Here is a 54259-nt window from a genome sequence, read left to right as displayed (position 1 = left end):
CGGCCATAGCGGAGGGGAAACGCCCGGTCCCATTCCGAACCCGGAAGCTAAGCCCTCCAGCGCCGATGGTACTGCACCCGACAGGGTGTGGGAGAGTAGGACACCGCCGAACATCCGTTACCGAAAGGGGACCCAATATACTGGGTCCCCTTTCGTGGTTTGTGTGAAAGGAATGACTGTGTCGGAGAGTGACGACGGACGTCGGTCCTTCCGCGGAGGCGGCGCCTCCAACAGCAATCGTGGCGGCGCCTCCAACAGCAATCGTGGCGGTCCGTCCAGCAGCAATCGTGGCGGTGCGTCCAGCAGCGACCGCGGCGGCGCCGGAGGTTCGGGTCGTGGTGGCTCGACCGGTGGTCCCCGTCGCGATTCGCGCGACAACCGTGGCGGTGCCGGTGGTGATCGTCGCGGTGGCGGACCCCGTCGTGGTGGCGAGGGCGGCTTCGCGCCTCGCGGACGTGACGGTGACCGTCCGCAGCGGCAGCAGGCCCGTCCGGACGAACCGGATCTGCCCGAGAACGTCGAGGCCGGCGAGCTCGATCCCGCTGTGCGCCGCGACCTGCTGAGCCTGGACAAGACGAATGCGAACACGGTGGCGCGTCACCTGGTGATGGCCGGCAAGCTCGTCGACGACGATCCGCGACTTGCGCTCGCGCATGCCCGCGCCGCACGCCAGCGTGCGGGCCGAATCGCCATCGTCCGTGAGGCCGCGGGTATCACCGCGTATCACGCCGGCGAATGGGCGGAGGCGCTGTCGGAACTGCGCGCCGCTCGTCGCATGGCCGGTGGTCCCGGACTGCTCGCGGTGATGGCGGACTGCGAACGCGGACTGGGCCGCCCGGAGCGGGCAATCGAACTCGGGCGGAGCGACGAAGCTGCTGCGCTGTCCGGTGACGAGGCAGCCGAACTGCGCATCGTGGTCGCCGGAGCGCGCATGGACCTCGGTCAGTTCGACCAGGCCGTGGTCACACTGCAGACCCCCGATCTCGACGCCTCGCGAACCGGTCCCGGCGCCGCTCGCCTGTTCTACGCGTACGCGGATGCCTTGGTGGCGGCCGGTCGCATCGAGGACGGACTCAAGTGGTTCCTCAATTCCGCCGCGGCGGATCTCGAGGGTGACACCGACGCGGAGGAGCGTGTGGCCGAGCTGACCGGAGACGATCAGTGACGGCTCTGCGCGACGGCTACGACGCACTGCTGCTCGACCTCGACGGCACCCTGTACCAGGGGCCGCAGGAAATCCCCGGTGCGCGAGAGGCTTTGGCGGCCGGGGAGCAGTCCTGCTATTACGTGACCAACAACGCCAGTCGCAGGCCGGGTGAGGTCGCGGAACACCTCACGGAACTCGGTTTCGACGCTGACGAGTCGACGGTGGTGACGAGTTCACAGACCGCGGCCAGGCTGCTCGCGGAGAACGTCGCCCCCGGTTCGCCGGTGCTCATCGTGGGCACCGAAGCGCTTGCCGACGAAATCCGACACGTCGGACTGAGTCCGGTGCGGTCGTTCGAGGACGCGCCCGCGGCTGTCGTCCAAGGACATTCGCCGACGACGGACTGGGCGATACTCGCCGAGGCGACCCTCGCGATCCGGGCCGGCGCGGTCTGGGTGGCGGCGAACCTGGACACGACCCTCCCCACCGAACGCGGACTCGTCCTCGGCAACGGATCGATGGTCGCAGCGCTCCGCACGGCGACGTCCCGCGAACCACTGGTGGCGGGTAAACCGGCCGCGCCGCTGATGGAAGACGCGATGCGCCGCAGCAAGTGTGTGCGCCCGCTCGTCGTGGGCGACAGGCTGGACACCGACATCGAAGGCGCCAACAACGTCGGCCTCGATTCGCTGCTGGTGCTCACCGGAGTGAGCACCGCGGTCGACGTGCTGCGCGCCGATGCGGAGCAACGGCCCACCTACCTGGCGTCCGAACTGGACGCGCTCAACCGGCCCGCCGAGGAATCCCTCATCGGCGAGGACAACCGGTGGTCCGTCGAGTTCGACGGCAGCGATCTGGTGATCGAACCGACAAGCGAATCCGCTGCGCCGGTGGATTCGGCTGCGCTGCTGCGGGCTGTGACCGCCGGCGCCTGGAAGTTCCCCGACTTCTCGCGGATCACGTCGACGACGCCCACGGTGAGTGCGGTCGTCTCCGGCTGGGGTGCCTGAAACCCGGCAGACCCGCGTTGTCCGTCACGCGATTCGCTGTATGCGTATCGGAACGCGATGGACTAGCGTTGTGCCCGATGAGCACGCCAATACCGCGCCCGGGAGCCCATCTACCTGGGCCTCCTCAGAGTGTCGACCCCGAGAAGATTCACACGGAGGTCGACGGATTGTTGTCGCGGCTCGGAGCCGTCGAACCTGATCCTGACGACGAGCACGGCGTCGGGGTCATCCCGCGCAAAGCCCATCTTCTCGAGAAGGCGCACGACGTGCTGGTGGAGGCGCTTGCCACCGTGGACAAGATCTGACGTGGCCCGTCGAGCACGGGTGGATGCCGAACTCGTTCGGCGGGGACTGGCCCGGTCCCGCGAACACGCGCAAGAACTCATCGCCTCCGGCCGAGTACTGATCTCGGGAGCGGCAGCGACCAAACCGGCCACCGCAATCGAAGCGGGAACTCCGCTGCGGGTGGTCGAGGTCGACAACGAAGTGACCTGGGCATCGCGCGGGGCGCACAAACTCCTCGGTGCGCTCGAGGCGTTCGGCCCCCGCGGACTCGAGATCGAGGCCAAGCGCTGCCTCGACGCCGGCGCGTCCACCGGCGGCTTCACCGACGTGCTGCTTCACCACGGCGCGCGAGAAGTCGTGGCGGTGGACGTCGGATACGGCCAGCTGGTGTGGCGGCTGCAGTCCGACGACCGCGTCCACGTCGTCGACCGGACCAACGTGCGATCCATCGACGCCGAGCAGATCGGCGGCCCGGTCGATCTGGTGGTCGCGGACCTCTCGTTCATCTCCCTGAAGCTCGTCCTCCCGGCGTTCGTCGCCTGCGCGGCCGACGGCGCAGATCTGATTCCGATGGTGAAGCCGCAGTTCGAGGTCGGCAAGGACCACGTGGGCTCCGGTGGTGTGGTGCGTGACCCGGAGCTGCGCGTCGCCGCGGTACTGGACGTCGCGAAGACCGCAGAGTCGCTGGGACTGCGTACCGTCGGTGCAGTGGCCAGTCCGCTGCCGGGACCGTCGGGGAACGTCGAATACTTCCTGTGGCTCCGCGCGGATGTCACACCCGGGACGGATGATGTACCGGTCGAGTCGGTTGAAGAGTTGATCCGCACCGCGGTGCAGGAGGGACCACAGTGAGCGGGGGAAGCAGCGGCGCCCAGCAACGCGAGCGGGAGATCCTGCTCGTCGCGCACCCGGGCCGCGCCGAGATCACGGAGACGGCGCGGCGCGTTGGCAAGATCTTCGAGCGGGCCGGGATCGGACTGCGCGTCCTCGTCGACGAGGTCGACAGCACCCGCATCGAACCGATGGACGGCATGGCGGCCGACGAATTCCTGGTTCCCGGGCTGGAAGTCACCATCGTGCAGGCCGGCCCGGACGCCGCCGTCGGTTGCGAGATGGTGCTCGTCCTCGGCGGAGACGGAACGTTCCTCCGGGCAGCGGAACTCGCCCAGGCCGCGTCCATTCCGGTACTGGGCATCAATCTGGGCCGCATCGGGTTCCTCGCGGAAACGGAGGCCGAGCACCTCGACGAGGCGCTCGCCCAGGTCGTGCGTCGTGAATACCGCATCGAACACCGTATGACGCTGGACGTGCTGGTCCGCGTGGACGACGAGATCATCGAACGCGGCTGGGCGCTCAACGAGGCGAGCATCGAGAACCGGTCCCGGCTCGGTGTCCTCGAGGTGGTGCTCGAGGTGGACGGCCGCCCCGTGTCGGCCTTCGGCTGCGACGGCGTCCTCATCTCCACCCCGACCGGGTCGACGGCATACGCGTTCTCGGCCGGCGGGCCCGTGGTGTGGCCGGAACTGGAGGCCCTGCTGGTGGTCCCGAGCAATGCGCACGCGCTGTTCGCGCGCCCCCTCGTGACGAGCCCGAATTCGCTGATCGCGGTCGAGACGGTGGCAGGCAGCCACGACGGCCTGGTGTTCTGTGACGGTCGCCGGACCCTCGAGCTGCCCGCGGGCGCCCGCGTCGAAGTGGTGCGTGGCAAGGAACCCGTTCGTTGGATACGACTGGATTCGGCGCCGTTCGCGGACCGGATGGTGCGAAAGTTCGAGCTGCCCGTCACCGGGTGGCGAGGAAGGAAGCCCTAGACGTGCTGGCAGAGATCAGGATCGACAACCTCGGTGTGATCTCCGAGGCGTCGGCGCAATTCCACGAAGGTTTGACGGTGCTCACCGGTGAGACCGGTGCGGGCAAGACGATGGTGGTGACGAGCCTGCACCTGCTCAGCGGTGCGCGAGCGGACGCCGGCCGGGTGCGTCTCGGCGCGCCCCGTGCCGTGGTCGAGGGCCGGTTCATGACGGACGAGGGCTCGGAGCACGTCGAACGTGCCGTGTCTCGGCTGCTCGAATCGACCGGCGCGGAGCGGGACGAGGACGGCACCATCATCGCGGTGCGGACCGTCGGCAGCGACGGACGGTCCCGCGCCCACCTCGGTGGGCGCAGCGTTCCGGCGGGCGTGCTGTCCGAGTTCACCGATCCACTGCTCACCGTTCACGGTCAGAACGATCAGCTGCGGCTCCTCCGGCCCGACCAGCAGTGCGCCGCCCTGGACAGGTTCGCGGACAAGACGGTCGGCCCGCTGCTGGCGCGGTACCGCAAGCACCGCGACGAATGGGTGACCGCACGGTCCGAACTGATCGAACGCACCGGCCGTACCCGGGAACTCGCGCAGGAGGCCGACCAACTGACGTTCGCCCTCAACGAGATCGATGGCATCGCGCCCACTCCGGGTGAGGACGAGTCGATCGTGTCGGAGGTCCGCAGGCTCAGCGAACTCGACTCGCTGCGCTCGGCGGCCGAGGAAGCGCACGCCGCGCTCACCGGCGGCGACGACATGGACGGCGACGGTGTGGGCGCACCCGCGCTGGATCTGTTGTCCGAGGCGCGGGCCCGGATCGAATCGGCGACCGACCCCGAACTCGACGGGCTCGGACCGCGTCTCGCCGACGCGATCGCGGTGGTCACCGACGTCTCCGCCGACCTGACCACGTATCTCGCCGGGCTTCCGGCGGATCCGGGGGCACTGGACTCCTTGCTGTCGCGGCAGGCGGAACTGAAGAACCTCACCCGCAAATACGCCGCCGATGTCGACGGCGTACTGGAATGGGCAGACAACGCCCGTGCGAGGCTCGAGAAGATCGACGTGTCCTCCGATGCTCTGGCGGCGCTGACGAAGCAGGTCGAGGAGTCGGCGGCGTCCACCGCGGAGGCCGCGTCGAAGCTGACCGCGGCGCGCGTCAAGGCGGCGGCCAAACTCGCCAAGGCAGTCAGTTCCGAACTCGCAGGTCTGGCGATGGGCCGGGCCGCTCTCGAGGTGTCGGTCCGCCCCCGGATCGCCGGACCTCAGGACACGGCACCGCTCACCATCGACGGGACGGAACTGCACGCGGGATCGTCCGGCGTCGACGAAGTGGAATTTCGGCTGTCGGCGCACAGCGGCGCTCAGTCGCTGCCCATCAGCAAGAGCGCGTCCGGCGGTGAACTCTCGCGCGTGATGCTGGCCCTCGAGGTCGTGCTCGCCGGGTCCGATTCGGGCGCGACGATGGTGTTCGACGAGGTCGACGCCGGCGTCGGCGGTCGGGCCGCGGTCGAGATCGGCCGGCGGCTGGCCCGGCTCGCCCGGACACACCAGGTCATCGTCGTGACGCACCTGCCGCAGGTCGCGGCATTCGCGGACACCCACCTGGTGGTCGACAAGGTCGACGACACGGACGGGGTCGTCAGCAGCGGTGTGCACGCACTCACCGACGACGAACGGGTGGTGGAACTGGCGCGCATGCTCGCCGGACTCGACGACACCGAGACCGGTCGGGCGCACGCGGAGGAACTGTTGGCCACCGCCAACGCCGAGCGTTCCGTCTGAACCGGCCCGGCGGACCGTCAGCCGCACGCGTGGTAATGGTGTGACTGATGTGGTAAACGGTTCGGCGCGCCTCCACAGGTCGGTCCTGCTTCCGGTCCATCATCGAACTCATGAAGATGCCGGCACTGCTGTCACGTAACACCGAAACTTTGCCTGGGGTCAGCGGCATCGCCAGGGTGGATCGCAACACGGCCAAGTTGCTGCGACGCGTCGGACCCGGTGACATCGTCGTTCTCGACGAGCTCGACCTCGATCGCGGGACCGCGGACGCCCTGGTGAAGGCCGGCGTTCTCGCAGTGATCAACGCATCGCCCTCGATCTCGGGGCGTTATCCCAACCTCGGTCCGGAGGTGATCGTCGCCAACGGCATCCTCCTGGTGGATTCGGCCGGCGCCGAGATCTTCAAGAGCATCAAGGACGGCAGCAAGGTCCGGGTGAACGGGGGAGGTGTCTACTCCGGGGAACGGCGCATCGCCAAGGGCGACGAACAGACCGAGGCGGAGATCTCCGACCGGATGATCGAGGCGAAGACCGGGCTGGTCGACCACCTCGAGGCGTTCTCCGGCAACACCATCGAGTTCATCCGCACCGAGAGTCCACTGCTGATCGACGGCGTCGGAGTCCCCGACGTGGACGTCGACATGAAGGAACGGCACGTCGTGATCGTGTCCGACGGCCCGGATCACGCCTCCGACCTGAAGAACCTCAAGCCGTTCATCAAGGAGTACTCGCCGATCCTCATCGGCGTCGGGGCAGGCGCCGACGTCCTGAAGTCGGCGGGCTATCGCCCGGATCTCATCGTCGGCGACCCCGAGGACATCACGAGCGCGACGCTCAAGTCGGGCGCCGAGGTTGTACTTCCCGCCGACCAGGACGGTCACGCACCCGGTCTGTCACGGATCCAGGACCTCGGCATCGGAGCGATGACGTTCCCCGCCTCCGGATCCCCGTCCGACCTGGCGCTGCTACTGGCCGATCATCACGGCGCGTCGCTGATCGTCACGGTCGGGAGCACTGTCTCCCTCGACGAATTCTTCGACCGCGGCCGCCGCGACAGCAACCCGTCGGCGTTCATGACCCGCCTGAAGGTCGGGCCGAAACTGGTGGACGCGAAGGCCGTGGCGACCCTGTACCGGAGCCGGGTGTCGGGCGGCGCGATCGCGCTGCTCGTACTGGCCGCACTGGTCGCGGTGATCGTGGCCCTGGTGGTGTCGAACATCGGTGGTGAGGCACTGGACTGGGCCGTCGCGACATGGAACAGCTTCGCGTTATGGGTCCAGGGGTTCTTCAAGTGATTTCTCTGCGTCAACATGCCATTTCCATAGCGGCGATCTTCCTGGCTCTGGCAATCGGCGTGGTGATGGGTTCCGGCCTGTTGTCGAGCGGTCTCGTGTCGGGGTTGCGCGACGACAAGGCCGACCTGCAGACCGACGTGGAGAAGGCGAACGAACGCAACAACCAGCTGACCGAGCAGTTGAACTCGGCGGACGGCTTCGATTCCGCGGTCGGCGGCCGGGTGGTGGCCGACTCTCTCGCGCAACGCACCGTGATGGTCGTGACGACCCCGGATGCCGACCCCGCCGACCTCGACGGGGTCAACCGCATGATCGCGCAGGCCGGTGGATCGGTGACCGGCCGGGTGTCGTTGACCGATTCGTTCGTGGATGCCACGGGCGGTGACCGGCTGCGGACAGTCGTCAACAACGTGATCCCCGCGGGTATCACGCTGAAGACCGGGGCCGTCGACCAGGGCAGCCTGGCCGGTGACCTGCTGGGCTCGGTCCTCATGCTCGGCAAGGAGACGGGCCAGCCGCAGAGTTCCGCGCAGGAGATGGCGCTCGCCCTCGAGACCCTCCGCGGGGCGGGATTCGTCAGCTACGACGACGGTGCGGTCCAACCGGCGCAGGTCGCGGTGGTGCTGACCGGCGATCGCGACGTGGAGGACGGCGTCAGCGGCAACCGCGGTGCCGTGGTGGCCAGGTTCGCGGGTGCGCTGGATTCGCGCGGTGCCGGGGCGGTTCTCGCCGGGCGTCCGGCCTCGGCGCAGGGCAACGGTGCGGTCGCCGTGGCGCGGGCCGATGCCGCCCTCTCCGCGGCGCTGACCACGATCGACAACATCGACCGGGAAGCGGGCAAGATCACCGTCCCGCTCGCGCTGCAGGAGCAACTGAACGGCGGCGCCGGCCGGTACGGCACCGGGCCCGGTACCACCGGAGTCACCGTGGGGGCCATCCCGGCGTAGCGCGCGTCACATCGGGGCGGGCAATCGCGGCGCGTTGTTTCCGGGACGTACGTCAAGGTGTTACCGTGAAGTCCCGTGGGTCGGCAGGCCCCAGCATTGCTCGAACAGACCAAGCCCTGCACAGTCGTCACGGGAGCCCCTTTGCCACAGTCACGCACTCATTCGCGTACCGCTACCAAGCACATCTTCGTGAGCGGCGGCGTCGCCTCCTCACTCGGCAAGGGCCTCACAGCCTCGAGCCTCGGGCAATTGCTCACCGCGCGGGGAATGCGCGTGACCATGCAGAAACTGGATCCGTATCTCAACGTCGATCCGGGCACGATGAACCCCTTCCAGCACGGTGAGGTGTTCGTCACCGAGGACGGCGCCGAGACCGACCTCGACGTCGGTCACTACGAGCGCTTCCTCGACCGCGACCTGTCCGGTCAGGCGAATGTGACCACCGGCCAGGTGTATTCGACGGTCATCGCCAAGGAGCGGCGCGGCGAATACCTCGGCGACACCGTCCAGGTCATCCCGCACATCACGGACGAGATCAAGAGCCGGATCCTCGCCATGAGCGGACCGGACCTCCAGGGACACCGGCCCGACGTCGTCATCACGGAGATCGGTGGCACCGTCGGTGACATCGAGTCGCAGCCGTTCCTCGAGGCCGCCCGTCAGGTGCGCCACGACGTCGGTCGCGACAACGTCTTCTTCCTCCACGTCTCCCTGGTGCCGTACCTGGCGCCGTCGGGCGAGCTCAAGACGAAGCCCACCCAGCACTCGGTCGCGGCCCTGCGGAACATCGGTATCCAGCCCGACGCGCTGATCCTGCGCTGCGACCGCGAGGTTCCCCCGGCGCTGAAGAACAAGATCGCGCTCATGTGCGACGTCGACGTCGACGGCTGCATCTCGACCCCCGACGCGCCCTCGATCTACGACATCCCGAAGGTGCTGCACAGCGAGGGCCTCGACGCGTACGTGGTGCGGCAGCTGGGTCTGCCGTTCCGCGACGTGGACTGGACCGTGTGGGGCAACCTGCTCGAGCGCGTCCACCAGCCGCGCGAGACCGTGCGGATCGCCCTCGTCGGAAAGTACGTCGACCTGCCGGACGCCTACCTGTCCGTCACCGAGGCGCTGCGTGCCGGTGGGTTCGCGAACCGCTCGAAGGTGGAAATCTCCTGGGTGCCGTCCGACGCGTGTGAGACGGAGGCGGGCGCGCAGGCCGCCCTGGGCGACGTCGACGGCGTGCTGATTCCCGGTGGCTTCGGAATCCGCGGTATCGAGGGCAAGCTCGGCGCGATCAGGTACGCGCGCCACCGGAAGATCCCGCTGCTCGGACTGTGCCTCGGCCTGCAGTGCGTCGTGATCGAGGCCGCGCGCAGCGTGGGTCTCGACGACGCCAACTCCGCCGAGTTCGAGCCCGAGACCACGCACCCCGTGATCTCCACGATGGCCGACCAGGAAGACGTCATCGCCGGCGAGGCGGACCTCGGTGGCACGATGCGCCTCGGCGCGTACCCCGCCGTCCTGGCGAAGGGGTCCGTCGTCGCCCGGGCGTACGGCAGCGAAGAGGTGTCGGAGCGCCACCGTCACCGCTACGAGGTCAACAACGCGTACCGCGACCGGATCGCGAAGAGCGGACTCCGGTTCAGCGGGACCTCGCCGGACGGTCACCTCGTCGAGTTCGTCGAGTACCCGGCCGACCAGCACCCGTTCTTCGTCGCGACGCAGGCGCACCCCGAGCTGAAGAGCCGTCCGACGCGCCCGCACCCGCTGTTCGCGGCGTTCGTCGACGCGGCGTTGAAGCACAAGCTCGAAGAGCGGCTTCCCGTCGACGTGCACGGCGAGGAGCGGGCCGCCGCCGTCGCCACCGATGACGAGCTCGCCGACTCCGCCGACCGCGACGAGGTCGCGTCCGTCGACAGCGCGGGATAGGGCGAGACCGACCATGACCGACACCGGCCGGCACGAATTCGAGACTCTCGACTCGCGCGCCGTCTACAGCGGCGCGATCCTCGCCCTGCGGGTGGATCACGTCGCGATGCCGGACGGCCGGACCGCCGAACGTGAGGTCGTCGAGCACCACGGCGCCGTCGCCGTCGTGGTGCTCGACGATGACGACCGGGTCGTCCTGATCCACCAGTACCGGCACCCAGTGGGGCGCCGGTTGTGGGAGATCCCGGCGGGCCTGCTGGACGAGCCGGAGGAGGACCCCGTCGACGCCGCCGGGCGTGAGCTGGCGGAGGAGACCGGACTCGGAGCCCGTCGCTGGTCCGTTCTCGTGGACGTCGTTCTCTCGCCCGGATTCACGGACGAGTCGGTGCGCGTGTTCCTCGCCGAGGACCTGTACGACGTGGACCGGCCCGACCCGGAGGACGAGGAAGCCGACCTCGAGATCGAGCAGATTCCACTCGACGAGGTCGTGTCGATGGTGCTGAACGGGACAATCGTGAACGCCACGGCCGTAGCCGGTGTGATGGCACTGGCGGCCGCCCGGTCCCGGCCGGGCGGTCGCGGCGAACTCCGCGACGTGACCGCGCCCTGGGTCGATCGCCCCGACAGGTTCAGCGAGAGAAAACGCTCGCGCGCGGCCGGGGACGAGGCCGCGCGGGCATGACATGGTGATTGCGCGGCAGGTGGATTCGTACCTCGACCACCTGGCCGTCGAGCGCGGAGCTGCCCGCAACACCCTCGGTTCGTATCGCCGCGACCTCGAGCGGTACACGCAGTTCCTCGCGGACCGGGAGGTCACCGACATCGGGCGCATCCGCGAACAGGATGTCAGTGACTTCGTGATCGCTCTGCGAACCGGCGATCCGGCTCGCGAACTGTCGCCGCTGGCCGCGAGCTCGGCGGCCCGTGCCCTGATCGCGGTGCGCGGATTCCACCGCTTCGCCGCGGCCGAGGGGATGACCGCCGTCGACGTCGCCCGGGACGTGCGGCCGCCGTCGCCGGCGAAACGGCTCCCCAAATCCCTGCCGGTCAACGAGGTGCTGGCGCTGTTGGAGGCGGTCGGAGGCAGCGGACCCGCAGACGGACCGCGGGCGGTCCGCGACCGCGCGCTGCTCGAGTTGCTGTACTCGACGGGCGCCCGCATCTCCGAAGCCGTCGGCCTGGACGTCGACGACGTCGACACCGAGACCCGGTCGGTGCTGCTGCGGGGCAAGGGCGGCAAGCAGCGGGTGGTGCCGGTGGGCCGGCCCGCCGTCGAATCCCTCGACGCCTACCTGATCCGGGGCCGGCCGGCACTGGCGTCACGCGGAACACCCGCACTGTTCCTCAATGTCCGCGGCGGACGGCTGTCCCGCCAGAGTGCGTGGAAGGTACTGCAGGCCGCGGCGGACGCGGCGGGCATCTCGTCGGCGGTGTCACCGCACACACTCCGTCACTCGTTTGCGACGCACCTGCTCGACGGCGGCGCCGACGTCCGTGTCGTCCAGGAGCTGCTGGGACATGCCTCGGTGACGACCACCCAGATATATACGCTGGTGACAGTGGGTGCGCTACGCGAGGTGTGGGCCGGAGCGCACCCTCGGGCGAGGTGACGGAAAGCGTGTCGAGGGGAAAATTCACGGTACGAGGCGGTAGCGTTCGTATAACGATGTGGGATCGGCAGCGATCATCGAGAGAACAGGGGATCATCGGACCGTGGTGACACCGCAGCCGCCAGCGGCGGAGTCAGAGCACTCGCAACAGGAGGGCGACATGTTCGTGCGGCAAACCGAATCCGCAGCCTTGTTCGAGGACACTGCCGTGGTCGTGGAGGAAGAGCTCGGCCCCACGGGGCGGCCGACGCGCGAGGTGCCGGAACCGGCCCCGTTGCCCTCGCACGGCCCGGCAAAGATCATCGCGATGTGCAACCAGAAGGGTGGCGTCGGCAAGACGACGTCGACGATCAACCTGGGAGCGTCGCTGGCCGAGTTTGGCCGCCGTGTCCTGCTCGTCGACCTCGATCCCCAGGGGGCGCTGTCCGCGGGCCTCGGCGTCGCCCACCACGACCTCGAACTGACCGTCCACAATCTGCTCGTCGAGCCCCGTGTCGCGATCGATGACGTCCTGATGCGGACACGTGTCGAGGGCCTCGACCTCCTGCCGAGTAACATCGACCTGTCGGCGGCGGAGATCCAGCTCGTCACCGAGGTCGGGCGGGAACAGACGCTCGGACGTGTGCTGCATCCGGTGCTCGACCGGTACGACTACGTCCTGATCGACTGCCAGCCTTCCCTCGGTCTGCTCACGGTGAACGCGCTTGCCTGCGCGGACTCGGTGATCATCCCGATGGAATGCGAGTACTTCAGCCTGCGCGGCCTGGCGCTGCTCAACGACACGGTCGAGAAGGTTCACGACCGGCTCAACCCGCGGCTCGAACTCGCCGGCATCGTCGTCACGATGTTCGACTCGCGCACCCTGCACGCGCGTGAGGTGATGGCCCGTGTGGTGGAGGTGTTCGGGGATCTCGTCTACGACACCGTGATCAACCGCACCGTGCGCTTCCCGGAGACCTCGGTCGCCGGGGAGCCGATCACCACCTGGGCGCCGAAATCGACCGGCGCCGAGGCGTACCGTGCTCTGGCACGCGAGGTCATACACCGGTCCGGCCGGTAAGTGGTGAATACGCAAGACATTTCGGCTCCACCGCAGACCCAGGTATCGCATGCCGACGATCAGCAGGCGCCCGCGGTCAAGCCCGGCTTCCGGGTGACGCTGCGGAATTTCGAGGGACCGTTCGACCTGCTCCTCACCCTGATCAACCAGCGACAGCTGGACGTCACGGAAGTCGCGTTGCACCAGGTGACGGACGACTTCATCGCCTACACCCGCACGCTGGGCGCGGAGATGGGTCTCGATCAGACCACCGAATTCCTGGTGGTCGCGGCGACGCTGCTCGACCTGAAGGCGGCCCGTCTGCTCCCCGCGGGGCAGGTGGAGGACGCCGAGGATCTCGCGCTCCTCGAGGCGCGCGACCTGCTGTTCGCCCGGCTGCTGCAGTACCGCGCGTACAAGCAGGTGGCGCAACTGTTCGGCGAGCTCGAGGCGGCCGCGCTGCGCCGGTACCCGCGGTCGGCGGCACTGGAGGACCAGTTCACCCAGTTGCTGCCGGAAGTGCTGCTCGGTGTCGACCCGCAGCGGTTCGCGGAGATCGCCGCGACCGTGTTCACACCCCGCCCGAAGCCCACCGTGGGACTGGACCATCTGCACGACATGCACGCGGTGTCGGTGCCGGAACAGGCGGCGCGGATGCTGGAACTGCTCCGCGAACGCGGGGCCGGGGAGTGGGCGACCTTCGGCGACCTGGTTTCGGAGTGCGAAGTGACCACCCTGATCGTGGCAAGATTCCTCGCGCTGCTCGAGCTGTATCGCGAGCAGTCGGTGTTGTTCGAACAGCCCGAGCCGCTCGGGGAATTGCTGGTGAGCTGGACCGGGGAGGGCACACACGCCCCGGTGACCGAGGAGGATTACGGATGAGTTCGGCCCCGTTCGACGAGTCGGACGACCAGGGCGCCGTCGACGCAGAACCCGAGCTGTCGGACACCGAACTCGAAGCCGTTCTCGAGTCGCTGCTGCTGATCGTCGACTCTCCCGCCGGAGCCGAACAGCTCGCCTCCGCGACCGGCGCTTCTGTGAATCGCATCACGGACGTGCTGAACCGCATGTCCGCCGAGCTCACCGCCCGTGGAAGCGGGATGGACCTCCGATATGCCGGTGACGGTTGGCGTCTCTACACGCGCACCGCGTACGCGCCCTACGTGGAACGTCTCCTGCTCGACGGTGCCCGGTCCAGACTGACGAGGGCGGCTTTGGAAACTCTGGCCGTGGTGGCATACCGTCAACCGTTGACCCGCGCACGGATCAGTGCGGTGCGCGGCGTCAACGTGGATGGTGTGGTGCGCACACTTCTCGCTCGCGGATTGATCGCCGAAGCCGGCGTCGATCCCGATACCAACGCCACGCAGTATTCGACGACGGAGCTCTTCCTGGAACGGCTCGGCTTGGCGTCTCTCGCCGATCTTCCCGCCTTGGCCCCGCTGTTGCCGGACGTGGATCTGATAGATGACATCAGTGACAGTCTGGAATCTGACCCACGATTTGCGAGAATGAATAAAGCTACGGCTTCCACAGAAGAGTTGGACACCGGGCTGGACACCGAAGACTGACAGGGATAGTACAAAAGTGAAGAAACCCGCTCGCCGAGATGGCACACCGGATCGCAACAACAAGAAGCAGCGCCCCACCAGGTCGGAGACCGGGGGTCGCTCGGACAGGTCGGAGGCCGGAGGGCGACCGAGCCGCTCCGAGACCGATCGGCGTCCGACCAGGTCGGACGCCGTCAAGGGCAAGTCGGGCAGGCCCGACTCCGCGGCTGCGAAGAACAAACGCGGCAAGCCCAAGTCGGCCAAGCCGCAGCGCGCCCAGGCCCACGCGCCCAAGATCAGCAACGCCAAGCCGGCCCGGCACCAGTACGCCGACGCCGCCGATCGGCCCGCCGGCCCGCCGCAGGGCGACGGCATGCGACTGCAGAAGGTTCTCGCCCAGGCCGGCGTCGCGTCGCGCCGTGCGGCCGAGGAACTGATCTCGCAGGGTCGCGTCGAGGTCGACGGCCGCATCGTCATCGAGCAGGGCCTGCGCATCGACCCCGAGAACGCGGTGGTGCGCGTGGACGGGGTCCGCGTCGTGGTGCAGAAGGACCTGGTCCACCTCGCGCTGAACAAGCCCCGCGGCTGGCAGTCGACGATGTCGGACGACCTGGGTCGCCCGTGCGTCGGCGACATCGTCTCCGAGCGGGTCGCCGCAGGTCAGCGGTTGTTCCACGTCGGTCGACTGGACGCCGACACCGAGGGACTGCTGCTGCTCACCAACGACGGTGACCTGGCGCACCGGCTGATGCACCCGTCCTTCGAGGTGTCGAAGACATACCTGGCGACCGTGTCGGGTGCCCTCGAACGCGGTGTCGGCAAGAAGCTCAAGGAGGGTGTCGAGCTCGACGACGGACCGGCGAAGGTCGACACGTTTACGCTCCTCGACATCAACGAGGGCAAGTCCCTCGTCCGCGTCACCCTGCACGAAGGCCGCAAGCACATCGTGCGCCGCCTGTTCGAGGCCGTGGGACACCCCGTCATCCGGCTCGTCCGGACGGACATCGGCGCCGTCGCTCTCGGCGACCAGCGTCCCGGCACGCTCCGCGTACTCGGTCGAGGCGAGGTCGGCGGTCTCTACGGGGCGGTGGGCCTGTGAGTACGTCGTCGCTGGTCGTCGCGATGGACGGCCCGTCCGGAACCGGGAAGTCGAGCGTCTCGCGGATGCTCGCGCAGCGGCTCGATGCCCGGTACCTCGACACCGGCGCCATGTACCGGATCGCGACGCTGCATGCGCTGCGCAAGGGCGTGGACCTCACCGATCCCGCAGCGATCGCCGACGCGACCGCCGGTCTGCCGTGGTCGATCGGCACCGACCCGTCGGGCGAGCAGGTCCTGCTCGACGGGGAGGACGTGGGGGAGGAGATCCGCGGCGACGCGGTGACCAAGGCCGTCTCGGCGGTCTCCGCCGTTCCCGCCGTGCGTGAACTGCTCGTCGCGGCGCAGCGCCGTCTCGCGGGCGAGGCCGAACGGATCGTCGTCGAGGGCCGGGACATCGGCACCGTCGTGATCCCGGACGCCGACGTGAAGATCTACCTGACCGCCTCGGCGGAAGCCCGGGCCCAGCGCAGGAATGCGCAGAATCTCGCGGAAGGACGAGGCGACGACTACGCGGCCGTGCTGGCCGACGTGCAGCGTCGTGACCACCTCGACTCCACGCGCGCCGTGTCGCCGCTGCGGCCGGCCGACGATTCCGTGCTGGTCGACACCAGCGAACTCGGAATCGACGACGTGATCGGCAGGTTGCTGCTGGTGGTAAGCGAAAGAACTGGAGCAGGGCAGTGACCGAACAATTCACCACCGAGTTCGCAGGCGACGGCACCTGGAGTGAGGAATCCGACTGGGAGGTCCTGGACCTCGAAGACGGCGGCGACGGAGAGTCCCACGTCCCGGTTCCCACCCTCGCAGTGGTCGGGCGCCCGAACGTCGGCAAGTCGACGCTCGTCAACCGGATCATCGGCCGACGCGAGGCCGTGGTCGAGGACATTCCCGGTGTCACCCGGGACCGCGTCTCGTACGAGGCGAACTGGAGTGGCCGCCGCTTCATGGTGCAGGACACCGGCGGCTGGGAACCCGACGCCAAGGGCCTGCAGCAATCGGTGGCCCGGCAGGCGGAACTGGCGATGCAGACCGCGGACGCGATCCTCCTCGTCGTCGACGCCGTCGTCGGCGCCACCGCAACGGACGAGGCCGTGGCCAAGGTGCTGCGCCGGTCCAAGACCCCGGTTCTGCTGGTGGCCAACAAGGTGGACGACGGCCGCACCGAATCCGAGGTGGCCGCACTGTGGTCGCTCGGTCTCGGACAGCCGCACTCGGTGAGCGCCACGCACGGCCGCGGTACCGGCGATCTCCTCGACGAGGTGCTCGCCGCACTCCCGGAGACCCCGCGTGAAGGCATTCCTGGCGGTGGGCCGCGACGCGTGGCTCTGGTCGGGAAGCCGAACGTCGGGAAGTCGAGCCTGCTGAACAAGCTGTCGGGCGACGAGCGTTCGGTGGTCCACAACGTCGCGGGCACCACCGTCGATCCGGTCGACTCGATCGTGGAGCTCGGCGGCAGGCCGTGGCGTTTCGTGGACACCGCCGGTCTGCGCAAGCGGGTCAGCCACGCCAGCGGCGCCGAGTTCTACGCGTCGCTGCGGACGAAGAGCGCGATCGAGGCCGCCGAGGTCGCGATTCTGCTGATCGACGCATCCGAGCCGATCTCGGAGCAGGACCTGCGCGTGCTGAGCATGGTGGCCGACGCCGGCCGGGCCCTCGTCATCGCGTTCAACAAGTGGGATCTCGTCGACGAGGACCGGCGCCTCCAGCTCGACCGGGAAGTCGATCGGGACCTGGTGCGGGTGCCGTGGGCGCAGCGCGTCAACATCTCGGCGCAGACGGGGCGCGCGGTGCAAAAGCTCGTCCCCGCCCTGGACACCGCACTGGAGTCCTGGGACAAGCGCATTCCCACGGGCCGGCTCAATACCTGGCTCAAGGAAGTCGTCGCCGCGACGCCGCCGCCGATGCGCGGTGGCCGGCTGCCTCGCGTGATGTTCGCCACGCAGGCCGGAACACGTCCGCCGACGTTCGTGCTGTTCACGACTGGGTTCCTGGAGGCGGGCTACCGCCGGTTCCTGGAGCGGCGTCTGCGCGAGGAGTTCAATTTCGACGGCAGCCCCGTCCGCATCTCGGTGCGGGTGCGGGAAAAGCGTGAGCGGCGAAATCGTTGATCCGACAGAATGCGCTCTGACCAGGCGATTAGCGTTACGGACTGCCCCTGATGTAATCTCATCGAGCACCTGAACGAGGGTGTGGACGGGCTGTGGCGCAGCTTGGTAGCGCACTTGACTGGGGGTCAAGTGGTCGCAGGTTCAAATCCTGTCAGCCCGACCAGATGATCAGCGAAGGCGGTTTCCCGGAAACGGGAAACCGCCTTTTCTGTGTCTCCGGCCCCGCGCATTCGGGTGTCTCCGACCCCGTGCGGGACTCAATCCGTGACGATGACCGGATCGCCGATCTTGGCGTTGTCGTAGAACCACCGTGCGTTCTCGGTGCTGAGATTGATGCAGCCGTGGCTGACGTTCTCGAAGCCCTGCGAGTTCACCGACCACGGTGCGGCATGCACGAAGATCCCGCCCCACGTGATGCGGGTGGCGTACTCGACGTAGAGGCGGTAGCCCTCCTCGTCATCGATCGGGACGCCGTACGTCGACGAATCCATGATCATGTCGCGGAACTGCTCGATGACGGGGAACGTCCCGAGCGGTGTCTCGTATCCGGGTTTGCCCATCGACGCCGGCATGGTCTGCACGACTTGATCGTTGATGCTGACCGTGAACTGGTGCGTCGTCGTGTTCGCGACGGCGACGAGTGCGTCACCGACCTGGAACTGCGACCTCGCGCCCGCCGCCTCGACGGTCACCCGGGTGTCGGCCGGCCAGAACCGGTCCGGGGTCCACTCCACGGTGCGGTCGTCGATCCAGGAGAACTGCCCGGGCACAGGTTTCGAGGGGGTGATCTGGACACCACGCTCGGCGAGCGCGCGATCGGACACCGGTGACGCGAACCGGACGACGACAGGATGCGCGATGCCGACGACCTGCCCGCTCGCGGGGGAGAAAGTCGGCGCGACGACCTTCCCCGTCACTGTCGGGGAATGCGCCGACGCGGTGGCGCCCACTCCGCACACGGCCAGAGCCGCGAGCACCGAGACGAGAAACAGACGTCCGACCTGCTGTGCTTTCCACATGCCGTCCAGCCCTTCAGAGACTGTGAGCGTCATTTCAGTTAACCACGGCGATATCGGACAGCGGAACCAGGGAAACTGGATGCACTACGCGCATCACAGGGCGACGGACGACGCACCCGCCGTCACATCGGCCGCGTTTCGCCGGTCACACAGTTGACAGACCGCGACGGAAGGACGCGACCGATGAACGAGAACGACATGTTGGCGCAGCAGTTCGAGGCCCATCGCACACACCTGCGGGCGGTGGCCTACCGGATGCTCGGCTCGATCGGCGAGGCCGAGGACGCCGTGCAGGAATCCTGGCTGCGACTGAGCCGCACCGACGCCCGCACCGTCGAGAACCTGGCCGGCTGGCTGACGACGGTAGTGGCACGGGTGTGCCTGAACATGCTGCAGTCCCGCAGGTCACGGCGGGAAGATCCCCTGGATGCGGCAGTGCCCGACCCGATCGTGACCCGGGCGGATGGCAGTGACCCCGAACACGAGGCGGTGCTCGCCGATTCGGTCGGTCTCGCGCTGCTCGTGGTCCTCGGCACGCTCACTCCTGCGGAGCGACTGGCATTCGTGCTGCACGACATGTTCGCGGTGCCCTTCGAGGACATCGCCCCGATCGTGGAGCGAACCCCGGCGGCCGCCCGGCAACTGGCCAGCCGCGCACGCCGGCGTCTGCAGGGAGCCCCCGTTCCCGACACCGATCCGGTCCGCCAGCGTGCGGTCGTCGACGCGTTCCTGGCGGCCGCGAGGAGCGGCGACTTCGACGCGCTCGTGGCCGTGCTCGATCCGGATGTCGTGCTCCGCGCCGATACCGGAGCGTTGCCGGCGGGAGCCTCCACGATGGTGCGCGGCTCGGAGACGGTCGCGGGCCGGGTCCTCGGGTTCGCCCGGCTGGCTCGATTCGCGCATCCGGCGCTCGTCAACGGTGCCGCAGGAGTGGTCGCGATCTCCGACGGGCAGCTGCTGTCGGTCATGGGCGTCACGATCCGGCGCGGCAAGATCGTCGAGATCGACATCCTCGCCGACCGCGAGCGCCTCGCCGGGCTCGTCGTCGAGAACCTCGACTGACGAGCCCACCGGGGTCAGTTCGTGCGGTGCTCGACGTCTCCGTGTGCGTTGCCGGTGCGCAGGCCGATCAGGGCCGCGGCGACGAGGAAGATGCTGCCGGTCAGCAGCGCTCGCTGGAAGCCGAGGGTGAGTGCCTCGGGCACAGGCGAATTCGCTGCGAGCAGATGCTGTGAATGTGACGTGGCGATCGCGGCGAAGATCGCGAGACCGAGTGCGCTGCCGACTTGCTGTGAGGCGTTCAGCAACGCTGCCGCGAGCCCTGCCTCGCCGGCAGGCACACCGGCGTTGGCTGCGGTCGTGACGCCGACGAAGACGGCGCCGAGACCGAACGACACGATCATCAGCCCGGGCAGTAGATCGCTGAGATAGGAGCCGTCGACGGGGATCCGGGACAGGAGGTAGAGGCCGGCGGAGGCCACCAGCGCTCCCGCGACGACGACGGGACGGGTTCCGGTCCGGGTGAGCACCTGGGAGGAAATCCCGGCGGCGACACCGACACCCAGGCAGAGCGGGAGGTAGGCCGCACCGGTCTGGATGGGGGAGTAGCCGAGAACGTTCTGCATGTAGAGAGTCAGGAAGAAGAACATCGCGATGAGACCCGCAAAGGCGATCAGCCCCGTGACATTCGCGGCGGCCAGACCTTTGACGCGGAAGATCGACAGCGGCAGCAGGGGGTGCGGGCTGCGCTGCTCGTTGATCACGAACGCCACGATCAGCACGAAGGCACCGACGAACCCGGCGATCGTGCGGGCGGTGCCCCATCCCTGGTCGGGTGCCGTCACCAGGGCGTAGACGAGCAACAGCATCCCGCCGGTGCCGAGCACACTGCCCGCGACGTCGAAGTCCGCGAACCGGGCGCGGCGCCGGTCGCCGGGAATGAGCGCGAAGACCGCCGGAAGCACGAGCGCGCACGCGACAGGGTTGACGAACAGCACCCATCGCCAGCCCGGCCCCTCGGTGAGCACGCCGCCGAGAAAAACACCGACGGCGGAAGCGAGACCACCCACTCCGGCCCAGACGCCGAGCGCGGTATGCCGTTCGGGGCCCTCCTCGAATGTCGTCGTCAGAATCGACAGCGCAGCCGGAAGCATCAGTGCCGCACCGACACCCTGGGCGAGTCGCGCCCCGATCAGGACTTCCGCGCTCCCGGCGAACCCGCCGATCAACGACGACAGCCCGATCACGACGGTGCCGGTGACGAGCACACGACGGCGACCGAGCAGGTCGGCCAGGCGGCCGCCGAGCAGCATGAATCCGCCGTAGGTGAGGAGGTACGCGCTCGGGACCCATTGCAGTTCCTGAACCGAGATGTCCAGGTCGCTGCGCATGTCGGGCAGGGCGATGTTGACGATGGATGCGTCGACGAAGTCGAGAAATGCCACGGCGCACAACAGCGTCAGCGTGAGTGTGCCGCGAGCGGTGGAGAGAAACGGGCGTGCCGGGGTCGATCGCCCGACCCGGGAGGTGTCGCTGACCGGGATGTTCATGTCCAAGCCTTCCTGTGCTCAGGGTCCGTGTGGGAAGACGCCGCGTTGCGCGCCGTCACTTCTATGACCGTCAGCCCGGCGGCGATGTGACCGCGCCGCGACTGCGTCGCGAGTACTGTCGGAACCCGGCAGATCACGGAAACGGGAGGCTGGCATGGCTGGACGGTTCGAAGGCACTGTTGTGATCAACCGCCCCGTCGAGGAAGTGTTCGAGTACCTCGCTGCCGGGGTCAACGACCGGGACTTCAGTCCCCGGGTGCAGGAGATCGTGAAGAAGACGGACGGTCCGCCGGGTGTCGGCACCATCTTCGTCAGCACCGTCAAGGACGCCGGGATGACCACGAAGCGGGAGTTCGAGATCACCGAATTCGAGGTGCCACGGAAGATTCGCTGGGCGGAGCGTTCGAAGAATTCCATCACCGCGAAAGAGGGTGGTTACGACCTCGAACCCTCGGGCGCAGGCACCAAGGTGACGATCTTCAACGTGCTGGAGGGTCACGGAATCGGAAAGCTGATCGCACCTCTCGCCCTTCGAGCGGCCCGGAAGGACGCACCCGCTTTCGCACAGCGGATCAAGGCCGCCGCGGAAAGGTGACCTGCCCTACCGTGCCGGAATGACGAGCGCCAGTACCTGATCGACGTTGTCCGCGAGGCTGTCCGCCGCGGTGTCGTCGCCCGACAGATGCCGTCCGAGGCTCTGCTGGAACAGTCCGTCGAAGACCGCGTACATGGTGGCCGGGGCGATGGTGATCGTGCGCCCCGCCAATTCCGCGTACCGGGACACGATGCGCCAGATCATGTCTTCGAGACTCTTGTCGATCGCCGCGACGTCTGCGCGGAACGACTCCTCGAACAGCGACTGCGAGCGCAGGTCGTACCAGAGGCGATGCATGGTGGCCTCGTCGCGGAGCGAATCCACCAGCACCCGGCCGAATCCTGCCTTCAACTCCTCGGGAGTGTGCGCTGTGGCGACCACGCCGTCGTATCGCGTGACGCACCGGGCCTTGTAGTGCCGCACGCAGTGCGTGATCAGATCGACCTTGTCGCTGAAGTAGTAGTGCAGGACGCCGTGGGAGAACTCGGAGTTCTGGGCGATCTCCCGGAGGCTGGTGCGGGCGTAGCCGAGTTCCGAGAGCGTCTGCAACGCGGCCTCGGCGAGCTGATCCCGGCGCTCGGCGAATTTGTCGACCTGGCGGCGCGAGACCCGATCGGCGTTCTTCTCGGCGACGGGTGTCACGGCATTCTTCCTGTTCGGCTCACATGGTCCAGCGCGGTGTGCATCAGTCTAGCCCGCGTTCCTTGACGACTGTGTAACAAAAACTTGACAGTCGTCAAGAGAATTCTTGACAGTCGTCCAAACTCGAATACTCTGTGATCCACGCCACATTGCGGACTCGATCTCGTGACGTGGTTTCCGCGAATCGTCTCGTACGAAGGCAGGTCGGAATGAGCGTGAGTGATCTTGCAGGACGGAAAGCGCTGGTCACCGGTGGTGCGAAGGGGTTGGGCGCCGGTATGGCTGCCGCCCTCGCCGACGCCGGTGCGGCGGTCGTGATCGGCGACGTCCTCGAGGAGGAAGGTCGCGCGACTGCCGACTCCGTCGGGAAGTCCGGTGCCGCCACCGGATTCGTGAAACTCGACGTCACCGACGACGGCAACTGGGAGCGTGCCGTCGCTGCGACCGTGGAGCAACTCGGCGGATTCGACCTCCTCGTCAACAACGCGGGCATCGAGATCTCGTCCCTCGTGGTCGACATCGACCCCGCCGACATTCGCCGGATGTGCGACGTCAACATTCTCGGTGTCGCACTCGGCCTGAAACACGGTCTGCGCGCCATGCGTCCCGGAGGCGCGGCGGGAGCGGGCGGGGCGATCGTCAACGTCTCCTCGGTGGCCGCGACGATCCCGTTCCCGGGCATCGCCGGGTACTCCGCCACCAAGTCGGCCGTCGACCGGCTGACCAGGGTCGCGGCCCAGGAGGCCGGCAAGCTGGGGTACGGCGTCCGCGTGAACTGCGTGTACCCCGGGCTGGTCGCCACGGAGATGGGACTCGGGCTGGCTGCCGACATGGAGAGGCTCGGGCTGTGGCCCAGCGCCGACGCCGCGGTCGCCGACGTGATCGGCCTGACTCCGCTCGGGCGGCTCGGCGAGGTCGCGGACATCGCCGACACCGTCGTCTTCCTGGCCTCCGACGCCGCTCGCTTCGTCACCGGGATCGGCCTGCCGGTCGACGGTGGCATGGGCATGTAACCGATCTCCCCGGACTTTTCTCCCATTCTGAAAGGCGCGTCATGACCGACAAGAAGCCCGTCATCGTCTACGGAGTCTCCGGTTACACCGGGCGGCTCGTGTGTGAATACCTGCGCGAGTTCAACATTCCGTTCATCGCTGCGGGACGGGACAAGAAGCGGATCCAGGAAGTGCTCGACCGCATTCCCGGGCTGGACACCGTCGACCACGAGGTGGTCGAGGTGGAGCACACCGTCCCGGCGCTGACCGAACTGTTCAGCGGTGCACGGGTTGTCAGCAACATGGTCGGCCCGTTCATCAAGCACGGTGCCGTCGTCGTCGAGGCGGCTCTTGCCGCGGGTTGTCACTACACCGACACGACCGGTGAGCAGGACTGGGTTCTGGACGTGCAGGCGAAGTTCGGCGACAAGTTCGCGGAGAAGGAGCTGCTGCTGTCTCCGGGCGTCGCGCAGATGTACACCACGGGTGAGATCGCCGCGAACATCGCGCTGGAGACGCCGGGGTTGGACACTCTCGACATCCTGGTGTTGTGGAAGGGTTTTCCCACCTACGCGTCCACGCAGACGATCTTCACGATCCTCAAGGCCGACTGGTACTACCTGGAACAGAACCGATACCAGAAGTGGGACCCTGGTACCACATTCGAGGTCGTGGTGCCGGGGCAGCACCAGATGGCCCTCGCGCTGCCGTGGGGCGGCACCTGTCATCCCGTGTGGTTCAAGGACGATCCGCGGGTGGCGAACGTGAAGGCGGCAGGCGGCGTGTTCGACCGTTCCGTGATGGAGGGTGTCGTCGCGACGCAGAAGATGGTCGAGGAGCAGATCAAGACCCTTCCCGCGGACGAGCAGGACGCGGCGCTCGCGGAGATCGCCGGCTCCGTGCAGGCGGGAATGCCGCCGAGGGAGAACCCGCGCGTCAACACGTCGCTCGACTCCGTGTACGCGTCGGGCCCGCTGGGTCGGGCGCACTGCATCATCCACGGAAACTGCAATTACAAGCAGACGGGGCTCCTGCAGGCGTACGCCGCGTACTCCCTGTTGCAGCAACCCCCGAAGCGAACCGGTCTCGCGTCGGCGTGCCAGGCGTTCGGGCATCGCGAACTCCTGGGAGTCCTGCGCAGCTTCGGTCTCGTGATGGAGCCGGTTCTCACCGTGCAGAGCTGACCGTCCCGGCCGCGACTTCGAGGAGGACCGCACCATGCGCTTGACCGACTACCTCGACAAGGGTGCCTCGCTCGGTCCGTCGTCGCCGTGCCTGACGATGGGCGACCGGACACTGACGTACGCCGATGTCCAGGACCTGAGCCGGCGCGTCGCGGCCGGGCTGGCACGGTCGGGGATCGGCGCGGGCGACAAGGTGGCCGTCCTGTCCGGCAACGACCCGGCCGCGTTCTCCTGCGTGTTCGGGATCAGCCGGGCGGGTGCGGTGTGGTGCCCGATCAACCCGCGGAACGAGGCGGCGGAGAATCGGGACCTGCTCGACCTCTTCGACTGTCGCTGCCTGATCTTCCAGAAGGCGTTCGCGCCCCTGGTCGATCGGATCCGGCAGCAGTTGCCGCTGCTGACGACCCTTGTGTGTCTCGACGGCGACGAGGAGTACGCCCACCCGTTCGACGACTGGCTGGGCACCGAACGTCTCGACGTCGCTCCCGTCGACGACCTCGCGCTGATCGTCGGCACCGGCGGGACGACGGGGAAGCCGAAGGGGGTGATGCTCACCGGCCGGAACATCGAGACGATGGCTGCGCTGACCCTGATGAGCTACCCGTTCGACGGCAGACCGGTCTACCTCGCCCTCGCGCCGTTGACGCACGCGGCCGGTGTCCTGTGTTTCCCGATCCTCACCCTCGGCGGGCAGGTGGTCATCATGCCCGCGCCCGACCTGGGGCAGTTCCTCGCGCACATCGACCGGGACCGGGTCACCCACACCTTCCTTCCGCCGACCCTGATCTACATGCTGCTGGATCACGCAGACCTGGAGACGACGGACCTGAGTTCGCTGCAATGCTTCTGGTACGGCGCGGCGCCGATCTCGCCGACCCGGCTCGAAGAAGCGCTGACCCGCATCGGGCCGGTGATGGCCCAGCTGTTCGGGCAGAGCGAGGCGCCGATGATGATCGCGACGATGGCGCCGAAAGACCATTTCCATCCGGACGGGTCGGTCGCGACCGCCCGGCTGAGCTCCGCGGGCAGGCCCTCCCCGCTGGTCACCGTCGCGATCATGGACGGGCAGGGGACGCTGCTACCTTCCGGTGAGCGCGGCGAAGTGGTGGTGCGCAGTTCGCTCGTCATGACGGGGTACTACAAGAATCCCGTTGCGACGCAGGAGGCGTCGGCGCACGGCTGGCATCACACGGGCGACATCGGGTACCTCGGCGAGGACAACTTCCTGTACATCGTCGACCGGGCCAAGGACATGATCATCACCGGCGGATTCAACGTCTATTCAGTCGAAGTGGAACAGGCGCTCATGGCGTACCCCGGAATCCAGGACTGCGGGGTGATCGGGCTCCCCGACGAGAAATGGGGCGAACGTGTCGTCGCCGTCGTCCAGTCCCGAGCCGGAACACCGATCGACGCCGACGCACTCACGGCGTTCGTGAAAGCGCGCATCGGCAGCGTGAAGACCCCGAAGGACATCCTGGTCTGGCCCGATCTGCCTCGTTCCACACTGGGGAAGGTCCTCAAGAACGAGATCAGGCAGCAGCTGCTCGACTGACGGCGGGCGCGGGGTTCGAAACGCGGGGGTTCGGAGCGTGGGTTTCGCCGCGACTGGCGATACTGTCGGGTGATGGTGAATGGGCACGCACTGAGCAGGGGACGGCTCGCCGACGCGCTGGCACGCTTCGAACCACGGATCGTGGACCCGACGAATCGGCGGTCCGCGGCGGTCGTGATCGCCGTGATGAACGACGGCGCCGACGGTCAGGCCGTTCCGCTGACCATGCGCCCGAGCAAGATGCGCGCGCACCCGGGGCAGTTCGCGTTGCCCGGCGGCGGAGTGGATCCGGGGGAGACCGGCGAGGACGCCGCCCGGCGTGAGCTGCACGAGGAACTCGGCCTCGACGTGGAGCCGTCCGCGGTACTCGGCAGGCTCGACGACTACGTCACCCGCTCCGGGTACGTCATCACACCGTTCGTCGTGTGGTCGGACCAGCCGATCACGTCGCTCGTCCCCAATCGGGAGGAAGTGGCGGAAGTGTTCTCGGTGGGCGTTCCCGAGATCGACGCGGAGCCGCGCTTCGTCGAGATCCCCGAATCGTCGAAACCGGTGATCCAATGGCCGTTCCGGCGTCACCTCGTCCACGCCCCGACAGGCGCGGTCGTGTACCAGTTCCGGGAGGTCGCGCTGCACGGCAGGCACACCCGGATCGACGGTTTCGACCAGCCGGTCTTCGCCTGGCGTTAGCGAGACCACGTCGAGGGGGAGGCGACTAATCTCACGGTTCGTGACCTTCTTCGAGTCTCTCGCCCGCAAGCTCGACCGCACCGGTGTCGACCCCGTCGTCTGGCACGCCCCGCCGCCACCACCTCAGACGGGAGTGCTCACGCCCAACGGGATGCTCGACGACGCGCATCGCTGGACCCTCCCCACCGGGGAAGGCCCGGAGGACGTTGCTGTCGATCACGACGGCCGGGTGGTCACCGGAGGCAACGACGGCCGGATCTGGCGGTTCGACAGCCGCGGACACGCCACCGAACTCGCGAACACCCACGGTCGGCCCCTCGGGGTCGAGATACTCGACGACGGCCGATTCCTGATCTGCGACGCCGAGCGCGGTGTGCTGCGAGTCGACGACACGGGACGCATCGACGTGCTCGCCGACGCCGCGGCCGGGCGTCCGCTCGTGGCGTGCAACAACTCGGCGGTCGGCCGGGACGGCATCGTGTACTTCACCGACTCCTCGGCGCACTTCACGATCGCCGACCACCGCTACGACCTTCTCGAGCACCGCGGGACCGGCCGCCTGCTGCGTCTGGACCCGCGGACGGGGGAGACCGACCTCCTGGCCGAGGGACTGCAGTTCGCCAACGGCGTGGGACTGGCCTCGGACGAATCGTTCGTCCTCGTCGCCGAGACCGGCTCGTACCAGATCTCCCGCGTCGACCTGACCGGCCCGTCGCAGGGCAGGACGTCGGTGTGGGCCGCGAATCTGCCCGGCATACCGGACAACATGACGTCCCAGACGTCTGACGGCCTGTTCTGGGTGGCGCTCTACAGTCCGCGGATGCGGTTGCTCGACCTGCTCGCGCCCTACCCCACGCTGCGCATCGTCGCGGCGAACCTGCCGGAGTCGGTGCAACCGAATCCGGAGCACACCGGCTGGGTGATCGCCCTCGATCACCGCGGCGAGATCGTGCACAGCCTGCGCGGAGGGAAGGGCAGCTATTCCCCCATCACAGGTGTGCGGGAGCACGACGGGTGGCTGTACCTGGGAAGTCTGACCTCGGACGCCGTCGCGCGCGTCCCGGCCCCACCCCGACCGGGGCTCGCGCCGGGCGAGTGACACGGTCGGACGGACGGGACGATCGACTGAACACCAACCCGGTTGTGGAAGAGTGGCGAGAGCGGTGCGACGAGCGCCCGAAGACAGGTCCGCACTCGACGCTGGGGAGATTTTGGTGAATTCGGTGGACCGGGACACTGCGCGGTCGGACCGGATCGTGACCGTCCCGAACCTCCTGAGCGTGGTTCGACTCCTCGGCGTGCCGCTGTTCGTGTACCTGCTGCTCGTCACCCATTCCGATGGGTGGGCGCTCGCGATCCTCATGATCAGCGGCTTCACCGACTGGCTCGACGGCAAGCTCGCGCGGATCCTCGACCAGTCGTCGAAGCTGGGCGCGCTGCTCGACCCCTTCGTCGATCGCCTCTACGTCGTCACGACGCTGGTGACATTCGTCCTGCGTGGATTCATCCCGTGGTGGGTGGCGGCCATCCTGATCGGCCGCGACGCCGTTCTCGCGCTCACGCTGTTGATCTACCGACGGCGCGGTCTGCCACCCCCCGACGTGATGTACCTCGGCAAAGGTGCCACGTTCCTGCTGATGTTCGCGCTGCCGATGACCCTCGCGGCGCACGGTGACTGGAGCATCGCGACCGTGGCGCAGCCGCTCGGCGCTGCGCTCCTGATCTGGGGCACGGTGCTGTACGTGTGGACCGGAATGCTCTACACCGTGAACGCGCTGACCGTCGCGCGCACCGTTCCCGTGCGAGGACCGGGCGGCGAGGAACGCGAGGGCCATTGATGAAACGGACAGATTCCGGCATTCGCAGGAATCCGGTGCCGTCCCTGCTGCGGTCTCTGATGAACGATCATCTGGACCCCGGGTACGAGGGTGCGGCCGAGGATCGTGAGCAGGGACATTCACGACAGACGCGGGTCGGTCAGCAGGTGTGGATCGCGATCGGCGCGCTGCTCGTGGGGCTCGTGCTGTCGGTCGCCTACCGGCAGGCCACCGAACGTATCCCCGGCACCGAGCAGGTGCGGTCCGAACTCCTGAGCAAAGTGCAGGACGCCGAGGATCGGGCGGGCGCCCTCGCCGCCACCCGGGACACGCTGTCGACGCAGACCGACGACGCGCGCGCCACCGCGCTGGCCGGCGACGCCCGAGGTGCGGCACTGCTCGACGAGCTTCGCGGACTCGAGGGAGATGCCGGAGTCGAGGCCGTGCACGGTCCCGGCCTGACCGTGACGTTGACGGATCCCGCGGCCAAGCCCAACCTGTCCGACTCGTCCCAGCGCAGTGTCGGGGGGAAGGCCGTGGTGCTCGACCGTGACCTCCAGTCGGTGGTCAATTCGCTGTGGGCGAGCGGCGCCGAGGCCATCGCGGTCGGCGACGTGCGGATCGGCCCGTCGGTGACGATCCGCCAGGCGGGTGGCGCGATGCTCGTGGACAATCAGCCGGTGTTCTCGCCGTACGTGGTCTCGGCAATCGGCCCGCAGGGGCCGATGCAGACCGGATTCGTGGTGAGCGACGCCTATCTCAGGATGTCCAGCGTGGCGCAGTTGTACGGCATCGGCTTCGCGGTGGCGGAGGCCGACGATCTCCACCTGCCCGCCGCCCCGGCGCGGGAAGTGCGGGCAGCCCGGGAAGTGGGAACACGATGACAACGGCGGAGTCGAATGGAGGCGTCACACGAATGAAGGCAGCACTGAAGGGCGGATCCGCGATCTACGGGGTGCTCGCCCTGATCGTGGGCATCGTGCTGGGCGTGGTGTTCAGCCCGCAAGTGCCCGACGCCGTGCAGCCCTACCTGCCCATCGCCGTCGTCGCCGCGCTCGACGCGGTGTTCGGCGGACTACGCGCGTACCTCGACGAGATCTTCGACTCGAAGGTGTTCGTCGTCTCGTTCGTGTTCAACGTCCTGGTGGCGGCCCTGATCGTGTGGCTCGGTGACCAACTCGGTGTGGGAACCCAGCTGTCCACCGCGATCGTCGTCGTGCTGGGCATCCGCATCTTCGGCAACGCGGCCGCGCTCCGGCGACGTCTGTTCGGGGCGTGATCGCGACGTGAGCGGACACGAGGGCAGACACGAACTCCACGGGAACGAACCGGCGACGTCGCAGCGATCGCACGTCGTCTTCGCCCTGCTCGCCGCGCTCCTGCTCGGCGGGCTGGGAATCGCGATCGTGACGCAGGTGAAGAACACCGGGTCCGGCGACACCCTCGACTCGGCGAGCCCCGCGGATCTGCTGGTCGTCCTGGACACGCTGAACCAACGGGAGGCGGCCCTGCGGCAGGAGATCGCATCGCTGGAACAGACCTTGGCAACGTTGCAACAGAGCGGCAGCTCCGGGGCGGCGCTCGACGAGGCGCAGGCCCGGTTGACGGCGCTGTCGATCCAGGTCGGCAGCGCACCGGCCACCGGCCCCGGGGTGACGATGCGCGTCACCGACCCCAACAAGGGGGTCGGCTCCGAGGTTCTGCTCGACCTCGTGCAGGAATTGCGTGCCGCCGGTGCCGAAGCCGTCCAGATCCAGGGGGCGGACGGCCCGCCCGTCCGGATCGGCGTCGACTCCTGGGTGTCCGGTTCGGCCGGCGGTGTGTCGGTGGACGGCCGGAAGGTGAACGCCCCCTACGGGGTGGTCGCCATCGGCGATCCGCCCACTCTCGCGGCGGCCCTGAACATTCCCGGCGGGGTGGTCGACACGGTCGCGCGCAGCGGCGGGCAGCTGACGATCGAACAATCGCAGCAGGTCACGATCTCCGCCTTGCGAGAGGCGAAACCTCGCCAATACGCTCAGCCCGGAAATTGATCTTCGCATCCGCCCGCGGATTGCCATCGAAAGGAAGCCACTGTGAGTGAGCTCGAAATCCCCGCCGATCGTCGGTACACCGCCGAACACGAGTGGGTCGAGCGGACGGGGCCCACGACGGTACGCGTCGGCATCACCGATTTCGCGCAGTCCCAGCTCGGCGACGTCGTGTTCGTCCAGCTTCCGGCGGTCGACGAGGCAGTGACGGCGGGCGAATCGTTCGGCGAGGTGGAATCCACCAAGAGCGTCTCCGACATCTTCGCCCCGCTGACGGCGAAAGTCGTTGCCGCCAATGCCGATCTGGACGGCAACCCGGAACTCGTGAACTCCGCGCCCTACGGGCAGGGGTGGCTGGTGGACCTCGGCGTCGACGACGAGGCGACCCTCGACGCGGCACTGGCCGAAATGCTGGACGCCGCCGGCTATGCAGACATCACGGCAGGATAATTTCCCGACAACACGCGAAGCGGTAATCGGATAGTTTCGGAAGATGCCGACAGCCCGGAAAACGGGGTTGCCGGACAAAATCCGCTGTCGGAATACCGGTTCGTAATGTGCTGGCGGCCTGTCTCACTACACGCACCGGCGTGCGCAGGGTACGGTCGATGTTGAACGCATGTGCCGTGTCGGGGCGCAGGTCCGTAGTTTGAATGTGATCGTGGGAGTTTGCACAGAAGTTAATGTGCACGGGAACCGAATTATGTAGTACCGAGTGGCATTGCGTAGTCCAGCGAATCTTGCTGGATGATCGAACTAGGAGGAGAAACGGTGAGCGAGAACGGCAACGACGCGGTCTATGGGGAGACGCCGGCGGAAACCACGTCGGTCTTCCGCGCGGACTTTCTCAATGAGCTCGACAGCTCCTCGGCAACCCAGGCTCCGGAAGCCCCGGTGTCGGGTGTGGAGGGACTGCCCGCGGGCTCTGCTCTGCTCGTCGTCAAGCGTGGACCGAACGCAGGGTCGCGCTTCCTGCTCGACCAGCCGACGACGTCCGCAGGACGGCACCCCGACAGCGACATCTTCCTCGACGACGTGACCGTCAGCCGTCGTCATGCGGAGTTCCGCCAGGAGGACGACGAGTTCCAGGTGGTCGACGTCGGCAGCCTCAACGGCACCTACGTCAACCGCGAGCCGGTCGACTCGGCTGTCCTGGCGAACGGTGACGAGGTCCAGATCGGCAAGTTCCGACTGGTCTTCCTGACCGGACCCCGGACCACGGCCGGTGGCTCGCAGATCGGTGAGACGTCAGCTGGTGCGGGTAGCCAATGACCGCGGTGCGGCAGCAGCAGGCGCAATCGGGGATGTCGATCGGCTCCGTGCTGGATCGACTGCGCCCCGATTTTCCTGATGTGACGATCTCGAAGATCCGATTCCTCGAAGCCGAGGGTCTCATCAGCCCCCAGCGCACACCCTCGGGGTATCGGCGTTTCTCGATCGCCGACTGTGAACGACTGCGCTACGTCCTCACTGCGCAGCGTGATCAGTATCTGCCGCTGAAGGTCATCAAGGAGCAGCTCGAGGCCATCGACAGAGGTGTGGCCACGGTCGGCGCAGGCGATTCGTCGCCGCGCCGGCCGCGCGCGCTCACCGTGGCCCCGGGCGAGGTGTCCCCGGAGGAGTTCCGCACCGACCGCGAGGTGCGGATCAGTCGCGACGACCTGATCTCCCGGGCGGGAATCGACGAGAAGTTCCTCGGCGAACTGACCCGCGGAGGGCTGGTCGTTCCCGGGCCGGCGGGGTTCTTCGACGAGGACGCGGTGACCCTTGCGCGCACCGCGAGGGCGATGTCCGAATTCGGACTCGAGGTGCGGCACCTGAGGGCGTTCAAACTGGCGGCCGACCGCGAGGCCGGGTTGGTCGCGCAGATCGCCGGACCCGTCGCCAAGGGCCGCGACGCCGGCGCACGTGATCGCGCCGAGGAGATGGTGCGCGAACTGGCGGCCCTGTCTCTGACGTTGCACACCTGCCTGGTGAAGTCGGCAGTCCGGGGTGCGCTCGATCGGTGAGCTGAGCTCGCCGACCGTCCCAACTTCCCAACGACGCTGCGCTCGAACGGCTGTACGGTCGAAGAGCAGACACGAATCGAATAGAATCCTGGTACGGCATTGTGTGCCGCGGACGGACCATTGCAGGGTGGAGGCAGACGCGATGAGCGAAATGCACGTGATCGGAGTTCGTGTCGAGCAGCCCCAAAACCAACCTGTTCTGCTGTTGCGTGAAACCGACGGCGAGCGGTACCTGCCCATCTGGATCGGCCAGACCGAGGCCACCGCGATCGCACTCGAACAGCAGGGCGTCGAGCCGGCGCGTCCGCTGACCCACGACCTGATCAAGAACCTGATCGAAGCCTTCGGCCGCACGCTGAAGGAAGTTCGCATCGTGGACCTGCGCGAGGGCACGTTCTACGCCGACCTCGTGTTCGACCAGAACACCCGCGTCTCGGCCCGCCCGTCCGACTCCATCGCCATCGCACTGCGGATCGGGGTACCGATCTTCGCCGAGGAGGCGGTACTCACGGAGGCCGGTCTGGTCATGCCCGACGAGCGCGAGGACGAGGTCGAGAAGTTCAAAGAATTCCTCGAGTCCGTGTCGCCGGACGATTTCAAGGCCACTGACGGCTAGATTGCACCTGCGGAAGAGCCTCGGGCGCGCAGTAACGGTTGAGGTTCTTCCGGCGCGTTGCGTTGACCCCGTCTCTTCGGAGTCATAGCGTTCGGTGCAGTGATTATCTGCCCTGCAGATTGTATCGGGCGTACGCTGAGTAGGTTCAGGGTACGAACTTGCTCGATGTCACTGGTGGCGCTTGCGCCGCTCGATGTGCTGCGGCTGTGCCGCGGACACTGGCGACGCGCGTCACAGGCGCACTGATCGTCGGGTTCAGTGCAACATGCGAGAGGGAGTAGTCAGTGGGAGATCGGCCGCAGGAGAATGCGCTGAATCTTGCGCCCGGCGACAACGTTGCCGAGTCCGAATTCAGCTCCGAGGAGATCCAACCGGGCCTCTTCCCGGACGATTCCGTGCCCGACGACCTCGTCGGATACCGCGTCCCCATCGCCTGCCAGATCGCGGGAATCACCTACCGCCAGCTCGATTACTGGGCTCGCACATCCCTCGTCGTGCCGTCCATTCGCGGCGCAGCAGGTTCGGGCAGCCAACGGCTGTACTCGTTCAAAGACATCCTCGTCCTCAAGATCGTCAAGCGTCTGCTCGACACCGGAATATCCTTGCAGAACATCCGCGTGGCCGTCGACCACCTCCGTAAGCGCGGAGTGCGGGACTTGGCCAAGATCACACTTTTCTCGGACGGGACCACGGTCTACGAGTGCACCTCGCCCGAAGAGGTCGTCGATCTGCTCCAGGGCGGGCAGGGCGTCTTCGGTATCGCGGTGAGCGGTGCAATGCGCGAACTGACCGGCACCATCGCCGATTTCCCGGCCGAGCGCGCGGACGGCGGCGCGAGCGAGCAGAGCCCCGAGGACGAACTGGCGTCGCGGCGCAAGAACCGCGCGAGCCGCAAGACGGGCTAGCCCGCATCCATCGGAGCGCGGCGCTGCCTGCGCCGCCACCTGCAGCCGTGACATAGACTGGCGGTGCGTCGACGCCGTGCGGGAGAGTTCCGGGCACTGCAAACACAGAAACATCGTGTGTGCGGGAGTTCGGGCGCCGAAGGAGCAACACCTCCCCGTCAATCTCTCAGGCAGACAGGACCGTGCGGGCTCCGACGTCTCTGGAAAGCGGTGGGAGCACCCACCCGCCCACGGGGAAAGGGCCGTCTTCACACGTGAACGACGGTACCGAATCTCTCAGGCGCTCGACTCGAGCAGGCGACAGAGGGGGAGGGACGTTCCGCTACGCGGGGCGTGTCCTGATCCTCCGAACTGCTTGGGAGTTGTCGTGATCGACGCTGGAAGCCGTACATTCGCCGATCGTCATGTCGGCCCGAACGCTGCGGAACTCGCGCACATCCTCGAGCTGGTCGGAGCCGATTCGCTCGACGACCTCGCGTCGAAGGCCGTCCCCGCCGTCATCCTGGACGGGGTCACGGGCGGCATCGCCGACGGCCTCGACTCACTGCCCGCACCGGTGTCCGAGCACGAAGCGCTCGCCGAACTGTCCGCACTCGCCGCGCAGAACACCGTGGCGACGTCCATGATCGGTCTCGGCTACTACGACACCCTCACCCCGCCGGTCCTGATCCGGAACATCATCGAGAACCCGGCCTGGTACACGGCCTACACGCCGTACCAGCCCGAGATCAGCCAGGGCCGCCTCGAAGCCCTCCTCAACTTCCAGACGATGGTCGCCGACCTGACCGGCATGGAGGTCGCCAACTCGTCGATGCTCGACGAGGCCACCGCCGCCGCCGAGGCGATGACACTGCTGCGCCGGGCGAGCAAGAGCAAGTCCCCGCGGTTCGTCGTCGACGCCGACCTGTTCCCGCAGACGCTGGCCGTCGTCGAGACCCGGGCCGAGCCGCTCGGCATCGAGATCGTGGTGGCCGATCTGTCCGCCGGCCTGCCGGACGGTGACTTCTTCGGCGTCCTCGCACAGATGCCCGGCGGGTCCGGCCGCATCGTCGACTACACCGACGTGATCGCCGCCGCCCACGAGCGCGGCGCACTGGTCGCGGTCGGGGCGGATCTGCTCGCGCTCACCCTCCTCACCCCGCCCGGCGAGATCGGGGCCGACGCCTGCTTCGGCACCACCCAGCGGTTCGGTGTCCCCATGGGCTTCGGTGGCCCGCACGCCGGCTACCTCGCCGTGCACACCAAGCACGCACGTCAACTCCCCGGCCGTCTGGTGGGCGTCTCCGTCGACGCCGACGGTGACAAGGCGTACCGGCTGGCGCTGCAGACCCGGGAGCAGCACATTCGCCGTGAGAAGGCGACGTCGAACATCTGCACCGCACAGGTGCTGCTGGCGATTCTGGCGGCAATGTACGCCAGCTACCACGGCGCCGAGGGCCTCAAGGCGATTGCCCTGCGCGTCGCGAACACGGCGCACTCCCTGGCGGACGCACTCCGCAAGACCGGGGCGGTCGTCGTCCACGAGCACTTCTTCGACACGATTCTCGTGCGAGTCGACGGCCGGGCGGCGGACGTGGTGGCGAAGGCGAAGGACGCCGGCATCAACCTGCGGCTCGTCGACGCCGATCACGTCGCCATCGCGTGCGACGAAGCCACCACCGACGACGACGTCGCCCACGTGCTCGCGGCGTTCGGCGGCGAAGGCGCCGTGACCGAGGAAGCGGGCACGTCCGTCCCCGACTCGCAGCTCCGCGGATCCGACTACCTGCAGCACGAGGCGTTCACCCGGTACCGCACCGAGACGGCGATGCTGCGCTACCTGCGGGCGTTGTCCGACAAGGACATCGCACTCGACCGCAGCATGATCCCGCTCGGTTCCTGCACGATGAAGCTCAATGCCACCGCCGAGATGGAAGCGATCACCTGGCCCGCGTTCGCCGGACTGCACCCGTTCGCGCCGACCGGGGACACACCGGGAATCCTCCGCATCATCAAGGACCTCGAGAACTGGCTCGTCGCCGTCACCGGCTACGACGCGGTCAGCCTGCAGCCGAATGCCGGTAGTCAGGGCGAGTACGCGGGGCTGCTCGCGATCCGCAACTACCACCTCAGCCGCGGAGACGACCACCGCGACACCTGCCTCATCCCGTCGAGCGCCCACGGCACCAACGCCGCATCCGCGGTCATGGCCGGGATGCGCGTCGAGGTCGTCGGGTGCCGCCCGAACGGTGACGTGGACCTGGACGACCTGCGGGCGAAGATCGCCGACCATGCCGAGCGCCTCGCAGCGATCATGATCACCTACCCGTCCACACACGGTGTGTACGAGCACGAGATCGCCGACATCTGCGCGGCCGTCCACGACGCCGGCGGCCAGGTGTACGTCGACGGCGCCAACCTCAACGCCCTGGTCGGCTTGGCCCGCCCCGGCCGGTTCGGCGGCGACGTGAGCCACCTCAACCTGCACAAGACGTTCTGCATCCCGCACGGTGGCGGTGGCCCCGGTGTCGGTCCGATCGGTGTGCGGTCCCACCTCACGCCGTTCCTGCCCGGACATCCGCTCGCACCCGAACTCGGCACCGCCGGACCGATCTCGGCGGCCCCGTACGGCAGTGCGTCGATCCTGCCGATCACGTGGGCGTACATCCGGATGATGGGCGCCGTCGGGCTGCGTCGCGCAAGCCTGACCGCCATCGCCTCGGCCAACTACATCGCGCGCCGCCTGGACGAGTACTTCCCCGTCCTCTACACCGGCGAGGGCGGAATGGTGGCCCACGAATGCATCCTCGACCTCCGGCCGATCACCAAGGACACCGGTGTGACCGTGGACGACGTCGCAAAGCGCCTCGCCGACTACGGTTTCCACGCACCGACGATGAGCTTCCCGGTGGCGGGCACCCTGATGGTGGAGCCCACCGAGAGCGAGAACCTCGAAGAGATCGACGCCTTCTGCGAGGCGATGATCGCGATCCGCGCCGAGATCGACCGCGTGGGTGCGGGGGAGTGGCCGGTGGACGACAACCCGTTGCGCGGCGCCCCGCACACGGCCGGATGCCTCGCAGCGGAGTGGAACCACCCCTACACCCGTGAGACGGCGGTGTTCCCCCGCGGCAAGGCACGGCCGAAGGTGTGGCCGGCGGTCCGGCGCATCGACGGCGCGCACGGCGACCGCAACCTCGTGTGCTCCTGCCCGCCGATCTCCGCGTTCGAAGGCGCCTGACACCGACGATGCCCGGCCCGCTCACGCGGGTCGGGCATCGCTCGCTCAGTCCTCGCGCACCAGCTCGAGGATCGTGATCTCCGGTGGGGCGGCCACGCGCACGGGCGGACCCCACGTGCCCACACCGCGAGTGGTGTACAGGACGGTGTTCCCGATGCGGTCCAGTCCCGTCACCGACGGCTGCTGCAGCGGCACCAGATAACCCAGCGGCCACATCTGCCCGCCGTGGGTGTGCCCCGACAGTTGCAGGTCGACACCGAGGTCGGACGCTTCCAGTGCCTGCCGCGGTTCGTGCGCGAGCAGCACGACGAACGTCGACGGATCGCGTCCGGCGAGCGCGGCGGATAGATCGGGTTCGTACGGGGCGGGCGAGGAGTAGTCGTGGATGCCCGCGATGTCGAGAGTGGCGCCGCCTCGGGTGATCGTCGCGCGCTCGTTGCGCAGCGTCCGGATGCCCAGTCGGTCCCACACGTCCAGCCATCGGCCGCCGTCGTCGGCGTAGAACTCGTGATTGCCGCTGACACCGAACACCCCGAGCGGGGCCTCGACGTCGCCGAGCGGTTGCAGATCGGGCGATACCTTCGCGACGGTCCCGTCGACCAGATCGCCCGCGATCGCGACGAGATCCGGCTGCTCCGCGTTCACCAGGTCGACGACACGCCGAGTGAAATCCACTCCTCGCGCCGGGCCGACGTGGAGGTCGGACACGAGCGCCACACGCACACCGTCGAACTCGGCGGGGAGACGTTTCAGCGGCACCCGAACCCGCACGATCCGCGGCCGCGCGGCCTCCGACACCCCGTAGCCGGCGGCGCCGACGGCACCCACCACGACGACGGCGGTGGCGATGCGCAGGCCGCGCCGCCGTGACAGATCGACCTGTTCGCCGTTTCCGGTACCGCGCAGGCGGCCGAACAGGCGCGTCAGCAGTGACACCAGTGCGACCAGCAGAAGCCCGAGCACCAGATAGAACATCGCGCCGAGCCACACCCAGCCCACCCACCCCGGGGGACGCGCCCATCCCGGGTCGAAGGCTTCGCCGCTGCCGACGCCGACGACCGCGAGAACCCACAGGACCACGAGGGTCACGTCGACGACCACCGACCAGGGACGGCCCAGCCCGATGGCCCGGACGAGTCGCCGATGGAGCCACCAGCTGACGAGTGCGAGGAAGACTGCGAAGACCAGGAGCCTCGTCACGACAGCAGCTTGCTGATCGCGGTCGGCAAGGCCGCTCCGTCCGAGGACGCGACCTTCTCCAGCGACCCGCCGGTGCGATCGGCCAACGCCTGCAACGTGTTGAGGTCGGAATTCTCGCCGATCGTCACCACGTCGATGCGCACCGGCTTCGACGTGCTCGAGGCCGCGGCGATGGCCGCCAGCAGATCCGCGCGCGCGACGGAGTCGTCGTTGGCGCCGTCGGTGACGAGCAGCACCGAATTGGTGAGGCCCGGCGTGTATCCGTCGACCGCACTCTTGTAGGCAGCTTCGAGCGACGTGTACGTCGAGGTTCCGGTGGCGGGTGTCGCCTTGGCGAGCCGGGCGTCGAGGGCCTGCCTGCGGGTGCCCTCGGTGAAACCGCCCGCCGAGAGCGGACCGGTCGCGACCACGGTCGTGTACGGCCGCGACCCGTCGAGCGTCGTGCTGTACTCCCACAGTCCGAGGTTCGACGAGTCCGGAGCACGGTCGACGTGGGCTGCGAGCGCTGCTGTCGTGTTCGCCAGGCGCGTCGCCGTTCCCTCGCGCTCACCCATCGAGCTGGAAACGTCGAGCAGGACGGTGGAGGTGCGGGGCGTGATCGGATTCCGGATCACGTGCATCAGCTCGGCCGCAGCCGCCGCATCTGCGGGAACCAGGGTGGATTCGAAACCGGGAAAGGCCAGCGCGGTGTCGTCGGGGCGGGCCAGTCCCTCGACCCGGAATCCTGCGTCGGCCAGGACCTGCGCCTGTTCGGGTCGACGGACGAACTCCGCGAACTGCGCGGCGGCGCGGCTCTGCGTCTCGTCGACGGATGGGCCGGCCAGGACGGCCGCCGGGTGATCTGCCACGGGTGTCGGGCCTTTCGGCATCGATGTGGTGATGTCGGCTCCGGGTGCGTCGCGCAGGGCCTGGTAGACCTGCTGTTCGGTAGCCGCGACCGCGTGGACGTCGGAGGTCGCGGGATCGCCCTGCTCGGCCAGCGCGGTGAGTGCCTCCCGCGTCGTCGCGGGCTTCGTCCCCGACGACGCCTCGTAGCCGAGCGCCAGACCGGTGAGTGCCGACGTGACCGGAGCGGAACGTGCCTGCTCCTCCGTCACCGGACCCGTGCTGCTTCCCGTGACCGCGGCCGCGACCGCCTCGACTGCCATCTCCGTACTCTCGGCGCCGGGGCCGACGGGGAGCGCCATGCCCAGGCTGCCCCAGCCCGGCAGACCGAGAGCCGCGAGGGAATCGCGGCCGGTCTGCAGTGACGGCAAGTCCTTCCAGTCGATCGCCGGCGTGCCCGGCGCATTCGCGAACGCCGTCCGGACCGCGAGCACCACCGGGCTGGTCGCCACGGGACGCGCTTCGCCGCTGATGACACCGGTTGCCGACACCTGCTTGACGGAATGCGAGCTCGACGGAATCCACAGAGCGGGCCGAGGTCCGAGGGCCGCTGCGTCCCACGGGCCGTCCGGTCCCGCGGACAAGGCGTCGCGCACTGCGTCGGATGCGACGGCAGTGACCGTCACCGACACGCACTGATCGCGTATCACCGGCGCCGTCTCCGTGAAATGGTCGGCAAGAGTCTGCAGCTGGGGTGCGATATCGGGATCCGCCGCGACCGCGAGCACGGATTCGCCTTCGACGCAGGCGCCCGCGGCAGCCACTCCCTGGTCGTTGATCCGGTCACGCAACTGGAACCAGCCCACCACGCCCAGCACGAGGACGACGACGAGACCGAGCACGATCAAAGGCCCCCTGCTGATACCCCTGGCGCGCGATTCGCCGCGATGCTGCCCCACGTGCTTTCCAGCCCCTGTCCGACGAGTTCGACGTTGACCCTCGCAGTGTAGTGATGCGCAGGATCACCCCGGCCTGATACGTGAGTGGCGAAGCGTCCCGCGGGACGCTTCGCCACTCACGTGGGGATTGGTCTGTCAGGCGTTGGCTGCTTTGTATTCGCGGCGGCGGCGGTGCAGGATCGGTTCGGTGTAGCCGGAGGGCTGGGTGGTGCCGTCGAGGATGAGTTCCTTCGCGGCCTGGAAGGCGATGTTGGTGTCGAAGTCCGGGGCCAGCGGCCGGTAGGTGGGATCGCCCTGGTTCTGCCGGTCCACCACCGGGGCCATCCGCTGCAGCGATTGCACGACCTGGTCGGCGGTGACCACACCGTGCCGGATCCAGTTCGCCAGCAACTGGGACGAGATGCGGAGGGTGGCGCGGTCCTCCATCAGGGCGACGTCGTGGATGTCGGGGACCTTGGAGCAGCCGACGCCGGCGTCGATCCAGCGGACCACGTACCCGAGGATGGACTGGCAGTTGTTGTCGAGTTCTTCCTGCTTCTCGGCCTCGGACCAGTCGGTGTCGGGGGCGAGGGGGATGGTGAGGATCTCGTCGAGGGTGGCCCGCCGGGTGCCCTTGAGCCGGTTCTGGACGGCGACGACGTCGACCTGGTGGTAGTGGGTGGCGTGCAGGGTGGCCCCGGTCGGGGACGGCACCCACGCGGTGTTCGCGCCGGCCTTGGGGTGGCCGATCTTCTGCTCGAGCATCTCGGCCATCAGCTCGGTCATCGCCCACATGCCCTTGCCGATCTGCGCCCGCCCCTGCAACCCGCAGGCCAGACCGACATCGACGTTCCAGTCCTCGTAGGCGGTGATCCAGGTCTGCTTCTTCATCTCGGCCTTGCGGATCATCGGCCCGGCCTCCATCGAGGTGTGGATCTCGTCGCCGGTGCGGTCGAGGAACCCGGTGTTGATGAACACCACCCGCTCACTGGCTTCCTTGATGCAGGCGGCGAGGTTGACGGTGGTGCGGCGTTCCTCGTCCATGATGCCGACCTTGAGGGTGTTGCCGGGCAGGCCGAGGACCTGCTCGACGCGGCCGAACAGTTCGGTGGTGAACGCGACCTCGTCGGGGCCGTGCTGCTTGGGTTTGACGATGTAGATCGACCCGGTGCGGGAGTTGTCCAACGGCCCGGTCTGCTCGGACCGGGACAGCCCGTGGACGGCGCACAGGGAGGTGATCAGGGCGTCGAGGATGCCCTCGGGGATTTCGGTGCCGTCGCCGTGCAGGATCGCCGGGGTGGTCATCAAATGCCCGACGTTGCGGACGAACAGCAGCGACCGCCCGTGCAGGGTGAGCTCGGACCCGTCCGGGGCGGTGTAGACCCGGTCCGGGTTCAGCCGGCGGGTGAACGCCGTGCCGCCCTTGGTCATCTCCTCGGTCAGGTCCCCGCGGTTGAGGCCGAGCCAGTTGCGGTAGCCGATCACCTTGTCGTCGGCGTCGACGGCGGCGACGGAGTCCTCGAAGTCCATGATGGTGGTGACCGCGGATTCGAGCACCACATCCTTGACGCCCGCCGCGTCCGTCTGGCCGATCGGGGAGGTGGGGTCGATCTGGATTTCCGCGTGCAACCCGTGGTTGCGCAGCAGCACACTGGTCGGGGCGGCCGGGGTGCCGAGGTAGCCGACGAACTTGCCCGGCTCGGCGAGGCCGGTGATCGTGCCGTCGGCGAGCTGCACGGTCAGGGCGGTGCCGTCGACGGTGTAGGCGGCGGCGTCGGCGTGCGACCCGGTCGCGAGGGGGGCGGCGGTGTCGAGGAAGGTGCGGGCCCAGGCGATGACCCGGTCGCCGCGGACCTTGTTGTAGGAGCTGCCCGCCTCCGCGCCGCCGTCGTCGGGGATGGCGTTGGTGCCGTACAGGGCGTCGTACAACGACCCCCACCTCGCGTTGGAGGCGTTCAGCGCGAAGCGGGCGTTGAGGACCGGGACCACCAGCTGCGGGCCGGCGGTGGCGGTGATCTCGGTGTCCACGTTCGCCGTGGACACCTCGAACGGGGCCGGTTCGGGCACCAGATACCCGATCTCGGTCAGGAACGCCCTGTACTCGGCCGGGTCGATCACGGCACCGGCCCGGTCGCGGTGCCAGGCATCGATCCGGGCCTGCAGGTCGTCGCGGGTGGACAGCAGCGCCTTGTTCTTCGGCGCCAGATCGTCGATCACCTTCGCCGCACCCGACCAGAACCCGTCGACGTCCACCCCGGTCCCCGGCAGCGCCTCCTCGTTCACGAAGTCGTAGAGCACCTTCGCGACCTGCAGACCGCCGACCTCAACACGCTCAGTCATGAAATGCCTCACTGTTCCGCACTTGGAGCACCGGACGGGTGCCATGAACCGCACCCAATGTTACCCGCTGGTAAGGATGAGGTGGGCCGGATGTCCTGCGGAGGTTCGCCCCGAAGTGGGGGCGGGAGGCGAGGTCAGGCCTTCTCGCCGGTGGACGGCTCGAGGGACGGGGCCTCCGACTCGACGGGCGTGTCGTTCTCGGCGTCGATCCGGTGCAGATCGCCTGCGGCCTCTGCCGCGCTGAGACGCGAACGACGCCAGGCGACGACCAGCAGTCCGGCCCACACCGCAACGAGAGCGAGGTACCCGAGGGTGGCGGCGACGCCGGTGACGTCGAATGTCTTGAACAGCTTCTGCGCGTTGGTGATGATGATGATGCCGCCGACACCGGTTCCCAGAAGGGTTGCGGGCACCCGGCTGACGAGCCAGGCGGCGAGCGGTGCGGCGATGATGCCGCCGAGCGCCAGCCCCGCGATGATGGGGATGTTGTCGAAGAAGTCGCTGCCGAGACCGAAGATGAACCCGATGCTGGCCGCGGCGGACACCAGGAACTCCGACGCGCTGACCGAACCGATGACGGTGCGCGGTGCGGTCTTGCCGCGGGAGAGCAGCGTGCTGGTGGTGATCGGCCCCCAGCCGCCGCCGCCGCTCGCGTCGATGAATCCACCGAACAGGCCGAGCGGTGACAGGAACTTCGCCGTGTGCGGCGACGTCCGGGCGTCGTTGACGGCGGGAGGGCGGATGGAGAAGCGGAGCAGGACGTACACACCGATCGCCAGCAGGATCGTCGACGTCACGGGGACGGCGGCGGCCGTCGACAACTGGGACAGCACCGTCGCACCGAGGAACGCGCCGATGGCGCCGGGGACACCCAGGCGCAGTACGAGAGCCCAGTCGATGTTGCGGAACCGCCAGTGCGACGCGCCGGAGGCGAGCGTGGTGCCGACCTCGGCGAAATGCACTGCTGCGCTGGCGTGTGCCGGTCCGACGCCGCTGAACACGAGCAGGGTGGTCGCAGTCACGCCGAAGGCCATGCCGAGAGCGCCGTCGACCAGCTGGGCACCCACGCCGACCAGCGTGAAAATCAAGAGCTTGAACATCGAGACTCCGACCGAGAGAGCGAACCGTCAGGGCAGCAAAGACCAGCGAGCAGGCTGGTCAGCAACATCCCTGGTCGTATGCATGGCCTCGGCGGGAGGGCCAGAAGGGCATGAGGGCGAGCGAGGCCGCGGGGCCTGCCTGCGCGCTCGTGCCGTTCACTCGGACTCCCACATCTCTCGTCGCATGCGCGGCCGTCCGCGCACAAGGTTCGACACTAGCTGGAGGGGTGGGCGCGTGTCATCTTCACACGCGCCCAACCGCTCACAGTTTTCGCGCAGAGATCTCGAAGCCCGCGTCGCGCAGCCGTGTCACCAGGACGTCGCCGAGTGCCGTGGCGGGGGTGAGGACGCCGGCCGAATCCGGCAGTGCGTCGCCGCCGAGGACGAGGCTCAGCGCGGATTCGCCGAGCATCACCGCGGTGGCGCTGTATCCGGGATCGCCCTTCGCCTTCACTCGCGACGTGTAGCGCGCGCCCGTGGTGGTGGTCGTGTACACGTCGATGGTGAAGTGGCCCTTGCGCTGCGCCTCTTCGCTGGGGCCGTCGCCCGGTGAGGGCAGAACGCGGTCGAGGACGTACCGGGTGGGCGGGAGGGCCATTCCGACGATCAACCCGCCGAGGCCGGCCGCCACCGCACCCGCGATCACCGGTGTGATCGGGGAGCTTCCGACGTTCATGACCTCGCGGTACTTGAACTCCCGACCGTAGGCCCAGTCGCGGAGCGCGTTGCTGCGCCGCACGACCCGGGTGTTGTAGGGACCCATGAAGAAGGGGGCCTTCCACCCCTTCAGGCCGGGTGCGATGTCCTCGCCGTTGACCACGCTCATGTCGGACTGCTTGCCGAGGTCCGGTTCCTTCGAGCGGTCGGGGCTCAGCGAGTACGGCGACGCCGCGAGATGCCGCGACGCCGGATTCTTCTTCGACACGTCCACCTGTGTGCGCAGCGAATCGATCGTGCCGCCGCTGACGCCGCCGCGCACGGACGTGACCACCAGGGTGGTGTCGGTGAGTTCGCCGGCGCCGTCCTCCCGGACCTTCTCGTACAGGACGTGCACCCCGAGGTCGGACGGAATGGAGTCGAACCCGCAGGAGTGGACGATCCGGGCGCCGGTCTCGCGGGCCCGATCGTGGTTGGCGTCGATGCTCTCGCGGGCGAACAGCACCTCTCCGGTGAGGTCGACGTAGTCGGTGCCCGCCTCGGCGCATGCCGCGGCGAGGGCATGTCCGTACTTGGCGTACGGCCCGACCGTCGTCGCGACCACCCGGGTGCGTCCCGCGAGGGCTGCGAGCGACGCGGCGTCGTCGGAGTTCGCGACGATGACGGGCCACTGCGCCGCGCGCGGACCGAGCGCGGACCGCACCGCTTCGAGTTTGGCGGCTGTCCGCCCCGCGAGCGCGATCCGCACGCCGTCCGGAGTGTGCTGTGCGAGATAGTCGGCGAGAAGTTTGCCGACGAAGCCGGTGGCCCCGTAGACGACGAGATCCAATTCACGTGCGTTGTCTGTCATGGCACGACCCTACTCGGCGGTAGGGAAGCGGGAGCTCAGAGTCCGGTACCGGGGTGGGTGGGTGCGAGGGGTACCCGGGTGCGGAGCCGCAGGACGACGTAGCCGACCCACGAGGTGACGACACCGAGCGCGACGAGAGTTTGGATCGCTCCCGCGGCGGATTCCGGGTAGACGACCCCGGTGAGGTAGTGGGAGATGAACCCGGACGAGGGGAGCGGGTCCTGCCCGGCGCGGACCCGGGCCCAGCTCTCCAGGTGGGTCAGCGGGCAGTCGATGCCGACGAGGACGCCGGTGAATCCCCAGGCCACCGCGGCGAGGTGGAGGGCGATGGTGCGCGGCCAGTGCCAGGCGAGAAACCCACCGCACACGACGTAGAGGATGAAGATCAGGTGTGCGACGGCAGTGGCGTCGGCGACGACCTCGTAGAAGACGCTCCCCATCGATGCACCCCTGACATCCGAATTTCCCCCATACGCCATCGTAGGCGTCGCCCGGCCGGGTCCGCCGGGTAACGGGCTCAGGCGGTGCCGCGCACGTCTTCCTTGACCACCAGGATCGGAATGTCGACCTCGAGAAGGAGGCGTTGCAGCCATCGTTCCAGGAGGAACTTGCCGATCGGGGACATGCGCCGGGTACCCACGACGAGCAGATCCGCGCCGCTGCTGTCGACCAGCGCGCGCAGAGCGCTCACCTGATCACCGTCGTGCTCGTTGGTGCGCAGCTCCCACGACGACTCGCCGACCCCGCCACTCTCGAGCGTGGCCTGGATCTCGGCGCGCAGGGCGGACCGGTCGGACTCGGCGTCCTGGCCGGGGTCGTCGTCGAGGACGTGGAGGACGAGCAGCTGTTCCCGTCGTTGCACAGCCTCACGGGCGGCGTGGACGATGGCCGCCCGGCCTTCCGGGCTGTCTCGGTGGACAACGGCTATCGCCATGAAACGCCTCCATTTGCAGGTATCGGTACGACCCCTATTATCCCCGTGCCGGAGTGTGCTCCGGCTGTGTCGATGCTCTCGTACGGAGATCCGAGCGGTGCTCGATCACCAGGGTGAGGGCTCGTAGTCCTTCAGGAAGCAGCCGTGCAGATCGACGCCCTGCTCGCCCTGGACGATCGGGTCGTAGACACGGGCGGCACCGTCGACCAGGTCGAGAGGGGCATGGAAGCCCTCGTCGGCCAGGCGCATCTTGGTGTAATGCGGCCGCTCGTCGGTGATCCACCCGGTGTCCACCGCAGTCATGAGGATGCCGTCCTCGAGCATCTCCTTGGCGCTGGTGCGGGTGAGCATGTTCAGCGCGGCCTTCGCCATGTTGGTGTGCGGATGCCCCGGACCCTTGTAGGCGCGGCTGAACTGGCCCTCCATCGCGGAGACGTTCACCACGTACTTGCGGCGGGCGCCTGCCGCCGCCATCGCGGGCCGCAGCCGGGACACGAGGATGAACGGGGCGACCGAGTTGCACAACTGCACCTCGAGCAGCTCGATCGGGTCGACTTCCTCGACCGTCTGGACCCAGCTGTTCGTGTGCGCGAGGTCGGGCAGGAGTCCGCCGGCGTCGATCGCGAGACCCTGGTCGATGCGATCTGGGGATGCCGACTTCGCGACCAGTGCGAGCGAACTCACCGCGTCGGGGGACAGTGCGGCGCCCGCCATTGCGGACACGTCGGACAGTGAACCGGCGAGTGCCGCCGGGTGGGCGTCGCTCGTCTTGCCGAACGTCAGGACGTCGGGCAGGTCGCCCGAGGGAAGGGCCCCGGACTCCGCGTCCGCCAGCGCGCTGTAGGCGCCGGGGGAGCGTCGCACCGTCTGCGCGGCGTTGTTGATCAGGATGTCCAGCGGGCCCTGCGCGGCAACGGAGTCGGCCAGCGCGACGACCTGCGCCGGGTCGCGCAGATCGATACCGACGACGCGCAGCCGGTGGATCCACTCGCTGCTGTCCTCCATCGCCTTGAACCGGCGGATGGCGTCGTTGGGGAAACGTGTCGTGATCGTCGTGTGGGCTCCGTCGCGGAGCAACCGCAGGGCGATGTACATGCCGATCTTGGCGCGACCGCCGGTCAGCAGTGCCCGGCGGCCGGTGAGGTCCGCGCGCGCGTCCCGCTTGGCGCGGCTCTTGGCCGCGCAGTCGGGGCACAGCTGGTGATAGAAGGCGTCGACCCGGGTGTAACGCTGCTTGCAGATGTAGCACGGGCGGGGTCGGATGAGGGTGCCCGCGGATGCGCCGTCGGCGTTCGACGTGAGCGGGATGCCCGCGGTCTCGTCGTCGATCCGATCGGGGGAACCCGTCGCGGTGGCGGCGACGACCTGACGGTCGGCCTCGGAGACGGCGTCGCGGGCCGCGATCCGCCTGCGCTTCTTCAATTTCTTGAAGAGGTGACCGACTGCGCGCTGGACCGTGACGGAATCGGGATCCGCGTCGTCGAGTTCCGCCGCCTGATCGAGAACCTTCAGGCAGATCTCGAGATCCGCCGGATCGATCGTCGTCGTTGTTTCACCCATCGAACTTCGCCCTCTCACGAAGAAGGCCCCGGTTCGATGAACCGGGGCCTTCTCGTCTGTCTCAACTCAGAGTGTCCGAGGGGGGACTTGAACCCCCACGTCCGTTAATAGGACACTAGCACCTCAAGCTAGCGCGTCTGCCATTCCGCCACTCGGACTTGCTTGCCCCCATTTCATGGGTGCTGCAAAAGATTAACCGATGAACCGCCACGGCCCAAATCGCCCCTCTCACCTGAGCGTTTCCGCTGCTGCGGTGGTAGGAACGTGGAGTGCCAACTACACAGGAAACCCCAGGCCAGGGTCGCGCCGAAGCCGAAGTCGTGGATCTCGTCAGTTCACTGATCCGCTTCGACACGTCCAACACCGGAGAGCTCGCCACGACGAAGGGCGAACGCGAGTGTGCGGAGTGGGTGGCGGCCCAGCTGCAGGAAGTGGGCTACGAGACCGCGTACGTGGAGTCGGGTGCACCGGGCCGCGGCAACGTGTTCGCCCGGCTGAAGGGCTCGAACCCCGACCGCGGCGCCCTCATGCTGCATGGCCACCTCGACGTCGTTCCCGCCGAGCCCGCCGACTGGCGTGTGCACCCGTTCTCCGGAGCCGTCGAGGACGGTTACGTGTGGGGTCGCGGCGCCGTCGACATGAAGGACATGGTCGGGATGATCCTGGCGGTCGCCCGCCAGTTCAAGGCCGAGGGGATCGTTCCTCCCCGCGACCTCGTGTTCGCCTTCGTCGCCGACGAGGAGGCCGGTGGCAAGTACGGTTGCCAGTGGCTCGTCGAGAATCGGCCCGATCTGTTCGAGGGTGTCACGGAGGCGGTCGGTGAGGTCGGCGGTTTCTCCCTGACCGTTCCGCGACCGGACGGCACCGACCGCAGGCTCTATCTCGTCGAGACCGCCGAGAAGGGTCTCGGATGGATGCGGCTGACGGCCAAGGGTCGCGCCGGGCACGGCTCGTTCCTGCACACTGACAACGCCGTCACCATCCTGGCGCAGGCGGTCGCCCGGCTGGGTGCGCACACGTTCCCGTTGGTCATCTCCGATTCGGTGGCCGAATTCCTCGAAGCGGCGGGTGAGGAGACCGGACTCGACTTCGACCCGAAGTCGCCCGACCTCGACGGCACCCTCGCGAAACTCGGCACCATCGCCAACATCATCGGCGCTACCCTCCGCGACACCGCGAACCCGACCATGCTCTCGGCCGGCTACAAGGCCAACGTCATCCCGCAGACCGCGGAGGCGGTCGTCGACTGCCGGATCCTGCCTGGCAGGCAGGCCGAGTTCGAGGCGACGGTCGACGAGCTCATCGGGCCGGACGTCCAGCGCGAATGGATCACGAAACTCGACTCCTACGAGACGACGTTCGACGGACATCTCGTGGACGCCATGAACGACGCGATTCTCGCGCACGATCCCGGTGCCCGGACCGTGCCCTACATGCTGTCGGGTGGAACCGACGCCAAGGCGTTCGCGAAGCTCGGCATCCGGTGCTTCGGGTTCGCTCCGCTGCAGCTGCCCGCCGACCTGGATTTCAGCGCGCTGTTCCACGGTGTCGACGAACGGGTACCGGTCGACGCACTACTGTTCGGTACACGCGTGCTGGAACATTTTCTGCTCCACAGCTGATCCGAGAACCGATACGCGACAAGAGAGGAACCGCATGTCACACGACCCGTACGAGGCACTTCCCGACCTGCCGAGTTTCGAGCTGACCTCCACCGACGTCACCGACGGACAGCCGATGAACAAGGAACAGGTCAGCGGAATCTTCGGCGCCGGCGGCTACGACAACTCGCCGCAGCTGTCGTGGTCGGGGTTCCCCGCCGAGACCAAGAGCTTCGCGGTGACGGTGTACGACCCCGACGCGCCGACGGCGTCCGGATTCTGGCACTGGGCGGTCGCCAACATTCCGGCCGACACGACCACGCTGGTGAGCGGCGCAGGCGACGACGACGGAACCGGGCTGCCGAGCGGTGCGATCACGCTGAAGAACGACGCCGGATTGCGTCGTTTCCTCGGCGCGGCCCCGCCGGAAGGGCACGGACCGCACCGCTACATCTTCGTGGTCCACGCGCTCGACGTGGAGACTCTCGACGGGGTCACCGCCGACTCGACGCCGGCGTTCCTGGGTTTCAACCTGTTCTCGCATGCGATCGCTCGCGCGAAGATCCAGGGGACGTACGAGCAGTAGCTCGGTAGCTTCGGAAGACGCGGGTGGCCGGCGAATCCTCGGGATTCGCCGGCCACCGGTCTGTGTACGGTCCGTGTCAGCGCACGGCGCCGGCGCCGACCGCATCGGCGACGGAGGAGTAGCCGGCCTCGCGCACCTTCCGGGCCAGCCCCTTGTGGATGCGGCGAGCCCAGAACGGCCCGCCGTAGATGAAGCCGGTGTAACCCTGCACGAGGGACGCCCCGGCCAGGATCCGTTCCCATGCCTGGTCGACCGTCTCGATGCCGCCGACGGAGATCAGCACCAGGCGATCACCCACCCGCGCGTGCAGGCGGCGGAGGACCTTGAGCGATCGTTCGGCGACCGGAGGTCCCGACAACCCGCCCGCGCCGATCGCGGACACCTCGTCGTCCGGGGTGTTCAGCCCGTCCCGGCGGATGGTGGTGTTGGTCGCGACGATGCCGGCCAGGCCGAGTTCGAGCGCGAGATCCGCGACCGCATCGACGTCGTCGTCGGACAGGTCGGGGGCGATCTTCACCAGAACCGGGACGGTCACGCAGTCGAGAACGGCACGCAGGAGAGGCCGGAGAGATTCGACGGCCTGCAGGTCCCGCAGTCCCGGGGTGTTGGGTGAGCTGACGTTGACCACCATGAAATCGGCCAGCGGGCCCAGTAGTTGCGCGCTCGCCGTGTAGTCGGCCGGGGCGTCCGCGGCGTCGACGATCTTGGTCTTGCCGATGTTCGCGCCGATCGGGACACCGGCCCGGCGCTGACGAAGATGATTGGCGGCATTGCCTGCGCCGTGGTTGTTGAAACCCATCCGGTTGATCAGGGCGCGGTCCGCGGGCAGCCGGAACAGGCGGGGAGCCGGGTTGCCGGGCTGGGCCTGGGCGGTGACGGTGCCCACCTCGGCGAACCCGAAGCCGAGGGGACCCCACGCGTCGACGCCGGTCGCATCCTTGTCGAACCCGGCGGCCAGACCGAGCGGCGCCGGGAAGTCGAGTCCGAACACGGTGTTCCGCAGTACCGGATCGTCCACGACGAGAACCTTGCCGACGAGCTGACGCAACGGCGAGAACCGCGTGACCAGGCGCATCGCAGCGAAGGCCAGGTGATGAATCCGCTCCGGAGGAACGCGGAACATCACCCGTAGGAGCAGGTGGTACAAGGAGGTCTCCCTAGATTGCGGGGTCGGGGACATGGTGAGCGGTCTTCCTTCGTTTGAGCAGCACACGGCGGCTACCGTCGGAGTACAGGCGGACCCGGGACAGCTCCCAGCCACCGAACTCCGCCTGGATGGCCAACCTCATCGAAGCACTGATACGGGTGACGTCGGGTGGCAGCCGGAGCGGCACGTACTCGAAGTCCTCGGATTCGATCTCCCACCCGGAGGGGAGTCGACGTGAATGCGATGCCATCTACGAACTCCTCGTCGGGATCTGCTGCAGGCCGTCTCCCGTCGCGGAACCGATCAGGAGGTCACCGTTCACGGTATCCACAGTGACAGAGTTCGGCTGCCGGACGGTGGGATACCGTGCCGTTTCCACGCCGACACCGCTCGACAGGTCGAATCCGACCACTTCGTTGGTCTCGGTCAGCGTGACCCACGCCCGGTCGGCGGTGTCGTCGTAGGCGACGGCGTACGGCGCGAGCCCGGCGGGGAACCGCTGGCGGAGCATCAGTGTGTCGGTGGTGTAGGCGAGCAGTTCGTCGCCGGTTGTGTCGGTGACGAGGATCCGTCCGTAGTGATCGGTCGTGAGCTGCGTCGCACCTTCCCCGGCGCGCAGCGCGACACCGAGCGCGGCAGCGGGGACGTCGATGGCGGTGACGGACGTCTGACCACGGTCGAGGGCGGTGAGTGAGTCGCCGACGACGGCAAGCCCGTCGACGGACGTGAGACCGCCGATCACCTGTGACTCGTTCGTGTCGGTGTTCACGATGTGAATCTCGCCATTGCCCAGGCCCATCGCCAGCCGCCCGTCGGGCAGTTGGGCGACCGACCGGACGTCGCCGTCGGCCGGGACGAACACCAGCTCGCCGGTTCGCAGGTCCAGGCGTCCTACCTGCGTGTTCATGGCGAGTAACGCCACACCGCCGGGGGCGAGGGAGACCTGGGCGACGGTGTCGTCCAGCGGAATCACCCGCGGAGGCGCTGTGAAATCCCCCGCCGGGAACAGCAGGACCTGGTTGCCTTCGCCGCCCAGGACGACGGTCGTGCGGGTCTCGGGGTCGAATGTGGTGGACTCGATGGGCAGTCCGAGAGGGTGGACGACACCGGCAGGCGTGGTGTTCTGGGCCGGGGACTGTGCGGCACTCGCGGGCGCGATCGTGATCGCCTGATCCTCGTCGGAGTTCGACGAACAGCCCGTGACCAGTAGAAATGCCACTCCGATACACGAGGCGACGACGCGCGCTCCCGGTCTACCCATGTGCTGCTCCTCGGGGTTCTCTCATCGACCTACACCTGTACAACTGCCCACAAGCATCCCTGATCCGCGAAACGCCCACGAATGCGGTCGGTGCCGAGCGGGTGCCGAGGCGATACCGTGAGAAACATCGACCCCGCGCCCGGCGGTCTTCCGATCGCCGGCCCAGGTCATCGAGGAGAAGACCGTGGAAATACCCGAAACACCGACGTTCACCGTCGAAGACATCTCGGTAGGACCGCACGCACACGGCTTCGGCCGGACCGCAGAAGGTAACTCCTACGCATTCCGGGTGCGCAAGAGCACGATGCACGTCGAGGTCTACCGCGCCGACGTCGAAACCGAGGTCCCGGCTCCGGACGACATCGTGGCGTCGGCGCGACGCTCGGTCCGGGAGATCGACCTGACCGATGAGCGCAGCATCGTCGCCGTCGTGAGAGATGCCGTGTCCGATCCCGATTCCCACGTGGCAGGGCCGGAGGACGGAATCACCGTGCGTGCGGTGCTCAGCCGCCTCGGCGCGGTCATCGACGGGCTGTGAACCCCGCGGTCTAGCGCTGATCGCGGCGGGGGAGGACGAGGGTCGCACCGGTCACCGGGTGCTCGATGACCTCGACGGGGTGCCCGTACACCCGGGTCAGCAATTCCTCGGACAGGACGTCGCCGGGAGGCCCGTCGGCGGCGACGCGTCCCTGCTCGAGGACCACGATCCGGTCCGCGTACGCGGCGGCGAGCGCGAGGTCGTGGAGGACGACCACCACCGCGGTGCCCTGCTCCGCACGGGAGCGGGCGAGACGCATCACGGTCTCCTGGTGGCCGAGGTCGAGGGCGGCAGTGGGCTCGTCGAGCAGGATCGTCTCGGTGCGCTGCGCGAGCACCCGCGCCAGTGCCACCCGGGCACGCTCGCCACCCGAGAGCGCCGTGAACGGCCGGTCGGCGAACGCCACGACGTCGCAGATCCGCATGGCCTCGGCGATGGCGGGGGCGTCGTCGTCGGAGCGGGGCGTGCGCGCCCACGGTGAGCGGCCCATCGTGATCACCTGACGTGCGGTGAACGAGAATCCGACCGTGTTCTGCTGGGGGAGGACCGCCCGGCGCTGAGCCATCTCGAGCGCCGTCCAGCCGCCGAGGTTCCGGTCGTCGAGGTGCACGGTTCCCGAATGCACGTCCTGATCGCCCGACAGCGCCGCGAGGAGCGTCGACTTGCCCGCCCCGTTGGGGCCGACGAGAACGAGGACTTCCCCGATCCGCACGTCGACGGACACGTCCTCGAGCACGGGCCTGCCCCCGCGGGTGACGGCGATGCTGTCCGCCCGCAGCGTCACGGCCCCCGAGGAGCGCGGCGGCGGCACCGGGTCGGTCCGCCGGAACAGGCTCTGCTCGATCGCTTCGCCGATGCGGGTGCGGAGCGGGTGGAATGCCGGACTCATGCCCACCCGCCCTGGCTGGCCCGGGTGCGGCGCAGCAACCAGAAGAAGAACGGCCCGCCGACGAGGGCCGTCAGCATGCCGAGCGGGAGGTCCGCGTTCGCCACGAGCGACCGGGCGCCCAGGTCGGCGAGGAGCAGCACGAGCGAGCCGCACAGCGCGCTCGCCGGAATCAGGGCCCGGTGGCCCGGCCCGACGGCGATGCGCATCAGGTGCGGGACCACCAGTCCGACGAACAGGATGATGCCGGTGAAGGCGACGCTGGAGGAGACGAGCAGGGCGACGATCAGCACGGCGATCTGACGCAGCCGCTCGACGTCGAGGCCGAGGTGCCGGGCCGCGCTCTCGCCGAGGGACAGCAGGTCGAGTTTCCCGGCGATCATCATCGTGGCGGCGATCCCGGCGACGGTCATCG

General features: G+C 68.1%; 52 protein-coding genes, 2 tRNA genes, 1 rRNA gene, 1 pseudogene and 1 riboswitch (1 of these 57 only partly in view). Of the genes and pseudogenes, 39 read left to right on the top strand and 17 right to left on the bottom strand.

The genetic code is table 11. The annotated features are described in order from the left end of the window. The 19 genes from rrf to HGB39_RS22720 form a co-directional block, all read left to right on the top strand. Positions 1-112: ribosomal RNA gene (gene rrf / locus HGB39_RS22810) — 5S ribosomal RNA — on the top strand; the annotation flags it as partial. Positions 113-172: 60 nt separating this feature from the next. Further along, complete coding sequence (locus HGB39_RS22805) at positions 173-1165, top strand: tetratricopeptide repeat protein (protein WP_005560431.1); 993 nt, start codon at positions 173-175, stop codon at positions 1163-1165. Beyond that, the gene (locus HGB39_RS22800) at positions 1162-2157 is read left to right on the top strand and encodes an HAD-IIA family hydrolase (protein ID WP_005560432.1); all 996 of its coding nucleotides are present in this window, start codon (positions 1162-1164) and stop codon (positions 2155-2157) included. Before HGB39_RS22805 ends, HGB39_RS22800 begins: the two co-directional genes overlap by 4 nt. Before the next feature lie 77 nt (positions 2158-2234). After that, positions 2235-2462, top strand: coding sequence for a hypothetical protein (locus HGB39_RS22795; protein ID WP_043943807.1), 228 nt, complete (start codon positions 2235-2237; stop codon positions 2460-2462). 1 nt (position 2463) lies between these two features. Then, on the top strand, positions 2464-3294 hold the full coding sequence (locus tag HGB39_RS22790; protein ID WP_005560435.1) for a TlyA family RNA methyltransferase: 831 nt from the start codon (positions 2464-2466) through the stop codon (positions 3292-3294). Then, positions 3291-4253, top strand: a complete 963-nt coding sequence (locus HGB39_RS22785) for an NAD kinase (RefSeq protein ID WP_005560437.1) — start codon at positions 3291-3293, stop codon at positions 4251-4253. Before HGB39_RS22790 ends, HGB39_RS22785 begins: the two co-directional genes overlap by 4 nt. Positions 4254-4255: 2 nt before the next feature. Then, on the top strand, positions 4256-6028 hold the full coding sequence (gene recN / locus HGB39_RS22780; RefSeq protein WP_005560439.1) for a DNA repair protein RecN: 1773 nt from the start codon (positions 4256-4258) through the stop codon (positions 6026-6028). Positions 6029-6138: 110 nt separating this feature from the next. Next, positions 6139-7323 (top strand): putative cytokinetic ring protein SteA, encoded by a 1185-nt coding sequence (gene steA, locus HGB39_RS22775; protein WP_005243185.1) that lies wholly within the window; start codon positions 6139-6141, stop codon positions 7321-7323. After that, the gene (locus HGB39_RS22770) at positions 7320-8270 is read left to right on the top strand and encodes a copper transporter (protein WP_043786794.1); all 951 of its coding nucleotides are present in this window, start codon (positions 7320-7322) and stop codon (positions 8268-8270) included. Before steA ends, HGB39_RS22770 begins: the two co-directional genes overlap by 4 nt. A gap of 141 nt (positions 8271-8411) precedes the next feature. Beyond that, entirely contained in the window at positions 8412-10190 is a 1779-nt protein-coding gene (gene pyrG / locus HGB39_RS22765; protein WP_050998560.1) for a CTP synthase, read from the top strand. A 13-nt stretch (positions 10191-10203) separates the two neighbouring features. After that, positions 10204-10872, top strand: coding sequence for an NUDIX domain-containing protein (locus HGB39_RS22760; RefSeq protein ID WP_005560444.1), 669 nt, complete (start codon positions 10204-10206; stop codon positions 10870-10872). 1 nt (position 10873) lies between these two features. Then, the gene (gene xerD / locus HGB39_RS22755) at positions 10874-11800 is read left to right on the top strand and encodes a site-specific tyrosine recombinase XerD (protein WP_054246661.1); all 927 of its coding nucleotides are present in this window, start codon (positions 10874-10876) and stop codon (positions 11798-11800) included. Positions 11801-11960: 160 nt separating this feature from the next. Beyond that, the gene (locus tag HGB39_RS22750) at positions 11961-12860 is read left to right on the top strand and encodes a ParA family protein (RefSeq protein WP_007295573.1); all 900 of its coding nucleotides are present in this window, start codon (positions 11961-11963) and stop codon (positions 12858-12860) included. Next, a complete protein-coding gene (locus tag HGB39_RS22745; protein ID WP_005264173.1) occupies positions 12861-13721 on the top strand; it encodes a segregation and condensation protein A in 861 nt (286 codons plus the stop codon). Further along, positions 13718-14410, top strand: coding sequence for an SMC-Scp complex subunit ScpB (gene scpB / locus HGB39_RS22740; RefSeq protein WP_005264174.1), 693 nt, complete (start codon positions 13718-13720; stop codon positions 14408-14410). The genes HGB39_RS22745 and scpB overlap by 4 nt, the downstream gene beginning before the upstream one ends. 16 nt (positions 14411-14426) lie before the next feature. After that, the gene (locus tag HGB39_RS22735) at positions 14427-15488 is read left to right on the top strand and encodes a pseudouridine synthase (RefSeq protein WP_005562872.1); all 1062 of its coding nucleotides are present in this window, start codon (positions 14427-14429) and stop codon (positions 15486-15488) included. Next, positions 15485-16174 carry a (d)CMP kinase gene (gene cmk, locus HGB39_RS22730; protein WP_005562874.1) on the top strand — a complete coding sequence of 230 codons (690 nt, stop codon included), beginning with the start codon at positions 15485-15487 and terminating at the stop codon, positions 16172-16174. The genes HGB39_RS22735 and cmk overlap by 4 nt, the downstream gene beginning before the upstream one ends. Beyond that, complete coding sequence (gene der, locus HGB39_RS22725; RefSeq protein ID WP_005243157.1) at positions 16171-17598, top strand: ribosome biogenesis GTPase Der; 1428 nt, start codon at positions 16171-16173, stop codon at positions 17596-17598. Before cmk ends, der begins: the two co-directional genes overlap by 4 nt. An 86-nt stretch (positions 17599-17684) precedes the next feature. Continuing rightward, positions 17685-17761, top strand: a tRNA-Pro gene (locus HGB39_RS22720). A 94-nt stretch (positions 17762-17855) separates the two neighbouring features. Here HGB39_RS22720 and HGB39_RS22715 read toward each other — a convergent pair. Then, on the bottom strand, positions 17856-18617 hold the full coding sequence (locus HGB39_RS22715; RefSeq protein ID WP_005562876.1) for a L,D-transpeptidase: 762 nt from the start codon (positions 18615-18617) through the stop codon (positions 17856-17858). 183 nt (positions 18618-18800) lie between these two features. On the opposite strand from HGB39_RS22715, the gene HGB39_RS22710 reads away from it, so the two are divergent. Next, on the top strand, positions 18801-19679 hold the full coding sequence (locus tag HGB39_RS22710; RefSeq protein WP_005562878.1) for a sigma-70 family RNA polymerase sigma factor: 879 nt from the start codon (positions 18801-18803) through the stop codon (positions 19677-19679). A gap of 266 nt (positions 19680-19945) precedes the next feature. On the opposite strand, the pseudogene HGB39_RS22705 reads toward HGB39_RS22710, so the two are convergent. Beyond that, positions 19946-21166, bottom strand: a pseudogene (locus HGB39_RS22705) (MFS transporter); the annotation flags it as partial. Between the two features lie 154 nt (positions 21167-21320). Here HGB39_RS22705 and HGB39_RS22700 point away from each other — a divergent pair. Beyond that, positions 21321-21761: an SRPBCC family protein gene (locus HGB39_RS22700; RefSeq protein WP_043787937.1), complete on the top strand. Its 441-nt coding sequence runs from the start codon at positions 21321-21323 to the stop codon at positions 21759-21761. A 6-nt stretch (positions 21762-21767) separates the two neighbouring features. Here HGB39_RS22700 and HGB39_RS22695 read toward each other — a convergent pair whose 3' ends face one another. Further along, positions 21768-22403 (bottom strand): TetR/AcrR family transcriptional regulator, encoded by a 636-nt coding sequence (locus HGB39_RS22695; protein WP_005562883.1) that lies wholly within the window; start codon positions 22401-22403, stop codon positions 21768-21770. Positions 22404-22612: 209 nt separating this feature from the next. Between HGB39_RS22695 and HGB39_RS22690 the strand changes: the two genes are divergently transcribed. The 15 genes from HGB39_RS22690 (at position 22613) to gcvP (ending at position 37421) form a co-directional block, all read left to right on the top strand. Further along, entirely contained in the window at positions 22613-23416 is an 804-nt protein-coding gene (locus HGB39_RS22690) for an SDR family NAD(P)-dependent oxidoreductase (RefSeq protein ID WP_005562885.1), read from the top strand. Between the two features lie 41 nt (positions 23417-23457). Beyond that, a complete protein-coding gene (locus HGB39_RS22685; protein ID WP_005562887.1) occupies positions 23458-24579 on the top strand; it encodes a DUF5938 domain-containing protein in 1122 nt (373 codons plus the stop codon). 34 nt (positions 24580-24613) lie between these two features. Further along, positions 24614-26134, top strand: coding sequence for an acyl-CoA synthetase (locus tag HGB39_RS22680; RefSeq protein WP_005562889.1), 1521 nt, complete (start codon positions 24614-24616; stop codon positions 26132-26134). A 72-nt stretch (positions 26135-26206) separates the two neighbouring features. Next, the gene (locus HGB39_RS22675; protein WP_005264193.1) at positions 26207-26824 is read left to right on the top strand and encodes an NUDIX hydrolase; all 618 of its coding nucleotides are present in this window, start codon (positions 26207-26209) and stop codon (positions 26822-26824) included. A 40-nt stretch (positions 26825-26864) separates the two neighbouring features. Continuing rightward, on the top strand, positions 26865-27923 hold the full coding sequence (locus HGB39_RS22670; RefSeq protein WP_005562891.1) for an SMP-30/gluconolactonase/LRE family protein: 1059 nt from the start codon (positions 26865-26867) through the stop codon (positions 27921-27923). 115 nt (positions 27924-28038) lie between these two features. Continuing rightward, positions 28039-28662 carry a CDP-alcohol phosphatidyltransferase family protein gene (locus HGB39_RS22665; protein ID WP_005562894.1) on the top strand — a complete coding sequence of 208 codons (624 nt, stop codon included), beginning with the start codon at positions 28039-28041 and terminating at the stop codon, positions 28660-28662. Next, on the top strand, positions 28662-29525 hold the full coding sequence (locus tag HGB39_RS22660) for a DUF881 domain-containing protein (protein WP_005264196.1): 864 nt from the start codon (positions 28662-28664) through the stop codon (positions 29523-29525). The genes HGB39_RS22665 and HGB39_RS22660 overlap by 1 nt, the downstream gene beginning before the upstream one ends. Before the next feature lie 32 nt (positions 29526-29557). Beyond that, the gene (locus HGB39_RS22655; RefSeq protein ID WP_005264197.1) at positions 29558-29920 is read left to right on the top strand and encodes a small basic family protein; all 363 of its coding nucleotides are present in this window, start codon (positions 29558-29560) and stop codon (positions 29918-29920) included. A gap of 7 nt (positions 29921-29927) precedes the next feature. Further along, positions 29928-30674 carry a DUF881 domain-containing protein gene (locus HGB39_RS22650; RefSeq protein ID WP_005562896.1) on the top strand — a complete coding sequence of 249 codons (747 nt, stop codon included), beginning with the start codon at positions 29928-29930 and terminating at the stop codon, positions 30672-30674. 42 nt (positions 30675-30716) lie between these two features. After that, positions 30717-31121 (top strand): glycine cleavage system protein GcvH, encoded by a 405-nt coding sequence (gcvH, locus tag HGB39_RS22645; protein ID WP_005562897.1) that lies wholly within the window; start codon positions 30717-30719, stop codon positions 31119-31121. A 321-nt stretch (positions 31122-31442) separates the two neighbouring features. After that, the gene (gene garA, locus HGB39_RS22640; protein ID WP_005243122.1) at positions 31443-31943 is read left to right on the top strand and encodes a glycogen accumulation regulator GarA; all 501 of its coding nucleotides are present in this window, start codon (positions 31443-31445) and stop codon (positions 31941-31943) included. After that, the gene (ftsR, locus tag HGB39_RS22635) at positions 31940-32680 is read left to right on the top strand and encodes a transcriptional regulator FtsR (RefSeq protein WP_005264200.1); all 741 of its coding nucleotides are present in this window, start codon (positions 31940-31942) and stop codon (positions 32678-32680) included. The genes garA and ftsR overlap by 4 nt, the downstream gene beginning before the upstream one ends. A 142-nt stretch (positions 32681-32822) precedes the next feature. Further along, complete coding sequence (locus tag HGB39_RS22630; protein WP_005264201.1) at positions 32823-33296, top strand: bifunctional nuclease family protein; 474 nt, start codon at positions 32823-32825, stop codon at positions 33294-33296. 284 nt (positions 33297-33580) lie between these two features. Then, positions 33581-34201, top strand: coding sequence for a MerR family transcriptional regulator (locus tag HGB39_RS22625; protein WP_005243116.1), 621 nt, complete (start codon positions 33581-33583; stop codon positions 34199-34201). Between the two features lie 69 nt (positions 34202-34270). Then, a riboswitch (glycine riboswitch) is annotated at positions 34271-34394 on the top strand. A 174-nt stretch (positions 34395-34568) separates the two neighbouring features. Further along, positions 34569-37421 (top strand): aminomethyl-transferring glycine dehydrogenase, encoded by a 2853-nt coding sequence (gcvP, locus tag HGB39_RS22620; RefSeq protein WP_005562898.1) that lies wholly within the window; start codon positions 34569-34571, stop codon positions 37419-37421. A gap of 45 nt (positions 37422-37466) precedes the next feature. On the opposite strand, the gene HGB39_RS22615 is transcribed toward gcvP, so the two are convergent. The 9 genes from HGB39_RS22615 to HGB39_RS22575 all read right to left on the bottom strand — a co-directional run bounded on the left by HGB39_RS22615 (position 37467) and on the right by HGB39_RS22575 (position 47983). After that, on the bottom strand, positions 37467-38621 hold the full coding sequence (locus tag HGB39_RS22615; protein ID WP_054246668.1) for a metallophosphoesterase: 1155 nt from the start codon (positions 38619-38621) through the stop codon (positions 37467-37469). Next, a complete protein-coding gene (locus HGB39_RS22610) occupies positions 38618-40348 on the bottom strand; it encodes a substrate-binding domain-containing protein (RefSeq protein ID WP_267204515.1) in 1731 nt (576 codons plus the stop codon). Before HGB39_RS22610 ends, HGB39_RS22615 begins: the two co-directional genes overlap by 4 nt. 192 nt (positions 40349-40540) lie before the next feature. Beyond that, the gene (locus HGB39_RS22605; RefSeq protein WP_120661412.1) at positions 40541-42724 is read right to left on the bottom strand and encodes a malate synthase G; all 2184 of its coding nucleotides are present in this window, start codon (positions 42722-42724) and stop codon (positions 40541-40543) included. 134 nt (positions 42725-42858) lie between these two features. Continuing rightward, positions 42859-43824, bottom strand: coding sequence for a sulfite exporter TauE/SafE family protein (locus tag HGB39_RS22600; RefSeq protein WP_005243104.1), 966 nt, complete (start codon positions 43822-43824; stop codon positions 42859-42861). A 262-nt stretch (positions 43825-44086) separates the two neighbouring features. After that, positions 44087-45331, bottom strand: coding sequence for a saccharopine dehydrogenase family protein (locus HGB39_RS22595; protein WP_005564802.1), 1245 nt, complete (start codon positions 45329-45331; stop codon positions 44087-44089). Between the two features lie 35 nt (positions 45332-45366). Beyond that, positions 45367-45771: a DUF2784 domain-containing protein gene (locus tag HGB39_RS22590; protein ID WP_005256373.1), complete on the bottom strand. Its 405-nt coding sequence runs from the start codon at positions 45769-45771 to the stop codon at positions 45367-45369. 77 nt (positions 45772-45848) lie between these two features. Next, positions 45849-46265, bottom strand: coding sequence for a universal stress protein (locus HGB39_RS22585; RefSeq protein ID WP_005243098.1), 417 nt, complete (start codon positions 46263-46265; stop codon positions 45849-45851). A 105-nt stretch (positions 46266-46370) separates the two neighbouring features. Beyond that, positions 46371-47825, bottom strand: coding sequence for an SDR family NAD(P)-dependent oxidoreductase (locus tag HGB39_RS22580; protein ID WP_054248103.1), 1455 nt, complete (start codon positions 47823-47825; stop codon positions 46371-46373). Between the two features lie 72 nt (positions 47826-47897). Further along, positions 47898-47983: transfer RNA gene (locus HGB39_RS22575), tRNA-Leu, on the bottom strand. A 111-nt stretch (positions 47984-48094) separates the two neighbouring features. Between HGB39_RS22575 and HGB39_RS22570 the strand changes: the two genes are divergently transcribed. Continuing rightward, complete coding sequence (locus HGB39_RS22570; protein ID WP_005573344.1) at positions 48095-49447, top strand: M20/M25/M40 family metallo-hydrolase; 1353 nt, start codon at positions 48095-48097, stop codon at positions 49445-49447. Positions 49448-49481: 34 nt separating this feature from the next. Next, a complete protein-coding gene (locus HGB39_RS22565; protein WP_005573343.1) occupies positions 49482-50012 on the top strand; it encodes a YbhB/YbcL family Raf kinase inhibitor-like protein in 531 nt (176 codons plus the stop codon). Positions 50013-50088: 76 nt separating this feature from the next. On the opposite strand, the gene HGB39_RS22560 is transcribed toward HGB39_RS22565, so the two are convergent. The 3 genes from HGB39_RS22560 to HGB39_RS22550 are packed head-to-tail and all read right to left on the bottom strand — an operon-like array spanning position 50089 to position 52420. Then, positions 50089-51159, bottom strand: coding sequence for a quinone-dependent dihydroorotate dehydrogenase (locus HGB39_RS22560; protein WP_064080986.1), 1071 nt, complete (start codon positions 51157-51159; stop codon positions 50089-50091). A gap of 10 nt (positions 51160-51169) precedes the next feature. Then, positions 51170-51409, bottom strand: a complete 240-nt coding sequence (locus tag HGB39_RS22555) for a DUF5703 family protein (RefSeq protein WP_005243088.1) — start codon at positions 51407-51409, stop codon at positions 51170-51172. After that, entirely contained in the window at positions 51410-52420 is a 1011-nt protein-coding gene (locus HGB39_RS22550; protein ID WP_043787368.1) for a YncE family protein, read from the bottom strand. 184 nt (positions 52421-52604) lie between these two features. Between HGB39_RS22550 and HGB39_RS22545 the strand changes: the two genes are divergently transcribed. Continuing rightward, entirely contained in the window at positions 52605-52958 is a 354-nt protein-coding gene (locus HGB39_RS22545; RefSeq protein ID WP_005243085.1) for a hypothetical protein, read from the top strand. 10 nt (positions 52959-52968) lie between these two features. Here HGB39_RS22545 and HGB39_RS22540 read toward each other — a convergent pair whose 3' ends face one another. Then, a complete protein-coding gene (locus HGB39_RS22540; protein ID WP_005256364.1) occupies positions 52969-53847 on the bottom strand; it encodes a heme ABC transporter ATP-binding protein in 879 nt (292 codons plus the stop codon). Continuing rightward, positions 53844-54259, bottom strand: partial view of a FecCD family ABC transporter permease gene (locus tag HGB39_RS22535; RefSeq protein ID WP_005256362.1) — the 3' end only. Its footprint extends 658 nt past the window's final position; only the last 416 of its 1074 coding nucleotides appear in the window; its start codon lies off the right edge, out of view — the gene reads right to left on this strand; its stop codon occupies positions 53844-53846. The genes HGB39_RS22540 and HGB39_RS22535 overlap by 4 nt, the downstream gene beginning before the upstream one ends.

Source organism: Rhodococcus opacus, assembly GCF_012396235.1.
GTDB lineage: Bacteria > Actinomycetota > Actinomycetes > Mycobacteriales > Mycobacteriaceae > Rhodococcus_F > Rhodococcus_F opacus.
This window is presented reverse-complemented; position numbering and strand designations above follow the sequence as displayed.

Excerpts from the sequence above, each read along its gene's own strand:
- HGB39_RS22540 (WP_005256364.1), bottom strand. The coding sequence starts at position 53,847 with ATGAGTCCGGCATTCCACCCGCTCCGCACCCGCATCGGCGAAGCGATC.
- HGB39_RS22605 (WP_120661412.1), bottom strand. The coding sequence starts at position 42,724 with ATGACTGAGCGTGTTGAGGTCGGCGGTCTGCAGGTCGCGAAGGTGCTC.
- HGB39_RS22590 (WP_005256373.1), bottom strand. The coding sequence starts at position 45,771 with ATGGGGAGCGTCTTCTACGAGGTCGTCGCCGACGCCACTGCCGTCGCA.
- HGB39_RS22710 (WP_005562878.1), top strand. The coding sequence starts at position 18,801 with ATGAACGAGAACGACATGTTGGCGCAGCAGTTCGAGGCCCATCGCACA.
- steA (WP_005243185.1), top strand. The coding sequence starts at position 6,139 with ATGAAGATGCCGGCACTGCTGTCACGTAACACCGAAACTTTGCCTGGG.
- HGB39_RS22760 (WP_005560444.1), top strand. The coding sequence starts at position 10,204 with ATGACCGACACCGGCCGGCACGAATTCGAGACTCTCGACTCGCGCGCC.
- HGB39_RS22565 (WP_005573343.1), top strand. The coding sequence starts at position 49,482 with ATGTCACACGACCCGTACGAGGCACTTCCCGACCTGCCGAGTTTCGAG.
- scpB (WP_005264174.1), top strand. The coding sequence starts at position 13,718 with ATGAGTTCGGCCCCGTTCGACGAGTCGGACGACCAGGGCGCCGTCGAC.
- HGB39_RS22550 (WP_043787368.1), bottom strand. The coding sequence starts at position 52,420 with ATGGGTAGACCGGGAGCGCGCGTCGTCGCCTCGTGTATCGGAGTGGCA.
- HGB39_RS22750 (WP_007295573.1), top strand. The coding sequence starts at position 11,961 with ATGTTCGTGCGGCAAACCGAATCCGCAGCCTTGTTCGAGGACACTGCC.
- HGB39_RS22555 (WP_005243088.1), bottom strand. The coding sequence starts at position 51,409 with ATGGCATCGCATTCACGTCGACTCCCCTCCGGGTGGGAGATCGAATCC.
- HGB39_RS22595 (WP_005564802.1), bottom strand. The coding sequence starts at position 45,331 with ATGACAGACAACGCACGTGAATTGGATCTCGTCGTCTACGGGGCCACC.
- HGB39_RS22675 (WP_005264193.1), top strand. The coding sequence starts at position 26,207 with ATGGTGAATGGGCACGCACTGAGCAGGGGACGGCTCGCCGACGCGCTG.
- HGB39_RS22690 (WP_005562885.1), top strand. The coding sequence starts at position 22,613 with ATGAGCGTGAGTGATCTTGCAGGACGGAAAGCGCTGGTCACCGGTGGT.
- HGB39_RS22630 (WP_005264201.1), top strand. The coding sequence starts at position 32,823 with ATGAGCGAAATGCACGTGATCGGAGTTCGTGTCGAGCAGCCCCAAAAC.
- HGB39_RS22795 (WP_043943807.1), top strand. The coding sequence starts at position 2,235 with ATGAGCACGCCAATACCGCGCCCGGGAGCCCATCTACCTGGGCCTCCT.
- HGB39_RS22700 (WP_043787937.1), top strand. The coding sequence starts at position 21,321 with ATGGCTGGACGGTTCGAAGGCACTGTTGTGATCAACCGCCCCGTCGAG.
- HGB39_RS22600 (WP_005243104.1), bottom strand. The coding sequence starts at position 43,824 with ATGTTCAAGCTCTTGATTTTCACGCTGGTCGGCGTGGGTGCCCAGCTG.
- HGB39_RS22715 (WP_005562876.1), bottom strand. The coding sequence starts at position 18,617 with ATGTGGAAAGCACAGCAGGTCGGACGTCTGTTTCTCGTCTCGGTGCTC.
- HGB39_RS22580 (WP_054248103.1), bottom strand. The coding sequence starts at position 47,825 with ATGGGTGAAACAACGACGACGATCGATCCGGCGGATCTCGAGATCTGC.
- xerD (WP_054246661.1), top strand. The coding sequence starts at position 10,874 with ATGGTGATTGCGCGGCAGGTGGATTCGTACCTCGACCACCTGGCCGTC.
- HGB39_RS22585 (WP_005243098.1), bottom strand. The coding sequence starts at position 46,265 with ATGGCGATAGCCGTTGTCCACCGAGACAGCCCGGAAGGCCGGGCGGCC.
- HGB39_RS22660 (WP_005264196.1), top strand. The coding sequence starts at position 28,662 with ATGAAACGGACAGATTCCGGCATTCGCAGGAATCCGGTGCCGTCCCTG.
- HGB39_RS22805 (WP_005560431.1), top strand. The coding sequence starts at position 173 with ATGACTGTGTCGGAGAGTGACGACGGACGTCGGTCCTTCCGCGGAGGC.
- ftsR (WP_005264200.1), top strand. The coding sequence starts at position 31,940 with ATGACCGCGGTGCGGCAGCAGCAGGCGCAATCGGGGATGTCGATCGGC.
- HGB39_RS22685 (WP_005562887.1), top strand. The coding sequence starts at position 23,458 with ATGACCGACAAGAAGCCCGTCATCGTCTACGGAGTCTCCGGTTACACC.
- HGB39_RS22680 (WP_005562889.1), top strand. The coding sequence starts at position 24,614 with ATGCGCTTGACCGACTACCTCGACAAGGGTGCCTCGCTCGGTCCGTCG.
- HGB39_RS22655 (WP_005264197.1), top strand. The coding sequence starts at position 29,558 with ATGAAGGCAGCACTGAAGGGCGGATCCGCGATCTACGGGGTGCTCGCC.